This window comes from Anaeromyxobacter oryzae (assembly GCF_023169945.1).
Lineage (GTDB): Bacteria > Myxococcota > Myxococcia > Myxococcales > Anaeromyxobacteraceae > Anaeromyxobacter > Anaeromyxobacter oryzae.
Genome location: NZ_AP025591.1, coordinates 5,812,501 through 5,868,511, shown reverse-complemented (window position 1 = coordinate 5,868,511; position 56,011 = coordinate 5,812,501). Strand labels below are relative to the sequence as shown.

The window sequence follows — 56,011 nt, the reverse complement described above, 5'->3', positions numbered from 1 at the left end:
ATCACGAGGTGGCTCGGCGAGAGCGCCGGCGCGGCCAGGTAGTAGAAGCCGAGGCCGGCGCCGAGCCCGAACGCCATCGCCTCCGAGACCTCCACGCCGCCCGCGCGGAGCGCGTCGGCGAGCGCCGTCGAGCCGCAGTGCACGCCCGGGCGGTGCTCGAACGGGAGCCGGATCACCGCTGGAGTATAGCGGCGGCCAGCGCCTCCGTCGTCGCACGCCTGGAGGCCGTGGCGCACCCGCCCGAACCGTCGCCCCTGGCAGGCGACGGGGCGTTCCCGACGCTCGCGCAGATCTCGCCGCGAACCCTCTTGACGACGCCCCGGCCCTTCTTTAGATTCGCCGCCCTGCCATTCCCCAGTAGCTCAGTTGGCAGAGCAGGTGACTGTTAATCACCGGGTCGCATGTTCGAGTCATGCCTGGGGAGCCAGTTCCGACGGGCCTCTCGCGATGAGCGGGAGGCCCGTCGTCTTTTCCGGGCCCCCGCTTCCGGAGACGCGCTCGCCGCGCCGCCGGATCACGGGACGGGCGGGCGGCGGCCGGCGTGCCTACGACTACGCGGCAGGCGGGCATGGTGAGCGCCCGTCGTCGCCATGGCCACGCTGCGAGAGAAGACCGCGCTCGTCGTCGGCGCCGGCAGCCTCGGCGGCCCGGTGGCGCTCGCGCTCGCCGCGGCGGGGGTCGGCCGGCTCGTCCTCGTGGACTCCGCCCTCGTGGAGCTGCCGGACCTCGCGGCCCAGCCGCTCCTCCGCGACGCGGACGTGGGCCAGCCGCGGGCGGCGGCCGCCGTCCGGCGCCTGGCGCGCCTCTTCCCGGGCCTCGAGCTCGACGCGCGCGCGGACCTCGACGCGCGCAGCGCCGTCCGGGTCGCGAGATCCGCGGACGTGGTGGTGGACGCGTCGAGCCGCTTCGACACCATGTTCCTCGTGAACGACGCCGCGGTCGCGGCCGGGAGGCCGCTCGCGCACGCCGGGCTGCTGCAGCTGACCGCGCAGCTCCTCACGGTCGTGCCCGGCGTGACCGGCTGCCTGCGGTGCCTCTTCGAGGGTCCGCCCCCGGGCGCGGCGTCCTCCGGCGCGGCGCCCGGGGTCCTCGGGCCCATGGCCGGCTTCGCCGGGAGCCTGCTCGGCGCCGAGGCCGTCCGCCTGCTCGAGGGCGGTCCGGGCACCTACAGGGGCCGCCTCCTCGTCCACGAGGCGCGCTCGGGCCGGTCGCGGTGCGTGCCGGTCCGGCGCCGCGCGGGCTGCGCGGCGTGCGGCGGGATCCTTCCCGGCGCGGGAGGCGCGCCGTGAGCCTCACGGACGCGGAGGCCGCGCGCTTCGCGCGTCAGCTGCTCCTGCCCGGCCTCGGCGAGGCGGGGCAGCAGCGGATCCGCGACGCGCGGATCCACGTCGTCGGCGCCGGCGCCACTGGCGGGCCGGCGCTCCTCCACCTCGCGCGGGCAGGCGTCGGCACGATCTACGTGGACGACGGCGCCGACGTCGCGAGCGGCGACGCGGCGGCGTGGCTGTACGCGCCCGACGACGCGGGACGGCCGCGCATGTTCACCGCCATCGCCGCGCTGCGCGACGCGAGCCCGCTCGTCGAGGTCCGGGCGCACGCGACGGGCGCCGACGTGACCGCGACGCTCGTCTGCGCGCCGAGCGAGGCGGTGGCGCGCACCGCCGCGGAGCGGGCGCGCCTCGCGGGCCTGCCGCACGTGGTCGTCCTCGGGGACGGCGACGGCGGCGAGGTGGTCTCGATCCCGTCCGGAGCGCCGTGCCTGGGCTGCGCGTCTCGTCCGGGGGCGCGGGTTCCACCGCGCGCAGGCACGGCGGCGGCGCTCGGGACGCTCGGCGCGCTCGAGCTGCTGCTCCTCGTGGGTCGCCTCGGGCCCGGCGCCGCGACGGGGCGCCGGATCACGCTGGTGGACGGCTGGCCCGCCGTCCAGCCCACGGCGCGCACCCCGGGATGCGACTGCCACAACGTGTACTGACGGCGAGCCGCTCGGCCCGGGATCACCTCCGGTACGTGAACGGGACGCGCGAGAGCGCGTACGTTCCGTCGTCGTTGGTCACGGAGATCACCACCGGGCCGGCGCTTCCCGCGGGCGCGACGACCGTCACCGCGTCGTCCTCGGCCCGGACGATGCGCGCCGCGGTGGCGCCGAACATCACCTGGGAGGCGCGGAGGTTCCGTCCGCGGATCGTGACGCGGGCGCCGCCCGCAGCCGGCGCGCCCCGCGGCCAGACGTCGTCCACGACCGGCGCCGCGCGCCCGTCGGCTCGCGGGTCCGGCCTCCAGGGCGCGGGGGGCGGAACGACGGTCTGCTGCGTCGGCTCGTTCAGGCCCGCGTTGAACTCGAGGTCGCGCACGAGGCGCCCGAGCTCGGTCGCGAGCCGCTCGGCGGCGGCGCGCTCCTCCTCGGTCCGGAACGCGTCGGCGCCGTCCAGCGCGACGGTCGTGGCCGCGGCCGGCGCGCGCCCGCCCGCGAGCATCTCGTCGCCGCCGGGCAGCCCTGCCGCGTCGCCCGTCCAACGCTCCGGTTGCCCCGTCGCGACCGGGTCGAGCTTGGCGGCGCCCGGACCGGCTGGCTCGTCGCGCCGCTGCTCGTGGGCCGGACGTCCGGCGACGCCGCTCCGGGGCCGCTCCCGCGAGCGCGGGTCGAGCTCGAGCCGGTCCGCGACCGCGATCGCGGCCCCGACGCCGAGCGCCACCGCCGCGAGGAGCACGACGGCGGTGGTCGCTGCGCGGGGCTCGGCGGACGCGTGCTGCTCCATGAGGCCCTCGGCCGATCGGCCAGGGCGAATCTAGCGACGCCGTCTCGCGAGGCAACCCCGCGCGCCGTCCCTGCGCGTGTCCGGTCACCGCGGGACTGCCGGCGTTTCCGCTGCGTCAAATTGGGCTTGCGCCCCAACGATGCGTCCGTCTTCGCGTGAACCTCCGAGACGCGGAACGCCTGCGTCTTCGCGTCGTTGGAGAGAAACGACCTCGCTCCGGTGACACGGCGTCAAGGGGCTACGGCGATCCGTCGCGGGGGGTCAACTCCAGTGGGCGCGACATGCAACCGAGTTTCGCAACGGAGCGAGTCGAACCGCCGGCGCATGGGGCTGCCGGATCACGAAGATTCCGACCCTCGGGTCGTGGGGCAACCAGATGAAGACCAGTGACGAGGAAGTGGAGCGCACGCAGCAGCCAGGATTGACGCGGCGGGACCTGCTCAAGATCACCGCCGCCTCCGGAGCGGCCACCGCGGTCGCGGCCGTCGCCGGGCCGGCCCTCGCGGACGGGGGGACCACGAGCGGCGGCACCTGCACCGGCCTCACCGCGATCGAGGCGTTCCCGACGAGCCCGCTCATCCTGCAGCCGTTCACGGACCCGCTGCCGGTCCCGTTGGCGGCGCGGCCGATCGATCCGGCCACGCTCGCCACCTGGTCCAACAAGCCGAGCGGCGCTCCGGGCGCGCAGGACTGCGACGGGTGCAGCCACCAGCTCTGGCCCGGCATGGCCGGCACCGTCTGCGAGTCCATGCCGCAGCCGCTCGTCTACCAGAACAGGCTCCAGGTGGCGGCCCACAGCTTCTCGTCGTCGCCGGTCCGGACGCTGGTCCCGTACAAGGACGTGAACGGGAACACGGTGCCCGCCGGCACGGTGATCCCGAAGCTGCCGGACAGCACCATCTACGGCTTCAACGGCAGGTTCCCGGGCCCGATGATCAACGCCGAGTACGGCAAGCCGTGCCTCGTGCGCTTCGAGAACCACCTCGACGAGAACCCGCAGAACCTCGACCGCGGCGACTTCGGCGCGCCCGACTGGGCGTTCCTCACGCACCTGCACAACGCGCACACGGCGTGCGAGAGCGACGGGAACCCGCACCACAAGCCGCAGGCCTACGGGCCCGGCGGCTGGGTCGACAACCTCTACCTGAACTACCCGGCGGGCGGCGACGAGGCCGAGAAGCAGTCGTTCTTCTGGTACCACGACCACCGCATGGACCACACGGGGGCCAACGTCTACAAGGGCATGGTCGGCCTGTATCCGATCTACGACCCCGTCCTCGATCCCGGCGACGAGCGCAGGGGCCTGCGCCTCCCCGGCGTCCGCACCGACAACGGCGACGGCTCGTTCGACGTCGCCTACGACGTCCCCCTCGTCTTCTACGACTGCCGTCTCGACGACGGCGCGACGCCGCACCAGGACTTCCACAACGGCTGCGGCGAGGTCCACCCCGAGAACTGGGGCAAGACCTTCTTCCGGCACTTCCCGAACCACGGCTTCGTCGGCGACGTCTTCACGGTGAACGGGACGGCCTACCCGGTGCTCGAGGTGAAGCGGCGCCGGTACCGCTTCCGCCTGCTCACCGCCGCGGTGTCGCGGCAGTTCGAGCTCCAGTTCATGACCTCGGCCGGCGGCCCGAAGTCCGCGGTGTCGCTCGGCTACGGCGGCGACGAGCTCGAAGGGCAGTGGCGGATCCAGGACGGGAAGCAGTGCCTCAAGTTCGTCGAGATCGCCTCCGGCGGCGGGCTCCTGCCGAACGCCATCGTCCGCGACTCGATCGAGAACTGGCCCGCGATGCGCCACGAGATCGTGGTCGACTTCACGAGGTACCTCGACGGCACCCCGACGAAGAAGGGCGACGTCATCTACCTGACCGACATCTGCAAGATGCCGGACGGCCGCCAGGCGTCCAACAACTCCCGCATCGGCCTCGACCCGAAGTACAAGATCCCGCTCCTCAAGATCGTGATCGGCGACGACGCGCCGGACGACAGCGTGATGCCGACCGCCGGGACGCCGCTGCGCGCCCAGCCGGCGCTGCCCGACCTCTCGACGCTCCCGACCCGCACGTTCGAGCTGCAGCGGGGCGGCTTCGGCGGCGAGATCCAGTGGCTCATCAACGGGCACCCGTTCGACGCGACGGTCCCGCTCGCCACGGTGAAGCAGGGCCAGCCCGAGATCTGGGTCATCAAGAACGGCGGCGGCGGCTGGACCCACCCGATGCACCTCCACATGGAGGAGCACCACGTCGTGTCGCGCAACGGCAAGCCGCCGACCTCGATCCCCGGACACCAGGACGACACCGGGAAGGACGACGTCATCGCGCTCGATCCGAGCGAGACCGTGGTCGTCGTCCGGAACTTCCGGACGTTCACCGGGAGGTACGTGGCCCACTGCCACAACCTCGCTCACGAGGACCACGCGATGATGTTCGGCTGGATCCTCTCGAAGTGAAGTGACGTCCGGCGCGCGCCCCGGTCCGGTTCACCGGGGCGCCGGGCGCCTCGCTCCTGAAGCTCGTCACCTTCACCATGGGTGATCCACGATGAACAAGGCCAGCACCCTCGCCCTCTCCTCCATCCTCGTCGCCGGCGGCTTCCTCGCCGGACGGAGCCTCCCGGGCTCCGCGGCCGCGACCGCGCCGGGCGCGCGGAAGGTCCTCTACTGGGTCGATCCCATGCACCCGGCCTACCGGTCCGACCGGCCGGGGACCGCGCCGGACTGCGGGATGCAGCTCGAGCCCGTGTTCGCCGACGGTGGCCCTGCCCCCGGAGCGGCCGCCGCGCTGCGGCCGGCGGGCACCGTCACGATGGGCGCGGAGCTGCGCCAGCTCCAGGGCGTGCGCGTCGGGACCGTGGAGCGGGCGCCCGGCGCCCAGGGGCTGCGGCTCCTCGGGCGCGTCGTCCCGGACGAGACCCGCGTCTACACCGTCAACGCCGCGATGGAGGGCAGCCTCCGCGCGCTCTCGGGCGTGACGACCGGCAGCTTCGTCCGGAAGGACGAGTGGCTCGGCAGCTTCTTCTCGGCTGACATCCGGACGCCGCTGCAGGCCTACATCACCGCCCTCGACGTCCAGGACCAGGACCCGCTGGCGCGCGCGAGGAACGGCGTGTCGGTCGCGGCGGGAACGAGCGCGAGCCGGAGCGCCCAGTTCTCGGTCGAGCGGCTGCGCGGGATGGGCATGTCGTCCCGGCAGATCGAGGAGCTCCGCCGAACGCGCGACATCCCGCTCACGATCGACATCCGCTCTCCCGCCGACGGCCTCGTCCTCGCCCGCAACGCCTCGCCCGGCCAGAAGTTCGAGAAGGGCGCGGAGTGGTTCCGCATCGCGAACCTGGAGCGGGTCTGGATCGTCGCGGACCTGCTCGAGCGCGACGCCGCGCTGGTGAAGCCCGGGGCGAAGGCGCGGGTCGCCTTTCCCGGCGAGCCGGCTTCGCTCACGGGCACGGTGAGCGCGGTGCCGCCCTGGTTCGATCCGGCGTCGCGGACGCTGAAGCTTCGGCTCGAGGTCGAGAACCGCGGCGCCGCGCTCCGGCCCGACATGTTCGTGGACGTGGAGCTCGCGGGCGAGCGGCCCGCCGCGACGACGGTCCCGGTGGACGCGCTGGTCGACGCCGGCCTGCGGAAGACGGTGTTCGTCGAGCGCGGCGAGGGCACGTACGAGCCTCGCCGGGTGGAGACCGGGTGGCGGTCCGGGGACCGCGTCGAGATCGTGCGGGGCCTCGACCCCGGCGAGCGCATCGTCGTCTCCGGGACGTTCCTCGTCGACTCGGAGAGCCAGCTCCGGTCCGCCGCGGCCGGCGTGCACGGCGCGGCGGCGACGGATCCGGTGTGCGGGATGGAGGTGGACGAGGCGCGGGCCCGCGCGGCCGGGAACGTCGTCGAGCACGACGGGAAGCGCTGGTCCTTCTGCTCCGAGACGTGCCGGACCCGGTTCCAGGCGACCCCCGAGCGCTGGGCCACGGGCGGCGCCGGCGCGGAGCCCGGCCGCGACGCCGTCACCGCCCGGAGCGTTCGCGAGGGCGGGCGATGATCGATCGCGTCATCGAGCTGTCGGTGAGGAATCGGTTCCTCGTGTTCGCCCTCGTCGCGGCGGGCTGCGTCGCGGGGTGGTGGTCGATGCAGCGCGTCCCGCTGGACGCGATCCCCGACCTCGGCGACACGCAGGTGATCATCTACTCGAGGTGGGATCGCAGCCCCGACCAGGTCGAGGATCAGGTCACCTATCCGATCGTCTCGGCGATGCTCGGCGCGCCGAAGGTGAAGGCGGTCCGCGGCTACTCGGACTTCGGGTACTCGTACGTCTACGCGATCTTCGAGGACGGGACCGACGTCTACTGGGCGCGCGCGCGGACCCTCGAGTACCTCTCCTCGGTCCTCGCCACGCTCCCGCAGGGCGTGAAGACCGAGCTCGGCCCGGACGCCACGGCGCTCGGCTGGGTCTTCCAGTACGTGCTCGAGGACTCGAGCGGGAAGCACGACCTCGCCGAGCTGCGGTCGCTCCAGGACTGGTACCTGCGCTTCCACCTGAAGTCGGTGCCGGGCGTGGCCGAGGTCGCGCCGCTCGGCGGCTTCGCGAAGCAGTACCAGGTGAACCTCGACCCGAACCGCCTCCGCGCGTACGGCATCCCCATCGCGCGCGTGGTCGACGCCGTGCGCGGCGGGAACGGGGACGCGGGCGGCCGGCTGCTCGAGATCGCCGGAGCCGAGTACATGATCCGGGGGCGCGGGTACGCGCGATCGGTGCGCGACCTCGAGGACATCGCCCTCTCCACGAGCGAGCACGGCACGCCCGTCCGCGTCCGGGACGTCGGCCAGGTCGTCGTCGGCCCCGAGCTCCGCCGCGGCGTCGCCGACCTGGACGGCGCCGGCGACGCGGTGTCCGGGATCGTCGTCATGCGACAGGGCGAGAACGCGCTCGAGGTGATCGATCGCGTGAAGGCGAAGCTCGCCCAGATCGCGCCGGGTCTGCCGGCGGGCGTGAAGGTCGTCCCGATCTACGACCGCTCCGACCTCATCCACCGCGCCATCGCGAACCTCCGGTCCACGCTCGTCGAGGTGCTCGTCACCGTCGCGCTCGTGATCCTGCTCTTCCTGTGGCACGTGCCGAGCGCCGTCATCCCGCTCGTCACGATCCCGGTCGCCGTCCTCCTCTCCTTCGTCCCCTTCCGGGCGATGGGCGTCACCGCGAACATCATGTCCCTCGGCGGCATCGCCATCGCGGTCGGCGCGCTGGTGGACGCCGCGATCGTCGTCGTGGAGCAGACCCACAAGAAGCTCGAGGAGTGGGAGCGCGGCGGACGGAAGGGCGACGCCCGCGACGTCGTCGTGTCCGCCGTGAAGCAGGTGGGCTCGACGAGCTTCTTCGCGCTCCTGGTGATCGCGGTCTCGTTCCTGCCGGTCCTGGCGCTCGAGGCGCAGGAGGGGCGGCTCTTCAAGCCGCTCGCCTACACGAAGAACCTCTCGATGGTGGTGGCCGCGGTCCTCGCGATCACCCTCGACCCGGCGCTGCGCGTCTCCCTCACCCGCCTCCGCGCGCTCGACTTCCGCCCCCGCTGGCTGTCCCGCGCCGCGAGCGCCGTGCTGGTCGGCCGGATCCACCCCGAGGAGAAGCACCCCGTGAGCCGCGCGCTCATGCGCGTGTATGAGCCCGTCGTCGCCTGGTCGCTCCGGCGGCGGTGGCTCGTGCTCGGCGGCGCGCTCGCCCTCGTGGTGGCGACGGTCCCCGTCTACCTGCGACTCGGCTCGGAGTTCATGCCGCCCCTCGACGAGGGCGCCCTGCTCTACATGCCGACCACGATGCCCGGCATCTCCATCGCCGAGGCGCAGCGCCTCCTGCAGGTGACCGACGGCGTCCTGAAGCGGTTCCCCGAGGTGGACCGCGTGCTCGGCAAGGCCGGCCGCGCCGAGACGTCGACGGACCCTGCGCCCCTCTCGATGCTCGAGACGATCGTCACGCTGAAGCCGGTGGACCGGTGGCGCCGGGTGGACACCTGGTACTCGCGCTGGGCGCCGGCGTGGGCCCTGCCCCTGCTCCGCCGCATCACGCCCGACCACCTCTCGTCCGAGGCGCTCGTCGGGGAGCTGGACGCGGCGCTCCGGCTCGCCGGCGTCTCGAACGCGTGGACCATGCCGATCAAGGGCCGCATCGAGATGCTGAGCACCGGCATGCGGACGCCGGTGGGGCTCAAGATCTCGGGGGCGGACCTGGACCGCATCGAGGAGCTCGGCACGCGGGTCGAGGCCCTCCTCCCCGTGGTCCGAGGGACGCGGAGCGTCTTCGCCGAGCGCGCCGCGCGCGGCTACTTCCTCGACGTCGAATGGAACCGCGACGCCCTCGCGCGGCAAGGGGTCGGCCTCGAGGAGGCGCAGCAGGTCCTCCAGGCCGCGATCGGCGGCGAGGACGTCGCCACGGTGTTCGAGGGGCGCGCGCGACACCCCGTGAACGTGCGCTACCTGCGCGACTTCCGCAGCGACCTCGACGCCCTCGGCCGGGTGCTGGTGCCGGTCGCGGGCGGCCAGCGCCACGTCGCGCTGGCGCAGCTCGCGACGCTCCGCACGGCGACCGGGCCATCGATGATCCGCGACGAGGACGGGCTGCTGACGGGCTACGTCTACGTGGACCTCGCCGGGCGCGATCCGGCGAGCTACGTCGAGGAGGCGAGCGCGCTGCTCCGGGACAAGCTCCCGGTCCCGCCCGGCTACGCCCTCGCCTGGAGCGGCCAGTGGGAGGCGCAGCAGCGCGTCGCGGAGCGGCTCCGCACCGTCGTCCCGCTCACGCTGCTCCTCATCCTCCTGCTCCTGTGGCTCAACACGCGCTCGCTCGCGAAGACCCTGATCGTCGCGCTCGCGGTGCCCTTCTCCGCCGTCGGCGCCGTCTGGTTCGTCCACCTGCTCGGCTACGACATGAGCGTCGCCGTCTGGGTCGGGCTCATCGCGCTGCTCGGCCTCGACGCGGAGACCGGCGTGTTCATGCTCCTGTACCTCGACCTCGCCTACGCTCAGGCGCGGAAGGAGGGGCGCCTGCGCAGCCTCGCGGAGCTCGACCAGGCCGTCATGGCGGGCGCGGCGAAGCGCCTCCGCCCGAAGTTCATGACGTTCTCGACCGCGTTCCTCGGGCTCGCGCCCATCATGTGGTCCACCGGCGCCGGCTCCGACGTGATGAAGCGCATCGCGGCGCCGATGGTGGGCGGGCTCCTGACGTCGTTCGTCCTGGAGTTGGTCGTCTACCCGGTGATCTACCGGACGTGGAAGTGGCACGGGGAGCTCGCGCCCGCCCTGCGGGCCGGCGGTGGGGCCGTCGTGCTCGACCTGCCTCGCGCGACCGTCGAGCCCGCGCCGCCGGGGGCCTCGTCGTCCGCGTAGCCGCCTCGCCCGCCTCGGGGCGCGGGACCGGTGCGGCAGGTCCGTCACGCCGCCCTCACGCCCGCGGCTGATCCGGTGCGGCGCCGCGGGGCGCGGTCGTCTCGTCCTCCTCCGGCTTGGACGGCCCCTCCCTGGGCAGCTCGATGACGAACGTCGCCCCGGCGCCGCGCGCGGCCTCCGCGTGCACGGAGCCGCCGTGGGCCTCGACGATCCGGCGCGTCAGGTACAGCCCCAGGCCGAGCCCGCCGTAGTGGCGCCACGACGCGGCTCGCTCGAAGCGATCGAAGATCCGCTCGACGTCCGCGGGATCGATGCCGACCCCCCGGTCCACGACCGCGATGCGGGCCACGTCGCCGTCCGCCTCGACGCGCACGACGACGGGGCGCCCCGCGCCGTAGCGGAGGGCGTTCGAGACGAGGTGGCCGACGGCCTGATCGACGCGGGCGCGATCGAACCGGGCGCGGACCGGCCCGGCCGCCTCGAGCCGGACCTCGGTGCCCTCGCGCGCGGCCCCCGGCGCGACGCGCGCCACCAGGTCGCGCGCGACCTCGGCGAGGTCGGCCTCCTCGGGCTCGAGCCGCACCCGCCCCTCGGCCGCGAGGCGGGAGACGTCCAGGAGGCCGTCGAGGAGCGCGTTGAGGCGGAGCGTCTGGCGGACCGCGGCGACCGCCTTCTCCTCGAGGCGGCGCGGATCGGCGCCGCCGCGGCAGACCGCGGCGCGGAGCCCCTCGACGCGCAGGCGCAGGCTGGCGAGTGGCGTCCGCAGCTCGTGCGAGGCGACCTGCAGGAACTCGTCCCGCGTGCGGACCGCCTCGCGGAGGTCGCGCTCGACCCGCTTGCGTGCCGAGAGGTCCTCCGCGGCGCGGACGAAGTAGAGGGCGGCGCCGCGCGCGTCGCGCACGAGCGCGCAGGTGACGTTCACCCACTGCGACCTCCCATCGGCGCGGAGGATGCGGGACTCGAGCGCGTAGCCTTCCACCTCGCCCCTGAGGAGCCGGTCCGCCGCCGCCGCGTCCGCCGCGCGATCCTCGGGGTGCGTGACGTCCGCCACCGTGAGCCCGGCGAGCTCCTGCTCGTCGCGCCCGAGCAGCGCGCGGTAGCGCCGGTTCGTGAGGAGCCACCGGCCGTCGAGGTCCACGTGGGCCATCCCGACGGCGGCCTGCTCGAACGTCGACCTGAAGCGCACCTCGCTCCGCCGCAGCGCCGAGTGCGACCGGCCGAGCGAGAGGCCGAGGACGGTCGCCAGCACGACGCCGAGCGCGGCCGCCCCGACGACGACCCCCACCGCGCGCCGCTCGCCCGCGGCGATGCGGGCGCGGCCGGCCGCGAGCGCCTCGTGCTGGCGCGCGACGTGCCGCGCCAGCGCGTCGTCGATCCGGGTCCGGAGCGGTCCGACCTCCTGCTCGAGCCGTCTGGCGAGGAGCACCGGAGGCACGCCCCGGAACCGGGCCTCCATCAGCACCTCCGCGATCGCGCGGAGGCGCGCGTGATCCGCGTCGATGGACGCGACGAGCGCCGCGTCGTCGGCGTCCGGGGCCCGCGCGCGGGCCCTCCCGAGCAGGTCCATCGCCTCCGCCTGGTTCGCGCCGAGCGCGCGGAGCGTCCGCGGCTCCGGGGCGAGCACGGCGTCGCGGACGAGCCGGGCGCCCAGCTCGCTCACCGCCGCGAGCCGCTGCGCCTCGACGAGCCCGGCCACCTGGGTGTCGAGGAGCCGTTCCCACGCGGCCGAAGCCGACCGGAGCTCCCGCACCGCGAGCCCCGTCATGACGAGGATCGTGGCGATCGCGCCCGCGAGCGCGAGCGGCCACAGCGCCGCCCGGTGCGGAGGGTTCGTGAAGCCGTCCGTCGCTCGCCTGCCGCGCATCTCGCGGGGACGCCGGCCTCCCCTGGCGCCGGCGTGGCCGGCTCGGGTCCCTCCCGCAATGTGCGCCCTCCGCGGCGCCCGTGCGGGGGCGCGCCCGGGTGCCGGCGGCGGCGCGCGTGCGCATCTCTCCAGCGCCATGGCCGACGTGCCCGATCGCCACTCCGACGCCGACTACCGCGCCCTCGTCGAGGCGCTCGCCCGCGAGGGGCTGCCGCGCCGCACCGAGGCGGTCCGCGCCGTAGAGGCCGTCGCCTGCGCGCTCGCCCGGCGGATAGGCTCCGAGCACTTCGAGGATCTGCGCGAGCTCCTCCCCGAGCCCTTCCGCGGCCGCCTCGTCGCGTGCGAGCGGCACGCCACCGCGGAGCGTCCGATCCGGACCGCGGAGGATTTCTACGCCTCGGTCGCGGACGACCTGGGGCGCGACCCGTCCGAGGTCGAGGGCGCGGCGCGCGCGGTGTTCGCGGCGCTGCGGACCCAGGTGACGGAGCAGGAGGCGGACGACCTCGGCGACCGGCTCCCGCCGGAGCTCCTGCCGCTCTGGCGACGCCCGAGCTGACGCTCGCCCCGTCACCGCCGGCGGGCGCGGAAGCGCTTCAGGCGCACCGCGTCCTCGCGCTGGCGCTCGTCCAGCGCCCCGGCGATCCGCGCCGCCTCCGCCCGGAGCGCCGGGAGGACCAGCTGCTCGAGGCCGTTGATCCGGCGCGAGGTCTCCTGGATCTCGTCCCCGAGCCGTGCGAGGTGCAGCTCGCGGCTCGCGATCCCGAGGAGCACCTCGAGCGCCTCCTCGTGGCGGCGCGCCGCCTCCGCTCCGGCGAGCCCCCAGCTCGTGGGCGCGGTGCCGCGCGCGTCCGCCGCCCGCACGAGCGGCGGGGCTCGCACCTCCGGCGTCGGGACGCCCCACACCCGCCGGAGCTTCACCTCGACGGGGACGTCGCGCCCCGCCGCCGAGGCGAGCGACGCCAGGAGGGGTCCGCCCTCCAGCGCCCGGGCGACGCCCAGCGCCCGCGTGGCCGCGCCGAGCACCTCGTCGAGCCGCGCGCGCCCGGCGAGCACCTCCGAGACCAGCCGCCACAGCTCACCCGCGAGCACCTCGCGCTTCGCGCGCAGCAGGCGCGCCCCGCGGCGGGCGATCTCGCGCCGGCTCCGCACCTCGAGGAGCCCGGTGCGCGTGGTCGGGGCGTGGCTCACGGCGCCCTCCCCGCGGCCGGCCGCGCCGCGAGCAGCGCCTCCGGGATCCGGGTCAGCGCCGCGGGCGGGAACGTCCCGAGGAGCCGCCAGCCGACCTCGAGCGTCTCCTCGATGGTGCGGAAGACGCCGCCCTGGCCGACGAGCTCCGCCTCGAAGCGATCCGCGAACCCGAGGAGCCGCTTCTCCTCCTCGCCGAGGTTCGCCGCGCCGACGATCGCCGCCATCCGGCGCACGTCGCGACCGCGCGCGTACAGCGCGTAGAGCTGGTCGGCGACGGGCCGGTGGTCCGCGCGGGTCTTCCCCGGCCCGGCGCCGAGGCCCATGAGGCGCGAGAGGGACGGGAGGACGTCGATGGGCGGGTACACGCCGCGGCGATCGAGGTCGCGCGCGAGGACGATCTGCCCCTCCGTGATGTAGCCGGTGAGATCCGGGATCGGGTGCGTGAGGTCGTCGTCCGGCATCGTGAGGACCGGGAGCTGCGTGAGCGAGCCCGGCCGGCCGCTGATGCGCCCCGCGCGCTCGAAGATCGTGGCGAGGTCCGTGTACATGTACCCGGGGTAGCCGCGGCGGCCCGGCACCTCCTCGCGGGCGAGCGCCACCTCGCGGAGCGCCTCGCAGTAGCTCGTCACGTCGGTGAGGACGACGAGCACGTGGAGCCCGTGTCGGAAGGCGAGGTGCTCGGCCGCGGTCAGCGCACAGCGCGGCGTCATGAGCCGCTCGATGGGAGGGTCGTCGGCGCGGTTCAGGAAGACGACGGTGCGATCGAGGACGCCCGCCGCGCGGAACGCCTCGAGGTACGCATGGTAGTCGCGGAACGGCGCGCCCATCGCGGCGAACACGACGGCGAAGGCCTCCGCTCCCGCCCCGCGGACGCGCGCCTGGCAGGCGATCTGCGCGGCGAGGCGCCCGGCAGGGAGCCCGGCGCACGAGAAGATCGGGAGCTTCTGGCCGCGGACGAGCGTGTTCATCCCGTCGATCGCGGAGACGCCGGTCTCGATGAACTCGGACGGCTTCTCGCGGCGCGTGATGTTGATCGCCGCGCCGGCGATGGAGGGGCGCGCCTCGGGGATCGGGGGCGGCAGCCCGTCGGCCGGCCGGCCCATCCCGTCGAGCACCCGGCCGAGCATGGCACGCGAGACGCCGAGGCGGGCGACCTCGCCGGTGAGCGTCACCTCGGCGCGCGCCGGCGGGATCCCGCGGGTCTCCTCGAGCACCTGGATCGCGATCCGCTCGCGCGAGAGCGCGATGACCTGGCCCCGCCGCTCGCCGCCCCCTTCGCCGGGACCGGCAGGGAGGACGATGCGGACCACCTCGCCGAGCCGCGCCCGCGGACCGCCCTCTAGGAAGAGGAGCGGGCCCGCGAGGGCGCTGGCGCCGCGCACGCGTCGGGTGAGGAGGTCCATCGCTAGTCCGCCTCGAGGCGCGCGAGGGCGTCCGTCATCTCGGCGCGGAGCGCCTCGGCGCCGCGCCGCATGTCACTGGAGGGGATCTGCCCGAGCCGCAGCAGCTTCGTCGGCACGCCCGTGTCGAGCACGGCACGGAGCGGCACGCCGGATCCCACCGCCGCCCCCGCCCGCCGGTGCCACTCGAGCACGAGCCGCAGCATCTCGAAGGCCTTGTCGGGCGGGCAGCTCGCGTCGGCGGCGTCGAGCGCGCTCTGCCGGAGGAAGCCTTCCCGCAGCAGGCGCGCCGACTCGAGGACGAGCCGCTCGGCGTCCTGCAGCGACTCCGTCCCGACGAGCTCCGCGACCTCGGCGAGCTCCCGCTCGCGCTGCAGCAGCTTCGTCGCCTCCTCGCGGAGCGCCCCGAAGCCGCTCCCGGCCTCCCGCTCGAACCATGCGACGAGCCGCTCCCCCTCGAGCGAGAAGGACGACGTCCAGTCGATGGCCGGGAAGTGGCGGCGGTGCGCCAGATCGGCCGACAGCGCCCACAGCGCGCCCGTGGCGCGGAGCGAGCACTGCGTCACGGGCTCGGAGAGATCACCGCCGGGCGGCGAGATCGCGCCCACCATCGTCACCGCGCCCTCCCCGCCGCCCAGGGTCTCGACCCGCCCCGCCCGCTCGTAGAACCGCGCCAGCCTCGACGCGAGGTACGTCGGATAGCCCTCCTCGCCCGGCATCTCCTCCAGCCGCGCCGCGATCTCGCGGAGCGCCTCCGCCCAGCGCGACGTGGAGTCGATCATGAGGGCCACCGAGCGGCCCATGTCGCGGAAGTACTCGGCGATCGTGCAGCCGGTGTAGATGGACGCCTCGCGGGCGGCGACCGGCATGTTGGACGTGTTCACGACGAGGACGGTCCGGTCGAGGAGCGGGCCGCCGGTGCGCGGGTCCTCGAGCCGGGGGAACTCGTCGAGCACCTCCGCCATCTCGTTCCCGCGCTCGCCGCAGCCGACGTAGACCACCACGTCCGCCGCCGCCCACTTCGCGAGGCTCTGCTCGAGGACGGTCTTCCCGGTGCCGAAGCCGCCTGGCACGATCGCGGTGCCGCCGGACGACACCGGGAAGAAGCAGTCCAGGACGCGCTGGCCCGTGAGGAACGGCACGTCCGGCGGGAGCCGCCGCCGGACCGGCCGCGGCCGGCGCACCGGCCAGCGCTCGAGGAGCGCGACCGTCTTCCCGTCCTCCAGCGTAACGACGGCGTCCTCGAGCGCCGCGCCGCCAGGCCGCACCGCGTCCACGCGTCCGGTCACGCCGGGCGGCGCGAGCACCGGGTGCTCCGGCGCGCCGAGGGACCGCGCCGTGCCCACCCGCGTCCCGGGGCGGACCGTGTCGCCGGGTCGGACGGACGGCTCGAAGTCCCACGCCCGGTCGCGGTCGAGCGCCGGGAGGACCGCGCCGCGGCCGAGGAAGTCGCCCTCGCGGCTCGCGAGCGCCGCGAGCGGACGCTGCACGCCGTCGAAGATCGCGCCGAGGAGCCCGGGGCCGAGCTCCGCAGCGAGGGGCGCGCCGAGCCCCTCCGCGGGCTCCCCCAGCTCGAGCCCGGCCGTCTCCTCGTACACCTGGACCGTGGCGCGATCGCCCTCGATCCGGATCACCTCGCCGAGGAGGCGATCCGTCCCGACCCGGACGACCTCGTTCAGCGCGGCGCCGCCGAGCCCCTCCGCGATCACCGTCGGCCCCGCGACCTGGACGATGCGTCCGATCATGGCGTCCCTCCCCCGCCCAGCTTCACGCCGTACCCGACCGCGCGCCGCACCAGCGCCGCGACGTAGGCGCTCCCCCGCGCCTCGCCCGGTCCACGCGGCAGCGCGAACGGCAGGATCACCGGGAGCCCCCGCGCGCGGGCCCGGGCGAGGAGCCGCGGCGGGATCGCCGCGAGCACGCGCTCCTCGATCGCGAGGACGCCCGTGCGTGGCTCCGCCAGGAGCCGGCGCACGGCGTCCCCCTCCTCACCCGGCGCGACCGGCTCGACCGGGGCGCCGGCGAGCTGAAACCCGAGGGCGTCGGCCGGCCGCACGGCGACGACGAGCCGGAGCGCCTCCTCGCGCGCCGGCCCGACCACCCGCGGCCCACCGTGCCCCGGCTCCGTCATTTCACACCTTCCTCGAGCCCGAGGATGGTCTCGAGCGGCAGCCCGAGCGCGGCGCCGCGCAGGACCAGCGCGATGCGCCGGACCTCCTCGCGGCGCTCGAGCAGGTACCGGAGCGGCACCGCGATCGACAGCGGGCGGAGCCGCGCCTCGCGCCGCAGCGGCGCGAGCACGGACGCCTCCAGCGCGCGCTCGACGGCCCAGGGCTCCGCCGCCGCCGCCGCGATCGCCGGGAAGGCCGCGGCGAGCGCCGCCCGGGCCGCCTCGCGCGTCCCGGCGGCGAGGGCGCCGAGCGCGGCCGGGACGAGGCGCCGGCCGCCGCCGAGCCACGGCTCCGCCGCGAGCGGCGCGCCGGCCACGAGCAGGAGCGTCGCCGCGTTCCGCGCGTCGACGCGGTCCGCCACGTGCCGCGCCAGGACCGCCCGGTCCTCGCCCGGTCCCCGCGTCGCGGCGCGCGCCCGCGCGAGCGCTGCGCGGTCGACCTCCAGCTCGATCGCGAGGAGCCCGTCCTCGAGCTGCAGGGGCAGCATGCCGCTCGCGACGGCGGCGAGCGCCGACCCGCCCGCGGACAGCGCCGCGAGCGCGGTCGCGACGTCCGTCGCCTGGACCGCGGACGCCACCGCCTCCGCGGCGACGCTCCGCACCGGCGGCGCCGCGGCCCGGATCGCGGCCGCCGGCGCGCCGCGGGCGACGCCGCGGATCACGGCCTTCACGACGAGCGCCTCGTCGAGATCGAGGAAAGCGCCGAGCACCTCCCGCGCACGAGCGCCCTCGGTCTCCCGGAGCAGCCACGCGGCGTCCTCGGCGAGGCGGGCGCGCAGCGCCGCCTCGGCGGCCTCCAGCGTCTCGTCCTCCGACGGCAGCGGCGGCGCCGGCAACCCGGCTCCCGCCACCGTCGACCGGAGCGCGGCGAGCCGCGCCTCGAGCCCCGGGCGCGCGAGGAGCTCGCGCGCCGCCTCCGGCCCGAGGAGCCGCGTCCGGCGGGCGCCGATCCGCGCGTTCACGCGGTCGAGCCGGGCCACGGCCGGTCCTCTCCGAAGAGCATCGCCGCGAGCTCCGCCTCGAGATCCGGCCACGCGCGGGCGAGCCGCGACGGGAGGGTGTCGTCGAGGACGAGGCGGCCGGCGACCACCTCGACGCCGCCTCTCGCCACGGGCGCGGCGCGCACCGTCGCGGCGGCGGCGCGCGCCGGATCGAGGCGCTCGAGCGCGGCGCGGCAGGCGGGCTCCGCTCCCGGATCCACGACGACCTCGACGGGCCCGGCTCCGGCCTCGGCGAGCGCCTCCGCGAGGAGGCGGGCATCGATCGCGGGCGTCCCGGCCCCGGCGAGGGCGGCGATGGCGTCCGAGTGGAGTGCCTCGAGGGCGCGGCGGCGCACCGCGAGCAGCTGGCGCTCGCGCTCTCGCGCGCGGGCCTCGGCGGCGAGGCGCGCCCGCGCGGCGGCCTCCGCCCGGGCACGGGCGAGGAGCGCGGCGGAGGCGGCGCCGGCGGCGGCCCGGGCCTCGGCCCGGATCCGCTCCGCCTCGCGCGCGCCGGCGGCGCGGATCTCCTCGGCCTCCCGGGCCGCCTCCTCCCCGATGACGCGGAGGAGCTCCGGGTAGCCCACGCTAGCCTCCCGTCAGGATGAGCACCGCGACGACGAAGCCGAGGATGACGAGCGTCTCCGGGATCGCGAGCATCACGATGATCGCCCCCCGGACCTCCGGCTTCTCGGCGAGTGCCCCCGCACCTGCCGAGCCGATGCGGGACTGGACCCACGCGGTGGCGACGGCGGAGATTCCCACCGCTGCGGCGGCTGCGAGCGCGACGAGCACCTTGTCCACGGGTACCTCCTTGCTTCCTCAGGCCGGGCGCGCGAACGGTCGGAACGGCGCGCCCCCGGGGTCATAGAACTTCTCGAAGAACTCGACGTAATGGAGACGGAGTGCGGCGATCGCCGGGCTGAGCAGCCCGAGCGTGAAGTTGACCGCGTGCAGCAGCACCGCGATCGCGAGGCCCAGCGCCGCGGGGCGGAGCCCGGACGCGATCCCGTTCGCGACCTCGGCGAGCATCACCGAGGCGAGCCCGAGCGCCATGAGGCGCGCGTACGAGAGGACGTTGCCGACGCCGAGCACCAGCTCGAGCGCGGCGAGCGGCCCCTCCGCGAGCACCGCGGCGATGAGCGCGCCGCCGCCGGCGACCGCCGCCGGCGTCAGCGCGACGCGAGGGATCGCGCCCACCGCGGCGAGCCCGCCGACCGCAGCCGACGCGAGCACGCCGAGCTTCGCCGCGCGGGCGAGCGCCTCGCGGACGTGGCCCCCGCGCAGCGCGCTCACGACGCCCAGGACCATCCCGAGCGCGACGTGCGCGCCGCCGACGCCGACGGCGAGCCAGAGGAGCGCCAGGATCGCGCGGCGGCGGTCCAGCAGGATCGGGTGGATGCCGACGTGGGCGCCGAGCTCGCCGAGGGCCTCGCCGAAGACGGCCCCGAAGAGCGCCGCCGACACGGAGCACCACAGCGCGATCCACGCGACGTCGCGCCCGAGGGCGCCGCCCGTCCCCCGGCGGCGGAGCACGAGCGCGACGGCGATGCCGGCGGCGCCGAAGGCGAGGTCGCCGAGCACGAGCCCGAAGAAGAGCGGGAACGTGAGCGCGAGCCACGGCGTCGGATCGAGCGACCCGTACCGGGGCAGCGGGACGAGGGCGAGGAGCAGCTCGAACGGCCGGATCCAGCGGCGGTTCCGGAGGACGACCGGCACCTCGTGCCACTCGCCCGGCTCCGGCGGCCGCGCCGAGACGGCGACGCGGTCCCCGAGCACGCCGCGCGCGGCCGCGAGGAGCGCCGGGACGCGCTCGACCGGCATGTAGCCGGCCGCGACGAACGCGAACCGGGTCTGCCCGCACCGCCCTGCGGCCTCGAGCTGGTCCCGCGCCGCCTCCGCCTCGCCGCGCGCGTGGGCGAGCGCCGGCGCCCACTCCGCCGCGAGCGCGGCGCGCTCTGCGTCCAGCTGCGCGATCTCGCCGGGGAGCGCCCGCGCCCGCGCCGCGAGGAGCAGCAGCACGTCGACGAGCCGCCGGCCCGCGTAGGCGGCCGGGAGCCGGACCTCGTCGACGCCGCGCTCGTACAGGAGCGCGGCGACCGCCTTCGCGTGCGCGCGCGGGACGGCGATGAGGATCCCGGTCCGCTCCGCGTCGAGAGCCCGGGACTGGAGCTCCGCCGTGCCCGCGGTGATGCGCGCGACCTCCGCCTCGAGCAGCCGCAGCGCCGCGGGATCCGTCCGCAGGACGAGGCCGTGCAGCTCCGGCTCCGCCGCGGCCTCGAGCCCGTGGCGGAGCGGGGCGAGCGCGACGACGAGATCCGAGAAGCGCTCCGTCGCGACCCGCTCCTCGGCCAGCGCGGCGCGCCGCGCCTCGAGGCCGTCGAGCTCCTCGGCCAGCGCCGCGAGCCGGGCCACCAGCGCCTCCGTCCCCGGCGCAGGCAACACCGTGCAGGCGGTCGCGGCGGCAGCGTGCGGCGGGCCGAGGCGCGCGGCGAGGGCGTCGATGCGGGCGAGGGCGTCGGCGAGCCGCGCCTGGCGCCCGGCCGCATCCGGGACCGGCTCGGCGGGGCGGAGCGGCGCGACGCCCGGCGCCGCGGCGCGAGGGGCGCGGAGCTCGAGGACGCCCTGCGCCTGCAGGATCTCGAGCGTCCGCGGGAGGAGGTCCCTCGGGCCGAGGATCTCGACGCGGGCCATCGGGAGGATCATCCGCGTTCCCCGAGCGCCGCCGCGATCGCGCGCTCCATCGCCCTCGCCCGGCCCGTCGCCACCCGCCGCTCGATGTCCGCGACCTCCGCCTCGAGCGCCGCCCGTTCCCGCGCGCGTGCGCGATCCTCCTCCTCGCCCGCCTCGGTCCGGATGCGCTCGGCCTCCCGCTCGGCCTCGACCCTGGTGCTGGCGGCGAGGGCCTCGGCCTCGCGGCGCGCCTCCTCGACGCGCGCGGCGGCCTCCCGCCGTGCCTCCGCGATGGCGCGCTCGAGCTCCGCCTCGTCGTGCCGGAGCCGATCGCGCGTCTCCTCCGGAACCGCCGTCGCCGTTGCCACGGTCGGGCCCCCCTGCAGCAGAGAGAAACCCCGCCCGCCCGGTCGAGGCAAGGCATTCGCTTCTTCCTTCGTGGGGCTGCGCCTCGCGGCTCACCGCGCCTCGCCGCGCGCGCGCGCGAGCGCTACGCCATCGCGGCCGCGCCCACCTCGGGGTGAGCGCGAGCGAACGCCACGAGGCGGTCGACGTAGGAGGCGAACGGCGGGCAGATGATCCCGGAGCCGGCGAGGTCCGCCGCGACGTTCCGCGTGTCCCAGCGGGTCGGGAGGACGAAGTAGTCGAGCGCTGCCGACGGGATCCGGAGCAGCGGATAGACGCCGGGGACCCGGTCGACGGCCCACTTCGCCAGGCCGAGCGGGAGCGGGACGTGGACGAGCCGCTTGTGGGCGGCGCGCCCGAGGACGTGGAGCATCGGGCGGACCTGCATCGGCGCGGGATCCGCGAGCTGATAGGTCTTCCCCTTCGACGCGGCCAGGCCGGAGAGATGCGCCACGGCGGCGATCACGAAGTCGCGCGGGACGACGTTGAGCTCGGCGGTGAGGTCGCCGATCGTCGGCATCACGGCGACGGGGCCCGGCTGCCGGAGCAGCCACTGGATGACGTAGTACGGACCGTCGTACTTCTGCGTCTCGCCGGTCCGCGAATCACCGACGACGATCGCCGGGCGGTAGATGGTCGCCGGGAGCCCGGCGCGCATCCGCGCCCGGACCTCCACCTCCGCGAGGTACTTGGTCTCCTCGTAGTAGTTGTTGAAGGCCTGCCCCTTCTCGAGATCCTCCTCGAGGAAGACGCCGGGGTGGCGGCCCGCGACGTAGCAGGTCGAGACGTAGTGGAGCCGCTCCAGCCGATCGCACCGCTCCGCCAGGTCGAGGACGTTCCGCGTACCCTCGACGTTGACCTTCATCGCCGGCGCGCGCGGGACCGACAGGTCGTAGATCGCGGCGAGGTGGTGGATCTCGACGACGTCCCCCGGGGCGAGCGCTGCGCCGTCGAGGCCGAGCCCGCTCCGCGCGATGTCGCCCTCGACGAGCCGGATCCGGCCCGCCGTGAGCGGCCTGGCAGCCGCGAGCGACTCGACGCGGCGCCGCGCGAGGTCCGCGAACTTCGGCTGGACGAGGCAGACCGCGGTGTCGGCCGGACGGCGCTCGAGGACGCGCGGGAGGAGCTCCATGCCGAGGAAGCCGGGGAACCCGGTGAAGAAGACGGTCGCCATGGGCGAACCCTACCCGACGCTCGCCGGGCCCTCCGGCGCCCGGTTGGGTGGACGGCGGTGCGCCCGCCCGCACGCGGCCACGGTCGCGCGGCGGGATGGGCTACACTCGCCGCAGTGCCCCGTGCGGTCCCTTCACCCTCGCGCGTCCGCGACCGGGAGGGCGCGGCGTCCGCCGCGCGACGGAAGTGATCGCGCGCCGCCCGCCCGGCGCGTTCAGCCACCCGGGGTTCGCCCGGATCGCGGAGGCGCTCGCGCGCCACGCGGGGCTCAAGGTCCCAGCGCACCGCTACCCCGACCTGGAGCACGCCGCCCGGCGCGGGATGGCTCGCGCGCGGATCGACGATCCCGCGAAGTACGCGCGGCACCTCGCCGAGGGGCGGCTCCCGCTCGCGGATCTCGTCGGCGCCTTCACCGTGGGCGAGACGTACTTCTTCCGGGATCCGCCGCAGTACGACCTGCTCCGGTCCCGCGTCGTCCCGGAGGTCGTCGCACGCCGCGCGGAAGGCCACGTGTTCCGGGCCTGGAGCGCGGGGTGCGCATCCGGCGAGGAGCCCTACTCCCTCGCGATCCTGCTCGACGGCATGGGCCTCGGCGACCGCTGGCACGTCCTCGGCACCGACATCTCGCGGCCCGCCCTCGCACGGGCGCGCGCGGCGGAGTACGGCGCGTGGTCGATCCGCGGTCCCGCCCGGACGACGGCGGCCCGCGCTCTCGAGCGCCGCGGCGAGCGCCACGCCGTCCCCGCGCGGCTCCGGGCGCGGGTCCGCATCGAGTACCTGAACCTCGCCGAGGACGTCTATCCCTCGGTGATGAACGCGACCGCCGGCCTCGACCTGATCCTCTGCCGGAACGTCTTCATCTACTTCGAGCCAGACGTCGTCGCGGCGGTCGCGAGGCGCCTCTTCGCTTGCCTCGCGGAGGGCGGCTGGCTCTTCCCCGGGCTCGCCGATCCGCCGCTCGGTATCCACGCACCGTTCCAGTCGGTCTCGACCGAGGCGGGCGTCGTGTACCGGAAGCCGGCGCGAGGGGAGGAAGGGGGAGTGCGAATCCGGATCGAGGCGCGAGCCCCGACCTCGACTCCGATCCCGACCCGGACCTCGACCTCGCCCCGGACCCGGACCTTCACGGGCACGGGTGCGGGAACGGCGCCAGCCCCATCCGTTCGCCCCGAGCGGAGCGACCGCGAAGCGGGCGCGGTGTCGAAGGGCGAGCCGCCCCCTCCGGCGCTCGCTCGGGCTCGCGAGCTCGCCGCCAGTGGCGACTGGACCGCGGTCCTCGCGCTCGCCGATCCCCTCCTCGACACCGCCGAGGGGGCCGCGGCCCTCGTCCGGGCCGCCGCGAACTCCGGCGAGCTCGGCCGGGCGGACGCGCTGTCGCTCCGCGCGACGGCCCGGCATCCCCTGGCGCCCGAGCTGCACCTCCTCCGCGCCGCGACCCTCGCCGAGGTCGGGCGCACGGACGAGGCGCTCGCGGCGGTCCGCCGGGCGATCTACCTCGACCGCGGCCTCGCGATCGCGCACGCGGCGCTGGGCGGCCTCCTCGCCGGCCGCGGCGACGTCGAGGGGGCGCGGCGCGCCTGGCGCAACGCGCGCCGGATCTGCGCGTCCCTCCCCCCCGAGACCGCCCTGCCCCTCGGCGACGGGGAATGCGCGGGACGGCTTTCCGAGATAGCATCGGCACAGCTCTCGATCCTGGGCGGAGATCCTGAACGTTGAGTGACCATCGGCGCCACGCGCCCATCGACTGGGGCGCGCTCGTCGCGCGCCTCGAGCGCGCGACGGAGGCGGTCCGCCGCGGCGACCGGCCCTCGGGGGCCGAGGCTGGCGCGATCCTCGCCGCGCGGGCGCGAGCGCTCGCCCCGCCGCCCGGCGCGCGGGAGCCGGCCGGCACCCTCGCCGTCGTCGGGTTCACGCTCGGCGACGAGCGATACGCGGTCGAGGCGGAGTACGTCCGCGAGGTGGTCCGGCCGCCTCGGCTCGCGAGGCTGCCGGGCGCTCCGCCCTTCCTCGCCGGCGTCGCGAACCTCCGCGGCGAGATCGTCGACGTGCTCGACATCCGGGGGCTGCTGGGCGTCGCGCCGTCCGCCGCGGCGCCGGCGCGCCTCGCGGTGCTCGGCGCCGAGCGCGCCGAGCTCGCCCTCGTCGTCGACGCCGTGCTCGATCTCGGCGCCGTCGACCCGGCCCGCCTCGCCTCCGCGCCGGAGTCCCCGGCGCGGAGCCGCCCCGAATACGTCCGGGGGCTCACCCCGGACGGCGTCGTGCTGCTCGACGGCGCCGCCATCCTGCGCGACCCGCGGCTCGTCGTCGACGGCGCGGGCCAGTCCACCGAGGTGACGTGATGGAGAAGGAGATGCGCTGGACCCGCTCGCTCGGGCTCCGGCTCGGAGGGTCGGTCCTCGGCCTGTTCACGGCGGCGATGCTGCTCATCGTGCTGAACGTCTGGATCCTCGCCGGCCTGCACGGCGAGGAGGAATGGACGGCGCAGCTCGTCGACGGCGGCGTGCTCCGGTATCGCGTGCTCGATCTCGCGGAGCGCCTCTTCGACGTTCCGCCGGCCCGCCGCCCCGAGGTGCAGAACCAGCTCACGCAGGCGATGGCGGACCTGGACGACCGCTACCGGACCCTCCTCGAGGGCGACGACGTCCGCGGCATCGCCCCCATCCGGGACCCGCAGCTGGTCCGATCCATCCGGGCCCGCGACGGCGTCTGGCGGAACGAGATCCGGCCGCTCCTCGCCCGGGTCGCGGCGACGCCGGATCGCGCCGCCGCGCAGGCGGACCTGGACCGCCTCCGGGAGCGGCACGAGGAGTACATGCCGCAGATGCGCGACAACGTGCGGATCGCCGGCGAGGTGACGAGCCGGCGCGTACGCGCGTTCCTGGCGCTCCAGGTCGCCTTCGCGGTCGTGGTCGCGGTCGTCCTCGTCCTCGTCCTCTCGGTCACCCGCGCGATCACCCGCCGCGTCCGCAAGCTCGCGGCCGCCGCCGACCGGCTCGCGGGCGGCGATCTCACGGCGCGCGCGGCCGTGCCGGGCCACGACGAGGTGGCCGCCCTCGGGCGCTCCTTCGACACGATGACCGCCAAGCTCCGCGCCGGCTTCGAGAAGGAGAAGTCGATGCGCGCCCAGCTCGAGGCGCTCCTCGCGGCGGTGCGCGAGACCGCGACGCGCCTCGCGACCGGCACGAACCAGATCGTCACCTCGACGAACCAGCAGGCGACCGGCGCGCAGGAGCAGGCCGGCGCCGTCACGGAGACCGTCGCGGTGGTCGAGGAGCTGGCGCAGATGTCCTCCCAGGCCGCGCAGCGCGCCCAGGCGGCGGCGGAGACCGCGAAGCGCTCCGACGGCATCGGCCAGGACGGTCGCCGCGCCGTGGATCGGGCGGTGAGCTCCATGACGGCCGCGAAGGAGCAGGCCGACTCCGTCGCCGAGAGCATCGTCCGCCTCGCCGAGCAGACGCAGGCCGTCGGCGACATCATCAACCTCGTGAACGACATCTCCGACCAGACGAACCTGCTCGCGCTCAACGCCGCCATCGAGGCGTCTCGCGCGGGCGAGCACGGGAAGGGCTTCTCCGTCGTCGCCGCGGAGGTGAAGTCGCTCGCGGAGCAGGCGAAGAAGGCGACCGTCGAGGTGCGCCGCATCCTGGGCGAGATCCAGAAGATGGCGACGCAGTCGGTCCTGTCGACCGAGCAGTACTCGAAGGGGATGGCGCAGGCGACCGAGGCCGCCCGCGGCGCGGGCGACAACATCCGCCTGCTCGCCGAGGCGATCGCGGAGATGGCGGAGACCTCCACGCACATCTCGGCGACCGCGGTGCAGCAGGCGCAGGGCCTCGGGCAGATCAACCAGGCGATGCGCGACGTCAAGCAGACGACGGACCAGACGGTCGCCGCGATCCGGCAGACCGAGCAGGCCGTCCAGGACCTCTCGACGCTCGCGGTGAAGCTCACGCACCTCCTCTCCGAGCCGGAGCGCGTGGCCGCCTAGCGGCGGAAGCCCTCGATGGATCCGGACCGCCTCCAGGCGAAGCTGCGCGCGACGTTCCTGTCCGAGCTCGAGGAGCACGTCCGCTCGCTGACGGCGGACCTGCTGTCCCTCGAGCGGGCCGGCCCGGACGAGCGCGCCGAGCTGCTCCACCGGCTCTTCCGGACGGTGCACAGCGTCAAGGGCTCGGCCCGCGCTGCGAGCGTCGAGCTCATCGAGGCCGCCGCGGCGCGGATGGAAGGCCTCCTCGCGACCGCCCGGGAGACGCAGACCGCGCCCGGTCACGCGACGATCGACCTGCTCCTCGAGGCGGTGGACGGCATCGACGAGGCGTCGCAGCGTCTCCGCGACCAGCGCGCCCTGGACGGCGGTCCGCTCGCCGCGCTCGTCACGCGGCTCGCGCCCGGCCAGCCCCCGGCGCCGGCGCCGCCCGCGGCGCTCGGCTCGATCCGGCTCGGCGTCGACCGCCTCGACCGCCTCCAGGCCCTCGAGGCGGAGCTGCGCGCAGCGCGGCACGCCAGCGACGGCGTGGGGGCCCACATCGGCGCGCTCCAGGACACGGTGCGGCGCTGGGAGCAGGAGTGGGAGGGGGACGTGCGCGCGCTCCGCGCCGCCACCCGTGCCGAGCCGTCCGGCCCTTTCCACGCCATCTCGCAGCGGCAACGTGCCCGCCTCGACCGCCTCCGGGCCGACCTCGACCGGCTCGCGGCCGAGGCGGCCGCGGCGCGCCGGCGCGTGGACGGCGCCGCGGAGCCGCTCGCGGACGCGCTGCGCGCCCTCCGGATGGTGCCGTTCGGCGACGCGTGCCTCGGCCTGGACCGGACCGCGCGCGATCTCGCGCGCGCGTCGGCGAAGGACGTCGAGGTCGTGTTCCAGGGCGCCGACGTGCACCTCGACCGCGCGGTCGCCGAGGCGCTCCGGGCCCCGCTGCTGCACCTCGTCCGGAACGCGGTCGATCACGGGGTCGAGCCGCCGGCGGACCGGACCGCGCGGGGGAAGCCGGCGCGCGGGCGCATCGTCGTGTCCGCGCTGCTCCGCGGCGGCGAGGTGGAGGTCTCGGTCGAGGACGACGGCCGCGGCCTCGACCTCGAGGCGATCGCGGCGCGGGCCCGCCGCGACGGGCTCGCCGACGAGCGTGATCCGCGCGCGCTCGCCCGGCTCGTGTTCCTGCCCGGCTTCAGCACCGCGCACACCGTGACCGACGTCTCCGGCCGCGGCGTCGGCCTCGACGCGGTCCGCGCCGGCATCGAGGCGCTCCAGGGCTCGATCGACGTGGAGACGCGGCCGGGCGCCGGGACGCGGTTCGAGCTGGTCGTCCCGCTCACGCTCGTGGCGCTCCGCGCCCTCCTCGTCCGCGCGGGCGGCGAGACGCTCGCCGTGCCCGCGAGCCACCTCCGGCGCGTGGTCGCGAGCCGCCCGGAGGACGTCCGCGCCATCGGCGGGCGGGACACCGTCGTCGTCGACGGCGCGGCCCTGCCGGTCGCGGTGCTCGCGGACGTGCTGGGCCTCCCGGCGCCCCCGCCGCCGCCGCGTGCGGCGAGCGTGCCGCTCGTGGTGGTCGCCGCGGGCGGGCGTCCCGTCGCCCTGGCCGTGGAGGCGCTGGTCGCCGAGCAGGAGCTCCAGATCCGCGGCCTCGGCGCCCGGGTGCGCCGCGCGCCTCACCTCGCCGGGGCGGCGATCCTGCCGGACGGCGCCGTGTCCCTCATCCTCCACGTGCCCGAGGTCGTCGCGACGGCGCTCGGGCGGAGCGGCCCGACCGCGCTCCACCGCGCGCTCGATGCCCCGCGCCGGCGCCGCCGCGTCCTGCTCGTCGACGACTCGCCCACCACCCGGACCCTGGAGCGGTCGATCCTCGAGGGCGCGGGTTACCTCGTCGCCACCGCCGCGGACGGCGACGAGGCCTGGGCCATCCTCGAGCGGGAGGGCGCCGACGCGCTCGTCGCCGACGTGGAGATGCCGCGCCTCGACGGCTTCGCCCTGACCGAGGCCGTCCGCGCGTCACCACGGCTCGCCGGGCTCCCCGTCGTGCTCGTCACCGCCCGCGAGACCGAGGCGGACCGCGCCCGCGGGCTCGCGAGCGGCGCGAGCGCGTACCTCGTGAAGAGCACCTTCGACCAGCGCAGCCTGCTCGAGACGCTGGAGCAGCTCCTCGGGTGAGCCCATGATCCGCGTGCTCGTCGTCGAGGACATGCCCACCGCCCGGCAGCTGGTCGTCGGCATCCTGTCCTCGGATCCGGAGATCGAGGTCGTCGGGCAGGCCGCCGACGGGACCGAGGCCGTCGAGGCCGTCCGGCGGCTCCGCCCGGACGCCATCACGATGGACGTGATGATGATGCCGATGGACGGCATCCAGGCGACGGGGCTCATCATGGCGGAGCGGCCGACGCCCATCGTGATCGTCACGTCGCTCGACGTGAACGAGGTGACGCTCTCGATGCGCGCGCTGGGGGCCGGCGCCCTCGCCGCCCTCCCGAAGCCGCGCGGCCCCGGGTCGCCCGCGTTCGCGGAGGACGCGCGGCGCCTCCTCACGACGGTCAAGGCGATGTCCCGCGTCGCGCTGCTCCGGCGCCCCGCCGCCGCCGCGCCCGCGACCGCCGTCCCGGCGCCTCGCTCCGGGCCGCGCGGGCGCGTCGTCGCGATCGCGGCCTCGACCGGGGGGCCCGCCGCGCTCCAGCGCGTCCTCGCGCGGCTCCCCGCCGCCTTCCCCGCGCCGATCCTCGTCGTCCAGCACATCGCGCTCGGGTTCGCCGAGGGCTTCGCGCGCTGGCTCGCGTCGGCGGGACCCCTGCCCGTCCGCGTGGCGACCGACGGCCAGCCCCTCGCCGCCGGGACCGTCTACGTCGCGCCGGACGACCGGCACCTCGGCGTGTCGAGCGACGGGGCGCGCATCGCGCTCTCGGATGCACCGCCGGTGAGCGGCTTCCGGCCCTCCGGCACGCACCTCTTCAAGTCGGTCGCGGCGGCGTTCGGAGTCGGCAGCGTGGGCGTCATCCTGTCGGGTATGGGGCGCGATGGCGTCGAGGGTCTGCGGCTCCTCCGGACCGCCGGTGGTCGGATCGTGGCCCAGGACGAGGCGTCCTCCGCGGTGCACGGCATGCCCGGCGCCGCGGTCGAGGCCGGGCTCGCGGACGCCGTGCTGCCGCCCGACGCGATCCCGGAGCGGCTCGTGCGGTGGGTCGGAGGGTGACCGCCCGGGTGCGACACGGGTTGTCATCGCCCCGCTCTCCGGCCTAGAGTCGAAGACCGCGCATGGCCGTCCCGCCCCTCCCTCCGGGCCAGGCGCCCACCCCCGCGACGCGACCGTCGCCCGACGAGGCGCTGCGCGCGCAGCTCGAGGAGACGCAGCGCCAGATCGCGTTCCTGTCGCACCTCACGGTGGCGCTCTTCGAGGACGCCCGCGGTCACCAGGCGACCCTCGGGCGCCTCGCGAAGCTCGTGGTGCCTCACCTCGCCGACTGGTGCCTCGTCGACCTCGTGCGAGAGGCGCACGCCGAGCGGATCGCCGCCGAGCACTGGAACCCCGACCTCGAGCCGCTCGCGCGCACGCTCCCGCGGACCTTCCCGCTCGCGCCCGGCGCTGCGGCGGGGGTCGCCGGCGCGGTCGCCACCGGCCGCTCGCAGCTCGTCGAGGCCGTCCCGCCGCCCGCACCCGGCGAGCCCGAGGATCTCGTCGCGCTGCGACGGCTCCGGCCGCGCTCGTACCTGATCCTGCCGCTCCGGGCCCGCGGGCGGACGCGCGCCGTGATGACGCTCGCGTTCGCGGAGTCGACCCGCCGTTACAGTCCGCCGGACCTCGCGCTCGCCGAGGACCTCGCCGCGCGCGCCGCCATGGCGCTCGAGAACGCGCTGCTGTTCGAGGAGGTCGAGCGTGCGGTGCAGGCGCGCGAGGACACCCTCTCGATCGTGTCCCACGACCTCAAGAACCCGATGGCGGCGATGCTGCTCGGCATCCAGCGGCTCGCGCGCCTCGTCGACGAGCCCAAGAAGGCGCAGGGCGAGGTGCTGCTCGGAAAGCTCGAGCGCACGCTTCGCGGCATGAACCGGCTCATCGACAGCCTCCTCGACCTGGCGCGGATCGAGGCGGGGCGGCTGCAGCTCCAGCGGCGCCCCGAGACGCCCCTGTCCGTCGTGGCGCGTGCGGTGGAGCCGCTCGAGGCGCTCGCGGCGGAGCATGGCCAGCGCCTCGAGGTGCTCGTCCCGGGGGACCTGCCGCCGGTCTCGTGGGACCCGGATCGCATCGTGCAGGTGATCGCGAACCTGGTCGGGAACGCGATGAAGTTCTCGCCGGACGGCGCCGGGATCCGGATCCGCGCGGAGCGCACGCCCGAGGGCCTGCGGTTCGCGGTGCAGGACGACGGACCCGGGATCGCCGCGGAGGTCGTCGAGCACCTGTTCGACCGCTACTGGCAACCGGCCGGAACCCAGAAGCGCGGCCACGGGCTCGGCCTGTTCATCGTGAAGGGCATCGTCGAGGCGCACGGCGGGCGCGTCTGGGTCGAGGCCGCGCCCGGCCGCGGCGCCACCTTCCTGTTCACGATCCCGACGCCGCCGCGGCCGTAGCGCAGCGGGGTGCGTCCCGCTGCGCCAGGCGCCGGCGCGCTAGGCTCCCCCCTCGATGCGCTGCCCCCACTCGTTTCTGACCCGCCGGTCAGTTTGCACTTGCAGCGCTCGCGCCGGGTCCGCTACGGTCGGCGCATGGCTCGTCCTCCGAACCCCGCCGCCCGCGAGGGCCTCCTGGACGCCGCGCGCACCGAGTTCGCGGCGCACGGCCTGGCCGGCGCGCGCGTCGAGGACATCGCGCGCCGCGCCGGCCTGTCGAAGGGCGCCTTCTACCTGCACTTCGACACGAAGGAGCAGGTGTTCGAGGCGCTCCTCCAGCGCTTCTTCGGCGCCATGGCGGACCAGGTCGCGCGCCGCCAGGACGCGGAGGAGCGCTTCGCGCTGGAGCACGCGGGAGAGCGCGGCGCGGAGCTCGTCGAGGAGCAGATCGAGTTCGAGTGCGACGTGGACGCGGAGATCATCGAGGCGCTCTGGCGCCACCGCTTCATGCTCGCGATCCTCGACTCGGGCGGGCCGCGGTACGCGGCGCTGCTCCAGGACTTCCGCCGCCAGATGCACGCGCTCACGACGCGCCGGATCGCCGACAAGCAGGCCGCGGGCCGGATGCGCGCCGACGTCGACCCGGCGGTGGTCGCCGACGTGATCGTCGGCACGTACGACGGCCTCGCCCGCCGCATGCTCGACATGGAGCGGAAGCCGGATCTCCTGGCCTGGACCCGGTCCTTCCTGCGCGTCGTCTACGAGGGGATGCGCGAGCCGGCGTCGCCCGCCCGCGCCGCGTCCACGCGTCGCGCCTCCGCCCGGACGGCATCTCCCGCGCGCCGGCGGCGCCCGCCCCGCCCTGCTCCCTGACCCGAGAGTCACGAAAGGATCCCGCGATGCCTCGGCTCCACCTCGCCGCCCTCGCCCTCCTCCTCGCGGCCTGCCAGCGCGGCGGGAGCGCGACTCCACCCGCCGCGAGCGCGCCGGCCCCAGGCGCCGCCGCGAAGACCTCCGGGCCCGCTCCGGCGCCCGCGCGGCTCGCCCTCCCCGAGCGCGTCCGCTTCGCGCCGAAGGTGACCGCCACCGGCACCCTCAGGGCGCGCCAGGCCTCGCCGCTCGCGTTCTCCGTCGCGGGCACGCTGCTGCGCGTCGCGGTGAAGCGCGGGCAGGAGGTGCGCGAGGGGGCGCTCCTGGCCGCGCTCGACGACGGTGCGGCCTCGGCCGCGCGGCGGCAGGCGGAGGCCGCGGTCGCGGCCGCGAAGGCGCAGCTCGCGCTCGCCGACGACGCGCACTCGCGCGTGGCGCGCCTGCGGCAGGAGGACGGCGCGTCGGAGGCGCAGGCGTTCCAGGCGCGGGCCCAGCGCGACCTGGCCGCCGCGCAGCTCGCGGCCGCCGAGGCGCAGCTCGAGCAGGCGCGCGTGAACCTCGCGCACCACGCGCTCGTCGCCCCGTTCCCCGGCGTCGTCACGAAGGTACCGGACGGGATCGGGATCGCCGTCGCGGCCGGCCTCCCCGTCGTGACGCTCGTGACCACCCGCGAGCTGGTCCTCGAGACGTCCCTCACGCAGGAGGAGGCCGTCGAGCTCCGGCCCGGCGCGAGGGCGATCGTCGCGGTCCCCGTGACCGGCGCGCGTGGCGACGCCACCGTCTCGGTCGTCGTCCCGGCGGTGGACGCGTCCACGAACCGCGTGCCGGTGGAGCTCTCGGTCCCGAACCCCGCGGGGCGCTTCCTCGCGAACGCGTTCGCGCGCGCCGAGCTCCCCCGCGGGGCCGAGCGCGACACGTGGCGCGTCCCGTCCGCAGCGCTCGTCCAGCGCGCCGGCGGGTACGCGGTGTGGGTCGCTGGACGGGACGGGAAGGCCAGGGGCCTCCCGGTGCGCCTGCTCGGAGAGGACGGCGATGCGGCGCTGGTCGCGCCGGACGACGGGAAGCCCTGGCCGCCCGACCTGCGCGTCGTCGAGAACCCGCCCCTCGGCATCGCCGAGGGCACGCCGCTGGCGGAGGTGCGCGGATGACGCTCTCCGACGTCGCGATCCGCCGGCCGGTCTTCACGGCCATGATGTCCGTCACCCTGCTCGTCCTCGGGGTGCTCGGGTACCTCCGCCTCGGCACCGACCTCTACCCGGACGTCACGTTCCCGTTCGTCACCATCAGCACCCTCTACCCCGGCGCCAGCCCCGAGGACATCGAGGAGACGGTGACGCGCCCGATCGAGGACGCGGTCTCGTCCATCGCCGGCATCGACAAGGTCTTCTCCTGGTCCCGGGAGGACGTGTCGATGGTGTTCATCCAGTTCAAGCTGTCGGTGCCGCTCGGCGAGGCGGTCCAGAACGCGCGGGACAAGGTGGGCGTCGCGCAGGGCCAGCTGCCGGTCGGGGCGCACGCGCCGGTGATCGCGCAGTACGACATCTCCGCCCAGCCGGTGATCGTGTTCTCCGCGGCGTCCGGCCAGGATCCCATCGCGCTGCGGGAGAAGATGGACGACCAGATCCGGCCGCGGCTCGAGCAGATCGAGGGCGTGGCGGCGGTGCGGATCGTGGGCGGCGCCGAGCCCGAGCTCTCGGTCGAGCTGTTCCGCGACCGCCTCCAGTCCCTCGGCCTCGGCCCCGACGCGGTGTTCAGGCGCGTCCAGGGCGAGCACCTCGACCTTCCCGGCGGCAAGTTCCCGACGGGCTCGACCGAGGTCGGGATCCGCGTCCGCGGCGAGTTCCAGGACGTGGACCAGCTCCGGCGCATGCCGGTCGCGGCCGGGCCGGACGGCTCGCTCGTCCGCCTCCAGGACGTCGCGCTCGTGCGCAAGGGCGCGAAGGAGGAGAAGACCGTCGTCCGGACCAACGGCGTCGAGGCCGTCGCGGTCGAGGTCGTGAAGCAGGCCGGCGCCAACTCCGCCCAGGTCGCGAACGCCGTGAAGCGGCTCCTGCCGCAGCTCGAGAAGGAGCAGGGCTTCCAGGCGCAGGTGCTCGTGGATCAGTCGACGACCATCGAGGCGAACGCCCACGAGGTCTGGCTCGCCATCTACTTCGGCGGCGCGATGGCGATCCTCATCATCCTGCTGTTCCTCCTGGACCTCCGCGGCACCTTCATCTCCGCGCTGGCGCTCCCGACCTCCGTCGTCGGGACGCTCTTCATGATGTACGCGATGGGCTTCTCCTTGAACCAGCTCACGCTCCTCGGCCTGTCGCTCGCCATCGGCCTCCTCATCGACGACGCGGTGGTCGTCCGCGAGAGCATCACGCGGCGGCTCGAGCGCGGGGAGTCGCCCGCCCAGGCCGCGAGCCGCGGCACCCAGGAGATCGCCCTCGCCGTGATGGCCACCACGTTCACGCTCGTCGCGGTGTTCGTGCCGGTCGCGTTCATGCAGGGCATCACCGGGCAGTTCTTCCGGCAGTTCGGCCTCACCATCACGGTCGCGGTGCTCATCTCGCTCTTCGTCGCCTTCACCCTCGACCCGATGCTGTCCGCGCGCCTCGCGAAGGCGCGGGTCCCGGGCGAGGAGCGCCACGCGTCCCGGCCGGTCGCCCGGATCCGCGCCGGGTTCGAGGCGATCGACCGGTTCTACGCGGGGACGCTCGCGTGGGTGCTGCGGCACCGCTGGATCACGTTCGGCGCGGCCGTCCTCCTGTTCGTGGGAACGCTGGCGCTCTTCCCCCGCCTCGGCTCCGAGTTCTCGCCGAAGGAGGACCGGAACCAGCTCATCGTGAACCTCGAGTACCCGCCGGGCACGAGCCTCGCGACCTCGTCCCGCCGCAGCGCGGCCCTGGAGGACCGCGTCCGCGCGCTCCCGGGCGTGACCGCGGTCTACTCGACGGTCGGCTACCAGGAGGACGCGCGCAGCATCCGCTGGCGCGTCAACCTCGTCGACAAGAACGCGCGTCCCGACGGCATCGACCGCTACAAGGACTGGATCCGCGAGATCCTCGCCATCGACGACCGGCTCGCGACGCGCGCCGTGTCCGATCCGCCGATGATGGAGGGGCTCGGGGACTGGCCGCCGATCCTGATGCACATCACCGGGCGGGACTTCGGGCAGCTCCGCAAGGAGGCGGACTTCATGGTCGCCGCCATGGCGGAGATCCCCGCGCTCACCGACGTCCAGCTCAAGGACTCCCCCGGCAAGCCCGAGCTGCACGTCGACGTCGACCGCGAGGAGGCCGCGCGCGCCGGCGTCCCGGCCGGCGCCATCGCGCTGCAGGTCCGGCTCGCGACGCAGGGCGAGGTCGCCGGAAAGCTGCGGGAGGGCCGCCGCGAGTCCGAGATCCGGGTGCGCCTCGCGGGCGAGGACCGGGAGTCCGCCGGCGCGATGGAGTCGATGTGGGTCGCGACGCCCAAGGGCCCGGTGGCCCTCGCCCAGGTCGCCCGCCTCGAGCGCTCCACCAGCCCCGCCGTGATCGAGCACGAGCGCCGCGAGCGGAAGATCTCGATCTGGGCGCAGATCGCCCCGGGCCACGACCTCGGGAGCGCCGTCGAGGCGCTCCACGCGAAGCTCGACGGGCACGCCCTGCCGGCGGGCTACGGGTACATCTGGGACGGGATGCAGAAGGAGCAGAAGGACTCGCAGGCCAACATGGGCCTCGCGCTGCTCATCGCGATCGTCTTCATCTTCATCGTGCTCGCGAGCCAGTTCGAGTCGCTCGTCCACCCGTTCACCATCATGCTCTCCCTGCCCCTGGCGCTCGTCGGCGCCGTGCTCGGGCTGTTCGTGACCGGCAAGTCCGTGAGCCTCGGCTCGCTCATCGGGATCATCCTGCTCATGGGGCTCGTGACGAAGAACGCGATCCTCCTCGTCGACGGCGCGCTCCAGCACCTCCGCGAGGGCGACGCGCCGGACGAGGCGATGCGCAAGGCCGGCCCGCGCCGGCTCCGCCCGATCCTCATGACGAGCGGCGCGATGGTGCTCGGCATGCTCCCGACCGCGCTCGGGCGCGGCATGGGGAGCGAGTTCCGCTCCCCGATGGCCATCGCGGTGATCGGCGGCGTGATCACCTCCACCATGCTGACGCTGTGGGTCGTGCCGGTCGTGTTCGTCTGGGTCGAGCGGGTCCGCGGGAAGCTGCGCCGCCGGCCGCGCGCGGTGCCGCTGGCGCCCGTCCCCGAGGAGCCGGCCGCACCGCCGCACGCGGCGGCGCGAGAAGCCGCAGGCGGCTGACCGCGATCCCGTCCCCGCGACCGCCATCCCCCTCCACCGCGCCCGCCCGTCCGTGCATGGCCGGGGGGCGTCCCTCGCCCGAGGTCGACCATGCCCGAACGCCGCGCCTTCTCCGTCGCCATCTTCTGCCGCAACGCAGGAGCGATCCTGCTGATCCGCCATCGCCGGCTCGGGACGTGGCTCCCGGTCGGCGGCGAGATCGAGGCTGGCGAGACGCCGCTCGAGGCCGCGCGCCGCGAGCTCCGCGAGGAGACGGGCCTCTCCGGAGGCTTCCCGGCCGGCCTCGGCGTGGACGGCACGCCCGCGGGCCTCATCGGCTACGAGGAGCACCTCGCCGGCTCGAAGGGGCTCCACCTGAACTTCGCCTTCGTGGCGGACGTCGCCACCCGCGAGCTCGTCGCGTGCGACGAGTGGGACGCCGCGCGCTGGGTCCGGCCCGAGGAGCTCGCGGGCCTCTCCTGCCCCGAGAACGTCCGGCAGCTCGCAGCGCTGGCGCTCGCCGCTCCTGCCGCATGACCTGGGAGGCCCTCGCGCTCGCGCTGTTCCTCCCCGTGCTGCCGGCGCCGAAGCGTCGGAGACGGCCGACGCCGGCGCCGCGTGGGCGCGCGGGCGCTTCGCGTTCGTCCGCGCCCGGCCCGGCGGCGTCGCGCCGGCGACGTGGCGCGGCGCCGTCCGGTGGACGGGCGCGCGGCGCGGCGGCCGTGTGAACGGCGCCGCCCCGCCGCGCGACCGGTGAGACGTCGACAGCGCCCGGGGCGAACGGCACGTCCCGCCCCGATCGTCGAGAACCGAGCCGCCGCGCCTGCACCGCGGGCGAGGAGAGGTCCGGGCGCCTTCTCACGGGGAAGGCGTCCGGGCCTCTCCGTCGAGGGTGCCCACCCGACGGCGGCGCGGCGAGCCGGGGCCCGTAACGCTCCACGGCGACGAGAGACGGAGTGCGGGATGCTTTCACGAAGCGAGAAGCCCTCCCCGCAAGGAGAAGAGATCATGCCCCGAACGAAGCTGCTGAGCCGCAAGACCCTGGCTGCCGCCGCCCTCCTGGCCGGCGTCGCCGTCGCGCCCGTCGCGCGCGCCACCACCCCCACGAGCACCGACGAGGCCCGCGGGTTCCCGCAGCTCTCGAAGATGAAGCCGATGGACGTCATGCACGCCATGGACAAGGAAGGGAAGGGGTACGTGACGCGCGAGGAGTTCATGAAGTTCCAGGAGGAGTTCTTCGAGCGGATGGACCGGAACCACGATGGCAAGGTCGACACCAACGAGTTCATGGGGAAGACGGGCTCGGGCGTCGCGAAGCAGTGAGACGCGCGCGAGAGGCGCGACTCGACCGGACCCGGCCGCCCCAGCGCGGCCGGGTCCTTTCGTGTCCGGCAGCGCGAGCGGGAGGGAGTGACGGAGCGTGACGACGTGGACCGCGCCGGCAACTCACGCGAAGCCGACGGGAGCGTCGGCGTCGAGGGGAGCGGCCCGGTCCGCGAGACCGAGCCGCTCCTCGAGCCACCGCGCCTGCCAGGCCCGCTCCGCCTCGAACGCGGCGAGCCCGTCCCCGACGGTCGAGGCGAGCGTCGCGACGATGTACGCGGCGGTGGCGGGCACGGCGACCGGGGCGCGCCCGGCCCGGAGCGCATAGCGCGCGGCGTCCGCCACGAGCAGCGCGGCGCGCGGCGCGGGCTCCGGTCCGCCGGGGGAGGCCGCGGCCACGATCGCCTCGAGCTCCGCGGCCCCGGCGAGCGCGTCGCGGAGCGCTGGCTCGAGATGCGGGAGCGCGAGGTCCCGGGCCCGCAGCGCGCAGGCGCGGGCGTACGCGCCGGCGGCGGCGCCGTCCCAGGCGGTCACGCGTCCGAGGAGGCGCCCGCGCGGGGCGACGACCTGGTATCGCCGCTCCTGCACCGGTTCCGTGAGCTCGACGGTCCACAGCTCCGCGCCGAGCCAGTGGGGCAGGTCCCGCAGGCGGCAGGCGTGGATCCAGACGTCGGAGCGCTCCGCCGGCGCGCCGACCCAGCCGCCGTCGGCGGGCCAGCGGAACCCGGTGAACGGCGCGATCCCGCCCTCCGCGAGGAACTTCCAGGCGATCACGGCCCCTCCCCGCCCGACTTCCACCCGCGGAACGCCGCGAGCAGCGCGTCGCGGCCCTCGGGCTCGAGCGTCTCCTCCGTCAGCCGGAGGAAGCCGGCGCTCCGGCGAACCTCGCGCATCTGGCGCAGGTACGTCTGGCACCAGTCGCAGTAGGCGAGGTGCAGCTCGACGCGGGTGCGCTCGTCGACCGGCAGCCTCGCCTCGACGTAGTCCGTGACGAGCTCGACGAGCTCCTGGCAGGCGAGGTCGGGGACGCCGAGCTTCATGACGGCCGCCCCTCCCGCCCGACCTTCTCCTCCACGAACGCGCGCACCTTCGAGCGGGCGCGGTGCAGCAACACGCGCTGGTTGCCCTCGGTGATCCCGAGGAGCGCGCACACCTCGTCCGCTTCCCACCCATCCACGTCGCGGAGCGACATCACCGTCCGCTGTGCCTCGGGCAGGGTCTCGAGCGCCGCGGCGACGAGCGCCGCGATCTCGCCCGACTCGACGCGGGCGTCGGGCCAGGGCTCGGGGGGCTCCGACCAGTGTCCGGCCCAGCGCTCGCTCTCGCCTCGGAAACGCTCCGCCGGCACCGCGGGCCCGTCCTCGTCGTCCACGCGCCCGAGCGCGGACATCGGCACGGAGCGCACCTCGCGGACCGCGCGCGACTTCGCGCAGTTCACGAGGATCCGGTAGATCCACGCCCGCAGGGAGCAGCGCCCCTCGAACTGGTGCAGCCCCTTCAGGACGCCGATCCAGGTCTCCTGGACGACCTCCTCGGCGACGCCCCTGCTGCGGACGAAGGTCGTCGCGAGCCGGACCATGGGGCCGTGATTCCGCGTCACCAGCGCGAGGAAGGCGGCCTCGTCGCCGGCGCGGAGCGCCGCCAGCTCGCGGGCCTCGGCCTCCGTCCCGACGTCCACCGCTCGCGACGCGCCCGGCTGCATCCGCGTCCCCCGGAGCGTCCGCACCGGCGAACGCGCACCCGATGTAGCCCGGGGCGGCCGACGTCACCGCGCCTCGATGGGGACGGGGCGGCTGGGCGCCGGAGCTCGCGTGCGGCCGCTCGGTCGGACCGCGGCGAGGGCCGCCATGCGCCGCCCTCACCGGAGCCGGTCGAGGAGGTGGTCCCCCACGCGGAGCGCGTTGGCCATCACCGTCAGCGCCGGGTTCACGGCGCCGGACGAAGGGAAGAAGCTGGCGTCGACGACGTACAGGTTGTCGAGCTCATGAGCCTTGCAGCTCGGGTCGAGAGCGCTCGTGGCGGGGTCGCGACCGAAGCGGATCGTGCCGTTCTGGTGCGCGACGCCCGCGAGCGGGATGCGCTGGCCGACGTAGAGCGACCGCGCGAAGAGGCCCCGGTGGCAGTCGCGCCCGTGGATCGGGCACGTCCGCTGCCGGCCCATCGACGCCTTCAGGCGGGCGGTGAGCTGCCGGTGGGCCTCCTCGTTGTTCGGGCGATAAGCGAGGACGACGTTGCCGTCACGGTCGAGCGTCACCCGGTTCTCCGGGTCCGGCAGGTCCTCGCTCGTGAGCCAGAAGTCGAGCGAGTGGCGGGCCATGAGCTCGAGGGTGAAGCCGGGTACGAGCGGCGGCGCGCCGCCTCGCAGCGTCACCGCGTCGAGCTTCCCGACGAACGACACGTGGCCCATCGGATGCGGGAACGCGTCGTCGCCGAGGTACCAGTCGTTCACCGAGAGCGTCTTCTGGAACACCGTCGGGTTCGGGCACCGCGAGATCGCCATCTGCACCGAGTTCACGTGGCCCATGTAGTGCCGGCCCACGACGCCGGACCCGTTCGCCAGGCCGGCCGGATGGCGGTCGCTCGCCGACCGCAGCAGCAGCGCGGCCGAGTTGATGGCACCCGCCGAGACGACCACGACGCTCGCGCTGTGCTCCTCGCGCTGGCCCTCCCGCTCGACGATCACCCTGGTGACCTCGCGGCCCGAGTGGCTGGTCTCGAGGCGCGTGACCTTCGCGTTCACGAGGAGCATGACGTTCGGGTACTCGAGCGCCGGGTCCACCGCGCACGTCTGCGCGTCGGACTTCCCGCCCACGAGGCAGGGATAGCCGTCGCAGGTGCCGCACCGGATGCAGCGGCTGGCGCGGCGGTTCCGCTCGTCGAGCATGATCCCGAGCGGCGTGTGGAACGGCCGGAGGCCCTGGTGCGCGAGATCCTCCGAGAGCTGCGCGAGGCGCGGCTCGTGGGAGACCGGGGGGTGCGGGTACGGCTCCGGCGACCCCGGATCCGTCGGGTCCTCCCCGCGCTGGCCGTGGACGTGGTAGAGCCGCTCCGCCTCGCGGTAGTAGGGCTCGAGATCGTCGTAGGAGATGGGCCACGCGGGCGACACGCCGCCGTGGTGCCGCAGCTCGCCGAAGTCCTCGCGCCGGAGCCGGAACAGCGCGGCGCCGTACATCTTGGTGTTCCCGCCGACTCCGTAGTTGGTGTGCGGGTGCAGCGCCTCGCCGTCCACGGTCCGCCAGGTCTCCCTCGCCTGATAGCGGCCCTCGAGGTTCACCGCGCGGGGGTCCCAGTTCTCCTTCTCGCGCGGGACGAAGTCCCCGCGCTCGAGGAGGAGGATGCGCTTGCCGGAGGGCGCGAGCCGGCGGGCGAGGGTGCCGCCGCCGGCGCCGGTCCCGATGATGATCACGTCGTGACGGTTGGTGGTGTCGGTCATGGCCACCTGTCTGTGTCGAACACGCGGGCGTTACGTGGGGCCGACCGACGCCGGCGCGGTGCCTCGCTCCGCGTGAGCCCCGACGTGAAGAGGCCGGGGACGCGGCGTGCGCGTCCCCGGCCCCGACCGCCAGGCTCGCAGAACGAGCCCCTCGCGCTACGACATGGCCCGGGTCGCCGACAGCGCGCCGACCGGAGCCGCGCTCCGGCTCGCCCTCGCCCGCGACGCGCGGAGCGCCTCGGCGGCGGTGGCGATGGATGCGCCGAGCAGGACCACGTCCTTCATCAGGAATGCACCCGCCGGGTGCTTCAGCGAGAACGCGCCCGGCGTCGAGAACAGGAACGAGAGCGTCGTGAGGAACGTCACGACCGCGGCGATCGACCCACCCGCGGACAGGGCCGGCGAGAGCCGGCGCGAGGCGATCGCGAGGCCGGTCGCGACCTCGAGGGTGCCGATGATGCCCGACGTGCCCTGGAGCCCGAACGCACCCAGCATCCAGGAGAGGAAGGGGCTGTGGGCGACGAGCGGCTCGATGGCCTGCGCCTCGAAGGCGAAGTACTTGGCGGTGCCGATGACGACGAGCAGGAACACGAGCCCGTAGCGCAGGACACCGATCCCGGTGTCCTCGAGCCGGGCGATGCGGACGTCCACCGGGTCGGTCGTGCGGCTGCGGCTCGTGTCGTTCTCCATGGAAGGCATGCGATCTCCTCGGATCAGGTGATGGCGGGGGTGATCCCGCTCCGACCAATCGGTGTCCCGCCGCCCGCTCTCGTTACGCGACCACCCCGGACGTCGCCGCGTAACGCTGCGCCCGCGACCGCGCTCTCCTCCCGCAGCGAAGGGGAGGACGTCATGGCGAGCGCGGTCCAGCAGGTCGGCTTCAGGCAGGCGGCGTTCCGCAGCCGCACGACGGGCGCGGTGATCGGCACCGGTCCCTGCCACGACATCACGCTCCTCCCCGGGGGCGCAGAGGCCGATCTCGACGAGTGGCAGGCCGGGTTCGTGGACGGGTCGGGACGCTTCCTCGACCGGCGCGAGGCGGCCGAGGCGCTCGGTCACGCGGGCCGGCTCGAGTCGCGGGCGTACTTCGCCGGCGACGCCCACCCGACCCTCGAGGCCGGGCACGTCGAGAGCTGGCGAGCGCAGCGGGCCGCGTGAACCGGGCCCGCGTGACGCCGCGCGAGGCGGCGTAACGGACCCCACCGCCGGACAGACTCCACGCGGCGAGCCGGCGCCTGGAGCGCGGCCACGCCGCCCGACGAGGAGAGCGAGATGGACTTCGACCGTGGTCGACATGGAGGCGGTCCACCCGTCCTTCGCGGAGGGCCTCCCGCCCCCATCTCGCGCGGCACCCGGTCGCTGGAAGGCTCCCGGCTCGGCGCCGCGCAGGCGACGCTGGTCCGCGATCCCGACGGTCACGCGCTCCTCCTGGCCCGGCCCTCGGCGGCGCGATGAGCGCCGCGCCGGCGAGCGATCTCGGCTGCCGCGAGCTCGTCGAGCTGGTCACCGCCTACCTCGAGGGTGCGCTCCGCCCTGCGGAGCGGCGCCGCCTGGAGCGACACCTCGCGGACTGCGAGGGGTGCCGCGCCTACCTCGCCCAGCTCCGGACCGTCCTGCGCGCCGCCGGCCGGCTGTCGGAGCGCTCCCTCCCCGCCGGCGCGCACGCACCGCTCCTGCGCGCCTTCCGCGCGTGGAAGGCGGACCGGGCTCGCTCGACGGGCTCCGAGCCGAGGAGGGGCGCGCAGCGGTCGGCGTCGAAGAGGACGCGCGGCGGAGGCGCGTAACGCCCGACCCCCTCTCGCGCACCAGCACCGGCGACGTCGCCCGGCCGGGCGCGCGCAAGGAGACACGGGGATGACGGCAGAGGAGCGGAGGCTGGAGGAGTCGCGGCGCCACGAGGCGCACTGGAAGCGCTGGGGCCCGTACCTGTCCGAGCGCGCCTGGGGAACGGTGCGTGAGGACTACTCGGAGCACGGTACGGCCTGGGACTACCTCCCGCACGACCACGCCCGCTCGCGCGCCTACCGCTGGAACGAGGACGGGATCGCCGGCGTCTCCGATCGCCACCAGCTCCTCTGCTTCGCCCTCGCGCTGTGGAACGGGAAGGACCCGATCCTGAAGGAGCGGATGTTCGGCCTCACCGGGAGCGAGGGCAACCACGGCGAGGACCCGAAGGAGCTGTACTACTACCTCGACTCGACGCCGACGCACTCCTACATGCGGATGCTCTACAAGTATCCGCAGCGCGCGTTCCCCTACGCCGAGCTGGTCGCCGAGAACCAGCGCCGCTCGCGCAAGGACCTCGAGTACGAGCTCTGGGACACCGGCGCGTTCGAGGGCGACCGGTACTTCGACGTGTTCGTCGAGTACGCGAAGGCGAGCCCGGACGACCTGCTCGTGCGCATCGAGGCGGTGAACCGTGGCCCCGACCCGGCGCCGCTCGAGCTCCTCCCCACCCTGTGGTTCCGGAACACCTGGAGCTGGAACGGCGAGCGGCAGCGCCCGTCCGTGCGCGCGGAGCCGGGGACGGCGCGGGTCCGGGCCCGGCACGCGGCGCTCGGGGAGTACGTCCTCCACTGCGAGGGCGCCCCCGAGCTGCTCTTCACGGAGAATGACACGAACGTGTCCCGGCTCTTCGGGGCGCCGAACGGCGTGCATCACGTGAAGGACGCGTTCCACGCGTACGTCGTGGACGGCCGCCGGGAGGCGGTGAACCCGGACCGGGTCGGGACCAAGTGCGCGGCGCGCTACCGCGCGCTCGTCCCGGCGGGCGGTGCCGCGGTGGTGAAGCTCCGGCTCCGCCGCGGGGGGCTCGACGACGGCTCCGAGGTCGGGCGCGACTTCGACGCGGTCCTCGCCGCGCGGCGGCGCGAGGCTGACGAGTTCTACGAGGCCGTCGCCCCTTCCGGCCTCTCCGCGGACGAGCGCCACGTCCTCCGCCAGTCGCTCGCGGGGATGCTCTGGTCGAAGCAGTTCTACCACTACGTGGTCCGCGACTGGCTCGCGGGCGATCCCGCGCAGCCCAAGCCCGCCGAGGCCCGCGCGCGCGGCCGGAACGCGGACTGGCCGCACCTCTACAACGCCGACGTCCTCTCCATGCCGGACAAGTGGGAGTACCCCTGGTTCGCGGCCTGGGATCTCGCCTTCCACTGCGTGCCCCTCGCGCTCGTCGATGCGGACTTTGCGAAGGAGCAGCTGCTCCTCCTCCTGCGCGAGTGGTACATGCACCCGAACGGCCAGATCCCGGCGTACGAATGGGCGTTCGGGGACGTGAACCCACCCGTCCTCGCCTGGGCGGCGCTGAAGGTCCACGACCTCGAGCGGCGGCGGACCGGTCGCGGCGATCGCGCCTTCCTGAAGCGCGTCTTCCACAAGCTGATGCTGAACTTCACCTGGTGGGTGAACCGCAAGGACGCGGAGGGGAAGAACGTCTTCCAGGGCGGGTTCCTCGGGCTCGACAACATCGGCGTGTTCGACCGGAGCGCGCCGCTGCCCACCGGCGGCCACCTCGAGCAGTCGGACGGCACGAGCTGGATGGCGATGTACAGCCTGAACCTGCTCTCGATCGCGCTCGAGCTCGCCTGCGAGGAGCCGGAGTACGAGGACGTGGCGTCCAAGTTCTGGGAGCACTTCGTCCACATCGCGCGGGCGATGAACACGATGGGGCTCTGGGACGAGGGGGATGGCTTCTACTACGACCTCCTCCACACGCCCGCCGGAGAGGAGATCCCGCTCCGCGTCCGCTCCCTGGTCGGGCTCATCCCGCTCTTCGCCGTCGAGAGCTTCCCCTCCGGTCTCCTCGAGAAGTTCCCGGCGTTCCTCCGCCGCCTGGAGTGGTTCATCGACCACCGGATGGATCTCACCGAGGGCGTCGCGTGCATGCGGACGCGCGGAGAGGAGGACCGGCGCCTCTTCTCCGTCGTCTCGCCGGACCGGCTCCGGAAGCTGCTCCGGGTCATGCTCGACGAGTCGGAGTTCCTCTCCGACTACGGGGTCCGCTCGGTCTCGGCGGTCCACCGGGACCGGCCCTTCGAGCTGCCGGTGGACGGGATGGTCCACCGCGTCCGGTACGAGCCGGCCGAGTCGTCGTCCGGCCTCTTCGGCGGGAACTCAAACTGGCGCGGGCCGATCTGGTTCCCGACCAACTTCCTGCTCATCGAGTCGCTCCGGAAGTTCCACCGCTACCTCGGCGACGGGTTCCGGGTCGAGCTGCCTGCGGGCTCGGGGAGGATGGCGACGCTCGGCGAGGTGGCGGACGAGCTCGCGAACCGCCTCTCGCGGATCTTCCTCCGCGACGCGCGGGGGCGCCGCCCCTGCTTCGGCGGGACGAGGCTCCTGCAGGAGGACCCGCACTTCCGGGATCACCTCCTCTTCCACGAGTACTTCCACGGCGACGACGGCGCGGGCATCGGCGCGAACCACCAGACCGGCTGGACCGGGCTCGTCGCGGCGCTCATCGCGAAGGCCGCGTAACGGCGGCGGGCGCCGCCGAGACCCACCGGCATCACGCAGCTCTCGCGAGGAGGAACCGGCACGATGAAGGCGATCGCAGTCACCCCGGGGAAAAAGCACAGCGCGCAGGTCGTCGAGGCGCGGCGGCCGAGCGTCGCGGACGTGCCGGACGGCCGCGGCGTGCTCGTGAAGGTGCTGCGGGTCGGCGTCGACGGGACCGACCGCGAGATCAACGACGCGCAGTACGGCCGGGCTCCGGCGGGCGAGCCGTACCTCATCCTCGGCCACGAGAACTTCGGCCAGGTCGAGGCGGTCGGCCCCGCCGTCACGGAGCTCGCGCCCGGCGACTTCGTGGTGGCCACCGTGAGGCGCCCGGGGCGCAGCCTCTACGACGCCATCGGCACCCAGGACATGACCACCGACGACGTCTACCTGGAGCGCGGGATCAACCTCCTCCACGGCTTCCTCTCCGAGCACTACGTGGACTCCGCCGATCACGTGGTCGCCGTCCCCCGCGGCGCGCGGGAGGTCGGCGTCCTCCTCGAGCCGCTCACCGTCGTGGAGAAGGGCATCGCCCAGGCGTACGAGATCCAGCGCCGCCTCCGCGTGTGGCACCCACGCCGCGCGGCGGTGCTCGGCGCGGGGACGATCGGGCTCCTCGCGACCCTCGTCCTCCGGCTGCGCGGGTTCGACGTGACCACCTTCGGGAAGGCTCCGCGGCCGAACCGGAACGCGTCGCTCGTCGAGGCGCTCGGCGCGCGGTACGTGATCACCTCCGAGACGAGCGTCCCCGACGCGTCCCGCCGGGACGGTGCGTACGACCTCGTCCTCGAGGCTTCCGGCTTCTCGCCCCTCGTCTTCGACGGCATGGAGGCGCTCGCGAAGAACGGCGTCCTGGTCCTCTCCTCCGTGACGGGCGGGGAGCGACGGATCGAGGTGGACGCCGACCGGCTCAACCTCGGCTTCGTCCTCGGGAACAAGGTGATGGTCGGGACCGTGAACGCGAACCGCGAGTACTTCGAGCAGGGCGTCCGCGATCTCGCCCACGCCGAGTCCGCCCACCCCGGCTGGCTCGCGAGCCTGCTCACGCACCCGGTGAAGGGGCTCGACCGCGTGAGCGAGCTGTTCGACAAGCTGAACGGCGGCGCGCGGGACGCGATCAAGGTCTACTGCGAGGTCGCCGCGTCATGAGGGGCGACCGATGAGGGAGCTCCACTGGCGCGAGTACCTCGCCGAGGCGGCGCTGCTCGCCGCGTTCATGGCGGTGGCGTGTCTCCTCGCGGTCCTGCTCGATCACCCCGCGTCCGCGGCGACGCGAGCGATCCAGGCGCCGCTCGCGCGGCGCGCGCTCTTCGGCGTCGCGATGGGCGCGACCGCGGTCGCGATCGTCTACTCGCCGCCCGGCAAGCGCTCGGGGGCGCACGTGAACCCGGCCGTCACGCTCGCGTTCCTCCGGCTCGGCAAGGTCCGCCGACGCGACGCGGCGTTCTACGTCGCGGCGCAGCTCGCCGGCGCGACGGCCGGGGTGCTCCTCGCGCGCGCGGTGCTCGGCGACCGGCTCGCCCACCCTGCCGTCCACTTCGTCACCACGCGCCCGGGCCCCGCCGGCTCCGGAGCCGCCTTCGCGGCCGAGGCGCTGATCTCGTTCGTCCTGATGACCGTCGTCCTCGCCGTCTCCTCGTCGCGGCGCGCGGCGTGGACCGGCGTCTGCGCCGGGGCGCTGGTCGCGCTGTACATCACCTTCGAGGCGCCGCTCTCGGGAATGAGCATGAACCCGGCCCGCTCCGCCGGGTCCGCGCTGGTCGCGGGAGAGCTCGGGACGCTCTGGATCTACCTCGCTGCCCCGCCGCTCGGGATGCTCGCCGCCGCCGCGGTCATGCGGCGGCGGGCGACGCGCGCGTGCGCGAAGCTCCACCACGCACCGGACGTCCCCTGTCTCTTCTGCGGCCAGGGGAAGCCCGCCGCCGTCGCCCGGAGGGCCGCATGAACGGCGCGAGTCGTACCGTGGAAGGCGCGGACGGTGGGGCGGTGGCGCATCGTCGCCCCGCGCCCCGCCAGGGGCTCCGGACGCTGATGGCGGCCGCGCCCGCGCGGACCCGGGCGACCATCCTCGGCGTGGCCGCGGGCGTGGTCGCGGCGCCCCTCCTCGCGCCGTCGCTCGGCGTCGGCGCGGCCCTCGCGACCGGCGCGCTCGCCGGAGTCGCGTGGCCGGCGCTGTTCCGTCGATCCACCCCCGGCGAATCGCTCATGTCCGGCGCCGCGCTGGGGCTGCCGCTCTGGGTGCTCGTCGCCGTGGTGCTGGTGCCGCTCCTCGGTGGCGCGGCGCCGCGCTGGTCCGCCGCCGAGCTGCGCGCGCTCCTCCCCGCGCTGGTCGGGTTCGTCCTCTTCGGCGCCGGGCTCGGCGCGCTCGCGCACGGCCTGGCCGCCGCGGCGGACCGCGCGCTCGGCCCCGCGCCGGCTGCCGCGCCCGCGCCGCTGCCCCCGCCGCGCCGGGTGGTGATCCTCGGCGGCGGCTTCGCTGGCTTCACCTGCGCCCGGGAGCTGGAGCGGCTGCTCGAGGCGGACCGCTCGGTCCAGGTGACGCTCGTCTCCGACACCAACGCGCTCCTCTTCACGCCCATGCTGGCCGAGGTGGCCGGCTCCTCGCTCGAGCCGACGCACATCTCGACGCCGCTCCGCTCGAGCCTCCACCGGACCGCGGTCGTCCGGGGCGAGATCGCCCGCGTGGACCTCGCGGCGCGCGCCGTCGTCCTCCGCGCCAGCGACGGGGGGCCCGGCCGGACGCTCCCGTACGATCAGCTCGTCGTCGCGGTGGGCGCGGTGACGAACTATTTCGGCAGCGCCGCCATCGAGGCGACGGCCATCGGGTTCAAGTCCCTGGGCGAGGCCACCCGGATCCGGAACCGGGTCATCGACGCGCTCGAGCGCGCCGAGCGCGAGCCGGATCCCGCCGCCCGGGCCGCGCACCTCACCTTCGTCGTCGCCGGTGGCGGCTTCGCCGGCGTGGAGCTCGCCGGCGCGCTGAACGACTTCGCGCGCGGCGCCCTCGCCGACTACCCTGGGCTGTCGCCGCAGGACGTTCGCGTGCTGCTCGTCCACGCCGGAGACCGGATCCTGCCGGAGCTGTCCGCGTCGCTCGGAGCGTACGCGGAGGCGCGGCTCCGGGAGCGCGGCGTCGAGTTCGCGCTCGGCGCCCGCGTCGCGGACGCGCGGCCGGGCGCGGTCGTCCTGGAGCCGCCGGCGACCGTCGACGCGGCGACGCTGGTGTGGACCGCCGGCGCGCGCCCAAGCCCGCTCCTCGGCCTGCTGCCCGTCGAGCGGGATCGCCGAGGAGCGATCCAGGTGGACGCGAACCTGGCGGTGCCCGGATGGCCCGGCGTCTGGGCAGGCGGCGACTGCGCCGCGATCACCGATGCCGTCACCGGGAGGCCCTGTCCGCCGACCGCGCAGTTCGCGCTGCGCGAGGGGCGCCAGCTCGCCCGGAACGTCCTCGCCGCGCTCCGGGGCGAGGAGCCCCGGCCCTTCCGCTTCGCCTCGCTCGGCGCGCTCTGCGTCATCGGCCACCAGACCGCCTGCGCGGAGCTGCGGATCCCGTTCACGCGCGGGCGGAGCATCCGCTTCTCGGGTCTCCTCGCCTGGCTCCTCTGGCGCGCCATCTACCTCTCGAAGCTGCCTGGCCTGGACCGGAAGGTTCGCGTCCTGTCCGACTGGACGCTCGAGCTGTTCTTCCCGCGGGACATCGTCCGGATCGCCGACGAGCGATCCGCCCCCGTCACGAGGTGAGCCATGAAGATCGCTCCCGCCCTCCCCTTCCTCATCGCGGCCGCGGTCGGCGCCGCCGGCGGCGCGCTCGCGGCGCGCGCCGTGCCCGGGATGCCGGCGGGTCCCGTGGCCGGCGCCGCGGCCGGCGCCGCGTTCGCGGCCCTCGCCCGGCGGCGCGCGACGAGCCCGGGCGCCGGGCTCACCTGGGGCCTCGCCTTCGCGTTCCTGCTCTGGCTCGTCGCCCTCGCCGGGGGGAGCGATCGGGCCGGGGCCGGGCTCGCGCCGTCCGGCTCGATGGCGATGCTCGACGCGGCGCGTGCACGGTTCCCCGAGCTGGTCGCCGCGCTGGTGCTGCTCGGTGCGCCGCTCGGCCTCGCCCTGGGCACGCTCGGCGCCCTCTCCCGCCGCGCGGAGGGTCCGCGGCTCGCCTGGGCGCGCGCGCTCGTCGTCGGTGGGCTCGCCGGGATCGCCGGCGGGGTCGCGTTCGGCCGGTGGATGGCGCAGGCGGGCTTCTTCCCGCTCGTCGCGGGGCTGGTGGGCTCCACGTCGATCGCCGTCGGGATGACGGTCCACCTCGTCATCGCGGTGGTCATCGGGATGAGCCTCGGGGTCCTGTTCCAGCGCGACCTGCGGGGCTTCGGATCGGGGATGGGCTGGGGGCTCGGCTACGGCATCCTCTGGTGGTTCGTGGGTCCCCTCACGGTGATGCCGCTCTGGCTCGGGCGGCCCCTGGACTGGTCGTGGCAGCGCGGAGCCGCGCTGTTCGGCTCGCTCGTCGGCCACGTCGTGTACGGGCTGCTCGCCGGCCTGCTCTACGCAGCGGTGGACCGGCTCTGGGTCGGGCTCTTCACCGGCTCGGATCCGATCCGCCGCGAGCCGGAGGGGCCAGGCCTGAACCTGCTGCGCGCGGTGAGGTGGGGGGCCGGCGCGAGCGTCGCGGGCGGGCTCCTCCTCGACGCGGCGCTCGTGGCCGCGGGCGCGATGCCGGCGCGACCCGGCGCGTTCGGCGAGAGCCTCGCGGTGTCCGCGCTCCTCGGCGCCGCCTACGGCCTGCTCTTCCGCGACGAGGCGCCGGACCGCGGCTCCGCCATCGCCTGGGGGCTCGTCTACGGGCTCGTCCGCTGGTACCTCGACCCGCTCACGCTCGCGCCCATCCTCGCGGGCGGCACCTTCTCCTGGACGCCGGCGGCGGCGAGCGCGCTGCTGCCCGCGCTCGTCGGCCACCTCGGCTTCGGCGTGGTGACGGCGGAGGCGTTCCTCGCGCTCGAGCGGCGCCACGCCGGGTGGCTGCTGCTCGATCCGCGGTTCGCGGCGCGAGCCGCCCGCCGCCGGCGTCCGTCGGGGACCCCCGCGCCGGCGCTGTGGGTGTTCGCGCTCGGGACGGGAGTCCTGCTGCCGATCCTGCTGGGGTGACGCCGAACGGCCCTCGCCGGGCGGCGCCCCGCCTCACGCGCTGGTCGCATCGCCGCGATCGAGCGCGAGGCGCGCGGCGATCCACGCCGCCTGCCGCGCGCGCTCGCCGGCGAACCCATGCGGCCCGCCCTCGATCGCGGCCGCAGCGCGGGCGCACACGTACGCTGCGCTCGGCGCGTTCCCGGCCAGCACCAGGCCGGCGGCGTCGCCCGCGAAGGCCGCCACGAGCGCCGCATCGCCACGGGCAGCCGCCTCCGCCGCGCGCGCCGCCTCGGGGATGGCGGCGACGTCCCCCGCCGCCGCGAGCGCCTCCGCCGCGCGCGTGTCCCCCGCCGCCCGGAGCGCCTCGACGGCCCGGGCCCGGAGCCGGAGGGCGCAGTCGATGCCGAACGCGCCTCGGGCCTCCCGCTCCCAGTCCTCGATGCGAGCGAGCAGCCGGCCCCGGGCGCCGACCACCTGGTGCTCGCCGACGGCGAGCTCACCGTCCAGCTCGGCGAGCCAGAGCTCGTCGTCGAGCCAGTACGGCAGATCGGCGGTCCGGCAGGCGTGGACCCCCAGGTCCCGCCCCGGGCGTGGCGCGTCCACCCAGGCGCCCGGCTCACCGGCGGCGGGCACGGGCCAGCGGAAGCCGGTGAACGGCCCCACCGCGCCCTGGGACAGGAACTTGTACGCGATCACGGGCATCCTCCTCGAGCGCCGTTGGAGGTCAGGGTCAGGACTGCTTCCAGCCGCGGAATGCCGCCAGCAGGGCCTCGCGTGCGCCGGCGCCCAGGTCCTCCTCGGTGAGGCGGCCCGCCGTCTCGATGGTCTCCCTGATCTGGCGGAGGTAGGTCCGGCAGGGCGGGCACCAGCAGAGATGCATCTCGAAGCGGGTGCGGTCTCCGAGCGACAGCCGGCCCTCGACGTAGTCAGAGGCGAGCTCGACCAGCTCCCGGCAGGACAGCTCCTTCGGATCGGGCGCGCTCATCGACCACCCCCATCGCTCATCAGCCGCTCCAGGGCGGCGCGGACCTTCGACCGGGCGCGGTGGAGCAGCACGCGCTGGTTACCGTCGGAGAGGCCGAGGGCCTCGCAGACCTCCCCCGAGTCGAGCCCCTCCACGTCGCGCAGGGTGATCACCGCCCGCTGGTTGGTGGGCAGGCGCTCGATCTCCTGCTTCACGAGCGCCGCTGCCTGGCTCGTCATCAGCCGCTCCTCCGCCCACGGCTCGGGCGGCCGCGACCAGTTGTTCGCATAGCGGGCCCCGTCCGGCTGGAACCGATCCGGATCGACCGCCGGCTCGTCCTCGCCGTCCTCCTCGAGCGCGGACATCGGCACCAGGCGCCCGTCGCGCGCGCGACGGGTCTTCGCGCAGTACACCGCGATCCGGAAGATCCACGTCTTCACCGAGCAGCGCCCCTCGAAGGCGTCGATGCCCTTCAGCACGCCGAGCCATGCCTCCTGGGCCACGTCCTCGGCGGCGGCATCGCTGCCGAGGTACGCCCGCGCGACGCGGACCACCGATCGGTGGTACCGGCCCACGAGCTCGAGGAAAGCCGCCTCGTCCCCCGCGCGGAGGGCCGCGACCAGCTCCCACTCGTCGGGCCGCTCTGCTGGGGTCCCGACCATCGTCGCGCGCTGCACCCCGACCTCCCCGGCGCCCCGGGCGCCGCCGTCCTGGCGGCGAGAGGTGGAGGGGGCCGGGGTGCGCGTTACGCGGACGCCCCATCCGGCGCCGCGGCGGACCGGGACGGACGGGCGGCGCGGCAGCTCTCAGCGCGGCAGCGGCAGCGACAGCTGGGTGGGGCCCGCGGCCCTGGCCGTACGCGCGTCCACGGCCGCAGCGGGGGAGCGTTCGCGCCGCCGCCCGGGCGCGTTGGCGCCGGCCGGCCCGAACACGGTCCGCCCCCCGTAGCCCGGGCTGGCGGCGCGCTCCGCCTCGAGGAAGGCCTCGACCGTCGGGCCCGTCGCCACGGCCTCGAGCCGCCGCGCCTCGGCGTCGAGCCGGCGGATCGCGGCGAGGCGGTCGTCGCTTCCGAGCTTCGCGCGGTCGACGGCGCCCCGGAGCACGCGGATGGTCTCGTCGTACACGCGGACCGGAACGGGAAACGGGTGACCGTCCTTTCCGCCGTGCGCGAGGGAGAACCGCGCCGGATCCGTGAACCGGCACGGCGTGCCGTGCACCACCTCCGCGGCGAGGGCCAGCGACAGCACCGTGCGCGCGCCGACGCCCGGGGTGAGCAGGAGCTCCGCGAAGTCGCGCGGGCCGCGCTCCGCGGCGGCGGCGAGCGCGCCGTGCAGCCGCCGGAGCACGACGTCGCCCGGCCGGACATCGTGGTGCGCCGGCATGTCCAGGTGGGGCGCGCGGTCGAGGCCGCGCAGCGCGGCGACGACGCGGTCCGGCCCGCCGCGCACGAGGTCGAGCTGCGCCGCGCGCGCCGCCGCCGCCCGGCGATCCGTCAGGTTCACGATCGTGCCGCCCGGGCGTCCCTCGATCGCCGCGTGCGGCTCCTCGACGAACGAGCGCAGCCCCTCGGACAGCCAGTGATACCGCCGCGCCCGCCGGCGCACCGGATCCATGCCCTGCTGCACCACGACCCACGCGCCGTCGGACGCGACTACGAACGCGTGCAGGTAGAGCGCGTGCCCGTCCTGGACCGCGGCGCCGTCGACCTTCGCGACGAGCCGGCTCGATCGCGCCAGCGCGTCGCCGTCCAGGCCGCACCGCTCGCCGAAGGCGACGAGCTCCTCGGGGGTCCGGCGCGAGTGCCGGCCGCGCCCTCCGCAGACCTTCAGCCCGAGCTCGCCCTCGAGCGGCGCGAGCCCACGCTGGAGCGCGCCGACGACGCTCGTCGTGATCCCGGACGAGTGCCAGTCCATCCCCATCACCGCGCCGAACGCCTGGAACCAGAACGGATGCGACAGGCGGCGGAGCAGCTCCGCGCGCCCGTACACGTGGACGATGGCCTCGCCGACGACGCGCCCGAGGCGCGCCATGCGCTGGAACAGCCAGGGCGGCACGCGCCCCCCGTGGAGGGGCAGGTCCGCGGTGCCCGTCGCGGAGGCGCGCGGACCGGGGGAGCGGCGGGGGCTCGCGCCGGCGGGCATGCCCGTCACGTAACCCTCGCGGACCGGGGCCGCACGCGCGCGCCCCGGCGGCCCGCCGTCGCGGCGCGATCCACCTTCTCCCCATGGCACGGCGCGCACGGGAGCCGGGCACCGGGACGGCGGAGCCGCTCGTGCCCGCTCACCCCACCCTGCCCGCCCTCCGGGCGGCCGCTCGCGAGTGCCGCGCGTGTCCGCTGTGGGAGCGCGGCACGCAGACGGTGTTCGGGGCTGGCAGCCCCCACGCCGAGGTGATGCTCGTCGGCGAGCAGCCCGGCAACGAGGAGGATCTCACCGGCGCGCCGTTCGTCGGCCCCGCGGGGCGCCTCCTCGATCGCGCGCTCGCCGAGGCCGGCATCGACCGGAGCACCGCGTACGTCACGAACGCCGTGAAGCACTTCAAGTGGGAGCCTCGCGGAAAGCGGCGCATCCACCAGAAGCCGTCTCCCGGGGAGGTCCGCGCGTGTCATCCGTGGCTCGCCGCGGAGATCGCCGTCGTTCGGCCGCGCTCGCTGGTGTGCCTCGGCGCGACGGCCGCGCAGGCCCTCCTCGGCCGGACGTTCCGCGTGACCGTGCACCGGGGCGAGCTGTTCGCCTCGCCCCTCGCGCCGATCTTGATGGCGACGGTCCACCCGTCCTCGATACTCCGCGCCCCTGACGACGCGGCGCGGAGGACGGAGCTGGCGCGATTCGTCGAGGACCTGGCGCGCCTCGCGGACGCGCTCCGGTCCGGGCGCGCCGGCGCGGAGGAGCTCCCGGCGCCGCCGTGAGGCGGGGATCGCCTACCCGAGGTAGCGCCCGAGGATGGGCCGGAGGCGCTCCTTGACGTCGGGGGCGAGGCGGGAGCGGTCGGACCAGATGGCGAGGGCGAGGGCGGACTGGCAGGAGCAGGGCTTGTCGAGGGCGGCGACGAGGGGGACGGCGCGGCGGACGAGCTCGAGCGCGTTCTGGGTCGCGGCCTTGACGTTGCCGAGGATCTCCTCGATGAGCCTGGCCTGGTCGAGCGAGGCAGGGTGCGGCTTCCAGCAGTCGTAGTCGGTGGGGAGGGCGACGAGGGCGTAGCAGAGCTCGGCCTCGCGGGCGAGCTTGGCCTCGGGCATCACCGTCATGCCGATGAGGGAGGCGCCCCAGCTGCGGTGGAGCTCGCTCTCGGCGCGGGTGGAGAACTGGGGCCCCTCCATGCAGACGTAGGTGCCGCCCTGGTGGATGCGGGTGGGGAAGCCGGTCCCGGCCTTCACGAGGACGTTGCGGAGGGTCGAGCAGAAGGGGTTCGCGAACTCGACGTGCACGGCGAGGTCGTCGAAGAAGGTGCCCGGACGCCGGTGGGTCTTGTCGATCACCTGGTCCGGGATGACGAGGTGGCGCGGGGCGACCTCCTCGCGCAGGCTCCCCACCGCCCCGCTCGCGAGGACGTGGGTGACGCCGAGCGACTTGAGCGCCCAGATGTTGGCGCGGTAGGGGACGGTGGAGGGGTTCTTCAGGTGGCCCTCGCCGTGCCGGGCGAGGAGCGCCACCGGGACCCCCGCCACCTCGGCGAGGGTGATCGGGCCGGAGGGACGACCGTAGGGGGTGTCCACCTCGCGGAGCTCGCCGCCGCCGAGCGCGCCGAGCGCCTCGCCGAGCCCCGTGCCGCCGATCACTCCGACCATCACCCGAGACATCGAAGGCCTCCTCGCGCCGCGGTCGCGGCGAAGGGTCGAATCTACCCCGACACCGGACGGGCGGACATCGCGTCGTTCCGGACGGAAAGTCGGAGCCGGAAAAGAAAAAGGCCCGCCGGCGCGAATCGCGCGGGCGGGCCAAAAAGATGCGGCAGCGACCTACTCTCCCACACCGCTTCCGGTGCAGTACCATCGGCTCTGGTGGGCTTAACTACCGTGTTCGGGATGGGAACGGGTGTGACCCCACCGATATAGCCACCGCAAACTTGTATAAAGAGCAGAAGGACGAAGCCTTCTGACAACCGTACGAAGGGTAATGGAGCATCGCGCAGCGCGGCAGAGTTGCGAGATTCTAATCGAAGCATCTCGATCTCGACCTCGAGCAGGTCACCTACGACCTGAGAAGAGGGAGACCAAGCCGCACGCCCTATTAGTACCGGTCAGCTGAGCGCCTCACAGCGCGTACACCTCCGGCCTATCGACCTCGTAGTCTTCGAGGGGGCTTCAGGGGCTTGCGCCCGGGAGAAGTCGTCTTGAGGTTGGCTTCCCGCTTAGATGCTTTCAGCGGTTATCCTTTCCGCACATAGCTACCCAGCGATGCCTCTGGCGAGACAACTGGTACACCAGCGGTGCGTCCATCCCGGTCCTCTCGTACTAAGGACAGATCCTCTCACTTCTCCTACGCCCACGGCAGATAGGGACCAAACTGTCTCACGACGTTTTGAACCCAGCTCGCGTACCGCTTTAATTGGCGAACAGCCAAACCCTTGGGACCTGCTCCAGCCCCAGGATGCGATGAGCCGACATCGAGGTGCCAAACCGCGTCGTCGATGTGAACTCTTGGACGCGATAAGCCTGTTATCCCCAGAGTACCTTTTATCCGTTGAGCGATGGCCCTTCCATACAGAACCACCGGATCACTATGACCTGCTTTCGCACCTGCTCGACCCGTCGGTCTCGCAGTCAAGCTCCCTTATGCCATTGCACTCGACGCCTGGTTTCCAATCAGGCTGAGGGAACCTTAGCGCGCCTCCGTTACTTTTTGGGAGGCGACCGCCCCAGTCAAACTACCCACCAGCCATTGTCCCCAACCCCGATGAGGGGTCCAGGTTAGACACCAGAAATCGCCAGGGTGGTATTTCACCGTTGCCTCCCCCCAAGCTAGCGCCCGGGGTTCATAGGCTCCCACCTATCCTACACAAGCAATTCCTAGTGTCAGTGGCAAGTTGTAGTAAAGGTTCATGGGGTCTTTCCGTCTTGCC

The 56,011-nt window shown here is 75.0% G+C and carries 48 protein-coding genes, 1 tRNA gene and 2 rRNA genes (2 of these 51 running past the window's edge); 26 read left to right on the top strand and 25 right to left on the bottom strand.

Translation table 11 applies throughout. The features are described 5' to 3' along the window. On the bottom strand, nucleotides 1-176 hold the 5' end (the start) of the coding sequence (locus AMOR_RS25680) for a BtrH N-terminal domain-containing protein (protein WP_248355418.1). The gene continues 829 nt to the left of window position 1, outside the view; 176 of the gene's 1,005 nt are visible here — the first part of the coding sequence; its start codon is at nucleotides 174-176; its stop codon lies beyond the left edge, outside the window. A 175-nt stretch (nucleotides 177-351) separates the two neighbouring features. Here AMOR_RS25680 and AMOR_RS25675 point away from each other — a divergent pair. The 3 genes from AMOR_RS25675 (at nucleotide 352) to AMOR_RS25665 (ending at nucleotide 1,972) form a co-directional block, all read left to right on the top strand. Further along, nucleotides 352-427, top strand: a tRNA-Asn gene (locus AMOR_RS25675). Between the two features lie 163 nt (nucleotides 428-590). After that, entirely contained in the window at nucleotides 591-1,289 is a 699-nt protein-coding gene (locus AMOR_RS25670) for a HesA/MoeB/ThiF family protein (RefSeq protein ID WP_248355416.1), read from the top strand. Continuing rightward, the gene (locus AMOR_RS25665; protein ID WP_248355415.1) at nucleotides 1,286-1,972 is read left to right on the top strand and encodes a HesA/MoeB/ThiF family protein; all 687 of its coding nucleotides are present in this window, start codon (nucleotides 1,286-1,288) and stop codon (nucleotides 1,970-1,972) included. Before AMOR_RS25670 ends, AMOR_RS25665 begins: the two co-directional genes overlap by 4 nt. Nucleotides 1,973-1,994: 22 nt before the next feature. Here the strand turns inward: AMOR_RS25665 and AMOR_RS25660 are convergent, their stop codons facing one another. Continuing rightward, entirely contained in the window at nucleotides 1,995-2,756 is a 762-nt protein-coding gene (locus tag AMOR_RS25660; RefSeq protein ID WP_248355413.1) for an IPT/TIG domain-containing protein, read from the bottom strand. Between the two features lie 376 nt (nucleotides 2,757-3,132). Here AMOR_RS25660 and AMOR_RS25655 point away from each other — a divergent pair, with 376 nt between their 5' ends. The 3 genes from AMOR_RS25655 to AMOR_RS25645 all read left to right on the top strand — a co-directional run bounded on the left by AMOR_RS25655 (nucleotide 3,133) and on the right by AMOR_RS25645 (nucleotide 10,119). Then, nucleotides 3,133-5,208 carry a multicopper oxidase family protein gene (locus tag AMOR_RS25655; RefSeq protein ID WP_248355412.1) on the top strand — a complete coding sequence of 692 codons (2,076 nt, stop codon included), beginning with the start codon at nucleotides 3,133-3,135 and terminating at the stop codon, nucleotides 5,206-5,208. 91 nt (nucleotides 5,209-5,299) lie between these two features. After that, the gene (locus tag AMOR_RS25650; RefSeq protein ID WP_248355410.1) at nucleotides 5,300-6,787 is read left to right on the top strand and encodes an efflux RND transporter periplasmic adaptor subunit; all 1,488 of its coding nucleotides are present in this window, start codon (nucleotides 5,300-5,302) and stop codon (nucleotides 6,785-6,787) included. Next, nucleotides 6,784-10,119: an efflux RND transporter permease subunit gene (locus tag AMOR_RS25645; protein WP_248355408.1), complete on the top strand. Its 3,336-nt coding sequence runs from the start codon at nucleotides 6,784-6,786 to the stop codon at nucleotides 10,117-10,119. Before AMOR_RS25650 ends, AMOR_RS25645 begins: the two co-directional genes overlap by 4 nt. A gap of 55 nt (nucleotides 10,120-10,174) precedes the next feature. Here the strand turns inward: AMOR_RS25645 and AMOR_RS25640 are convergent, their stop codons facing one another. Further along, nucleotides 10,175-11,983: a sensor histidine kinase gene (locus tag AMOR_RS25640; protein ID WP_248355406.1), complete on the bottom strand. Its 1,809-nt coding sequence runs from the start codon at nucleotides 11,981-11,983 to the stop codon at nucleotides 10,175-10,177. A 136-nt stretch (nucleotides 11,984-12,119) separates the two neighbouring features. Here AMOR_RS25640 and AMOR_RS25635 point away from each other — a divergent pair, with 136 nt between their 5' ends. Continuing rightward, nucleotides 12,120-12,539: a DUF2267 domain-containing protein gene (locus AMOR_RS25635; protein ID WP_248355404.1), complete on the top strand. Its 420-nt coding sequence runs from the start codon at nucleotides 12,120-12,122 to the stop codon at nucleotides 12,537-12,539. An 11-nt stretch (nucleotides 12,540-12,550) separates the two neighbouring features. On the opposite strand, the gene AMOR_RS25630 is transcribed toward AMOR_RS25635, so the two are convergent. From AMOR_RS25630 to AMOR_RS25585, 10 genes are all read right to left on the bottom strand, one after another. After that, on the bottom strand, nucleotides 12,551-13,171 hold the full coding sequence (locus AMOR_RS25630) for a V-type ATP synthase subunit D (RefSeq protein WP_248355403.1): 621 nt from the start codon (nucleotides 13,169-13,171) through the stop codon (nucleotides 12,551-12,553). Continuing rightward, on the bottom strand, nucleotides 13,168-14,574 hold the full coding sequence (locus tag AMOR_RS25625) for a V-type ATP synthase subunit B (protein ID WP_248355402.1): 1,407 nt from the start codon (nucleotides 14,572-14,574) through the stop codon (nucleotides 13,168-13,170). The genes AMOR_RS25630 and AMOR_RS25625 overlap by 4 nt, the downstream gene beginning before the upstream one ends. A 2-nt stretch (nucleotides 14,575-14,576) precedes the next feature. Continuing rightward, nucleotides 14,577-16,316 carry a V-type ATP synthase subunit A gene (locus tag AMOR_RS25620; RefSeq protein ID WP_248355401.1) on the bottom strand — a complete coding sequence of 580 codons (1,740 nt, stop codon included), beginning with the start codon at nucleotides 16,314-16,316 and terminating at the stop codon, nucleotides 14,577-14,579. Then, nucleotides 16,313-16,702: a V-type ATP synthase subunit F gene (locus tag AMOR_RS25615; protein WP_248355400.1), complete on the bottom strand. Its 390-nt coding sequence runs from the start codon at nucleotides 16,700-16,702 to the stop codon at nucleotides 16,313-16,315. The genes AMOR_RS25620 and AMOR_RS25615 overlap by 4 nt, the downstream gene beginning before the upstream one ends. After that, nucleotides 16,699-17,721, bottom strand: a complete 1,023-nt coding sequence (locus tag AMOR_RS25610; RefSeq protein ID WP_248355399.1) for a V0D/AC39 family V-type ATPase subunit — start codon at nucleotides 17,719-17,721, stop codon at nucleotides 16,699-16,701. The genes AMOR_RS25615 and AMOR_RS25610 overlap by 4 nt, the downstream gene beginning before the upstream one ends. Then, complete coding sequence (locus AMOR_RS25605) at nucleotides 17,700-18,305, bottom strand: V-type ATP synthase subunit E family protein (RefSeq protein WP_248355398.1); 606 nt, start codon at nucleotides 18,303-18,305, stop codon at nucleotides 17,700-17,702. Before AMOR_RS25605 ends, AMOR_RS25610 begins: the two co-directional genes overlap by 22 nt. Nucleotide 18,306: 1 nt before the next feature. After that, a complete protein-coding gene (locus AMOR_RS25600) occupies nucleotides 18,307-18,522 on the bottom strand; it encodes an ATPase (RefSeq protein WP_248355397.1) in 216 nt (71 codons plus the stop codon). An 18-nt stretch (nucleotides 18,523-18,540) separates the two neighbouring features. After that, complete coding sequence (locus tag AMOR_RS25595; protein WP_248355396.1) at nucleotides 18,541-20,424, bottom strand: V-type ATP synthase subunit I; 1,884 nt, start codon at nucleotides 20,422-20,424, stop codon at nucleotides 18,541-18,543. Then, entirely contained in the window at nucleotides 20,421-20,759 is a 339-nt protein-coding gene (locus tag AMOR_RS25590) for a hypothetical protein (RefSeq protein ID WP_248355395.1), read from the bottom strand. The genes AMOR_RS25595 and AMOR_RS25590 overlap by 4 nt, the downstream gene beginning before the upstream one ends. A gap of 122 nt (nucleotides 20,760-20,881) precedes the next feature. Next, entirely contained in the window at nucleotides 20,882-21,970 is a 1,089-nt protein-coding gene (locus AMOR_RS25585) for an SDR family oxidoreductase (RefSeq protein WP_248355394.1), read from the bottom strand. A 185-nt stretch (nucleotides 21,971-22,155) separates the two neighbouring features. On the opposite strand from AMOR_RS25585, the gene AMOR_RS25580 reads away from it, so the two are divergent. From AMOR_RS25580 to AMOR_RS25530, 11 genes are all read left to right on the top strand, one after another. Beyond that, nucleotides 22,156-23,685, top strand: a complete 1,530-nt coding sequence (locus AMOR_RS25580) for a CheR family methyltransferase (RefSeq protein ID WP_248355392.1) — start codon at nucleotides 22,156-22,158, stop codon at nucleotides 23,683-23,685. Beyond that, on the top strand, nucleotides 23,682-24,308 hold the full coding sequence (locus AMOR_RS25575; RefSeq protein ID WP_248355390.1) for a chemotaxis protein CheW: 627 nt from the start codon (nucleotides 23,682-23,684) through the stop codon (nucleotides 24,306-24,308). Before AMOR_RS25580 ends, AMOR_RS25575 begins: the two co-directional genes overlap by 4 nt. Then, a complete protein-coding gene (locus AMOR_RS25570; protein WP_248355388.1) occupies nucleotides 24,308-25,957 on the top strand; it encodes a methyl-accepting chemotaxis protein in 1,650 nt (549 codons plus the stop codon). Before AMOR_RS25575 ends, AMOR_RS25570 begins: the two co-directional genes overlap by 1 nt. Nucleotides 25,958-25,972: 15 nt before the next feature. Beyond that, on the top strand, nucleotides 25,973-28,111 hold the full coding sequence (locus tag AMOR_RS25565) for a hybrid sensor histidine kinase/response regulator (RefSeq protein WP_248355386.1): 2,139 nt from the start codon (nucleotides 25,973-25,975) through the stop codon (nucleotides 28,109-28,111). A 4-nt stretch (nucleotides 28,112-28,115) separates the two neighbouring features. Further along, nucleotides 28,116-29,141: a chemotaxis-specific protein-glutamate methyltransferase CheB gene (cheB, locus tag AMOR_RS25560; RefSeq protein WP_248355384.1), complete on the top strand. Its 1,026-nt coding sequence runs from the start codon at nucleotides 28,116-28,118 to the stop codon at nucleotides 29,139-29,141. A 62-nt stretch (nucleotides 29,142-29,203) separates the two neighbouring features. Further along, a complete protein-coding gene (locus AMOR_RS25555) occupies nucleotides 29,204-30,514 on the top strand; it encodes a GAF domain-containing sensor histidine kinase (RefSeq protein WP_248355382.1) in 1,311 nt (436 codons plus the stop codon). Between the two features lie 135 nt (nucleotides 30,515-30,649). After that, a complete protein-coding gene (locus tag AMOR_RS25550; protein WP_248355380.1) occupies nucleotides 30,650-31,366 on the top strand; it encodes a TetR/AcrR family transcriptional regulator in 717 nt (238 codons plus the stop codon). Between the two features lie 26 nt (nucleotides 31,367-31,392). Next, on the top strand, nucleotides 31,393-32,511 hold the full coding sequence (locus AMOR_RS25545) for an efflux RND transporter periplasmic adaptor subunit (protein ID WP_248355378.1): 1,119 nt from the start codon (nucleotides 31,393-31,395) through the stop codon (nucleotides 32,509-32,511). Beyond that, on the top strand, nucleotides 32,508-35,642 hold the full coding sequence (locus tag AMOR_RS25540; protein ID WP_248355376.1) for an efflux RND transporter permease subunit: 3,135 nt from the start codon (nucleotides 32,508-32,510) through the stop codon (nucleotides 35,640-35,642). Before AMOR_RS25545 ends, AMOR_RS25540 begins: the two co-directional genes overlap by 4 nt. Before the next feature lie 90 nt (nucleotides 35,643-35,732). Then, the gene (locus AMOR_RS25535) at nucleotides 35,733-36,158 is read left to right on the top strand and encodes an NUDIX domain-containing protein (protein WP_248355374.1); all 426 of its coding nucleotides are present in this window, start codon (nucleotides 35,733-35,735) and stop codon (nucleotides 36,156-36,158) included. Between the two features lie 471 nt (nucleotides 36,159-36,629). Next, nucleotides 36,630-36,944, top strand: coding sequence for an EF-hand domain-containing protein (locus tag AMOR_RS25530; protein ID WP_248355373.1), 315 nt, complete (start codon nucleotides 36,630-36,632; stop codon nucleotides 36,942-36,944). A gap of 123 nt (nucleotides 36,945-37,067) precedes the next feature. On the opposite strand, the gene AMOR_RS25525 is transcribed toward AMOR_RS25530, so the two are convergent. From AMOR_RS25525 to AMOR_RS25505, 5 genes are all read right to left on the bottom strand, one after another. Then, nucleotides 37,068-37,718 (bottom strand): hypothetical protein, encoded by a 651-nt coding sequence (locus AMOR_RS25525; RefSeq protein ID WP_248355372.1) that lies wholly within the window; start codon nucleotides 37,716-37,718, stop codon nucleotides 37,068-37,070. Continuing rightward, nucleotides 37,715-37,984, bottom strand: coding sequence for an anti-sigma factor family protein (locus AMOR_RS25520; protein ID WP_248355371.1), 270 nt, complete (start codon nucleotides 37,982-37,984; stop codon nucleotides 37,715-37,717). Before AMOR_RS25520 ends, AMOR_RS25525 begins: the two co-directional genes overlap by 4 nt. Next, entirely contained in the window at nucleotides 37,981-38,646 is a 666-nt protein-coding gene (locus AMOR_RS25515; protein ID WP_248355369.1) for an RNA polymerase sigma factor, read from the bottom strand. Before AMOR_RS25515 ends, AMOR_RS25520 begins: the two co-directional genes overlap by 4 nt. A 156-nt stretch (nucleotides 38,647-38,802) precedes the next feature. Further along, on the bottom strand, nucleotides 38,803-40,377 hold the full coding sequence (locus AMOR_RS25510; protein WP_248355367.1) for a GMC oxidoreductase: 1,575 nt from the start codon (nucleotides 40,375-40,377) through the stop codon (nucleotides 38,803-38,805). 156 nt (nucleotides 40,378-40,533) lie between these two features. Beyond that, a complete protein-coding gene (locus tag AMOR_RS25505; RefSeq protein WP_248355365.1) occupies nucleotides 40,534-41,076 on the bottom strand; it encodes a DUF417 family protein in 543 nt (180 codons plus the stop codon). Nucleotides 41,077-41,229: 153 nt separating this feature from the next. On the opposite strand from AMOR_RS25505, the gene AMOR_RS25500 reads away from it, so the two are divergent. The 7 genes from AMOR_RS25500 to AMOR_RS25470 all read left to right on the top strand — a co-directional run bounded on the left by AMOR_RS25500 (nucleotide 41,230) and on the right by AMOR_RS25470 (nucleotide 50,004). Continuing rightward, entirely contained in the window at nucleotides 41,230-41,535 is a 306-nt protein-coding gene (locus tag AMOR_RS25500) for a hypothetical protein (protein WP_248355363.1), read from the top strand. Nucleotides 41,536-41,828: 293 nt separating this feature from the next. Then, the gene (locus AMOR_RS25495; RefSeq protein WP_248355362.1) at nucleotides 41,829-42,161 is read left to right on the top strand and encodes a zf-HC2 domain-containing protein; all 333 of its coding nucleotides are present in this window, start codon (nucleotides 41,829-41,831) and stop codon (nucleotides 42,159-42,161) included. A 70-nt stretch (nucleotides 42,162-42,231) separates the two neighbouring features. After that, complete coding sequence (locus AMOR_RS25490) at nucleotides 42,232-44,850, top strand: MGH1-like glycoside hydrolase domain-containing protein (protein ID WP_248355361.1); 2,619 nt, start codon at nucleotides 42,232-42,234, stop codon at nucleotides 44,848-44,850. A 63-nt stretch (nucleotides 44,851-44,913) separates the two neighbouring features. Further along, on the top strand, nucleotides 44,914-46,020 hold the full coding sequence (locus tag AMOR_RS25485) for a glucose 1-dehydrogenase (protein WP_248355360.1): 1,107 nt from the start codon (nucleotides 44,914-44,916) through the stop codon (nucleotides 46,018-46,020). 10 nt (nucleotides 46,021-46,030) lie between these two features. Further along, nucleotides 46,031-46,816, top strand: coding sequence for an MIP/aquaporin family protein (locus AMOR_RS25480; RefSeq protein ID WP_248355359.1), 786 nt, complete (start codon nucleotides 46,031-46,033; stop codon nucleotides 46,814-46,816). 41 nt (nucleotides 46,817-46,857) lie between these two features. Next, the gene (locus AMOR_RS25475) at nucleotides 46,858-48,612 is read left to right on the top strand and encodes an NAD(P)/FAD-dependent oxidoreductase (RefSeq protein ID WP_248355357.1); all 1,755 of its coding nucleotides are present in this window, start codon (nucleotides 46,858-46,860) and stop codon (nucleotides 48,610-48,612) included. Nucleotides 48,613-48,615: 3 nt separating this feature from the next. Beyond that, complete coding sequence (locus tag AMOR_RS25470) at nucleotides 48,616-50,004, top strand: hypothetical protein (RefSeq protein WP_248355355.1); 1,389 nt, start codon at nucleotides 48,616-48,618, stop codon at nucleotides 50,002-50,004. Between the two features lie 33 nt (nucleotides 50,005-50,037). Here the strand turns inward: AMOR_RS25470 and AMOR_RS25465 are convergent, their stop codons facing one another. The 4 genes from AMOR_RS25465 to AMOR_RS25450 all read right to left on the bottom strand — a co-directional run bounded on the left by AMOR_RS25465 (nucleotide 50,038) and on the right by AMOR_RS25450 (nucleotide 53,091). Continuing rightward, nucleotides 50,038-50,682 (bottom strand): hypothetical protein, encoded by a 645-nt coding sequence (locus AMOR_RS25465; protein ID WP_248355353.1) that lies wholly within the window; start codon nucleotides 50,680-50,682, stop codon nucleotides 50,038-50,040. A gap of 34 nt (nucleotides 50,683-50,716) precedes the next feature. Then, a complete protein-coding gene (locus AMOR_RS25460) occupies nucleotides 50,717-50,971 on the bottom strand; it encodes an anti-sigma factor family protein (protein ID WP_248355351.1) in 255 nt (84 codons plus the stop codon). After that, entirely contained in the window at nucleotides 50,968-51,627 is a 660-nt protein-coding gene (locus AMOR_RS25455) for an RNA polymerase sigma factor (RefSeq protein ID WP_248355349.1), read from the bottom strand. The genes AMOR_RS25460 and AMOR_RS25455 overlap by 4 nt, the downstream gene beginning before the upstream one ends. Nucleotides 51,628-51,756: 129 nt before the next feature. Beyond that, on the bottom strand, nucleotides 51,757-53,091 hold the full coding sequence (locus AMOR_RS25450) for a DUF763 domain-containing protein (RefSeq protein WP_248362609.1): 1,335 nt from the start codon (nucleotides 53,089-53,091) through the stop codon (nucleotides 51,757-51,759). 83 nt (nucleotides 53,092-53,174) lie between these two features. On the opposite strand from AMOR_RS25450, the gene AMOR_RS25445 reads away from it, so the two are divergent. Continuing rightward, the gene (locus AMOR_RS25445; RefSeq protein ID WP_248355347.1) at nucleotides 53,175-53,858 is read left to right on the top strand and encodes a UdgX family uracil-DNA binding protein; all 684 of its coding nucleotides are present in this window, start codon (nucleotides 53,175-53,177) and stop codon (nucleotides 53,856-53,858) included. Between the two features lie 12 nt (nucleotides 53,859-53,870). Here AMOR_RS25445 and mtnP read toward each other — a convergent pair whose 3' ends face one another. The 3 genes from mtnP to AMOR_RS25430 form a co-directional block, all read right to left on the bottom strand. Beyond that, nucleotides 53,871-54,749, bottom strand: a complete 879-nt coding sequence (gene mtnP, locus AMOR_RS25440; protein WP_248355346.1) for an S-methyl-5'-thioadenosine phosphorylase — start codon at nucleotides 54,747-54,749, stop codon at nucleotides 53,871-53,873. 146 nt (nucleotides 54,750-54,895) lie between these two features. Beyond that, nucleotides 54,896-55,012, bottom strand: a 5S ribosomal RNA gene (gene rrf, locus AMOR_RS25435). Between the two features lie 146 nt (nucleotides 55,013-55,158). Beyond that, a 23S ribosomal RNA gene (locus AMOR_RS25430) occupies nucleotides 55,159-56,011 on the bottom strand; it runs 2,125 nt beyond the window's last position.

What these genes read in the sequence shown, in the direction of transcription:
- AMOR_RS25635 (WP_248355404.1), top strand. Translation starts at nt 12,120, where the DNA reads ATGGCCGACGTGCCCGATCGCCACTCCGACGCCGACTACCGCGCCCTC.
- AMOR_RS25555 (WP_248355382.1), top strand. Translation starts at nt 29,204, where the DNA reads ATGGCCGTCCCGCCCCTCCCTCCGGGCCAGGCGCCCACCCCCGCGACG.
- AMOR_RS25670 (WP_248355416.1), top strand. Translation starts at nt 591, where the DNA reads ATGGCCACGCTGCGAGAGAAGACCGCGCTCGTCGTCGGCGCCGGCAGC.
- AMOR_RS25655 (WP_248355412.1), top strand. Translation starts at nt 3,133, where the DNA reads ATGAAGACCAGTGACGAGGAAGTGGAGCGCACGCAGCAGCCAGGATTG.
- AMOR_RS25545 (WP_248355378.1), top strand. Translation starts at nt 31,393, where the DNA reads ATGCCTCGGCTCCACCTCGCCGCCCTCGCCCTCCTCCTCGCGGCCTGC.
- AMOR_RS25495 (WP_248355362.1), top strand. Translation starts at nt 41,829, where the DNA reads ATGAGCGCCGCGCCGGCGAGCGATCTCGGCTGCCGCGAGCTCGTCGAG.
- AMOR_RS25485 (WP_248355360.1), top strand. Translation starts at nt 44,914, where the DNA reads ATGAAGGCGATCGCAGTCACCCCGGGGAAAAAGCACAGCGCGCAGGTC.
- AMOR_RS25640 (WP_248355406.1), bottom strand. Translation starts at nt 11,983, where the DNA reads ATGCGCGGCAGGCGAGCGACGGACGGCTTCACGAACCCTCCGCACCGG.
- mtnP (WP_248355346.1), bottom strand. Translation starts at nt 54,749, where the DNA reads ATGTCTCGGGTGATGGTCGGAGTGATCGGCGGCACGGGGCTCGGCGAG.
- AMOR_RS25645 (WP_248355408.1), top strand. Translation starts at nt 6,784, where the DNA reads ATGATCGATCGCGTCATCGAGCTGTCGGTGAGGAATCGGTTCCTCGTG.
- AMOR_RS25460 (WP_248355351.1), bottom strand. Translation starts at nt 50,971, where the DNA reads ATGAGCGCGCCCGATCCGAAGGAGCTGTCCTGCCGGGAGCTGGTCGAG.
- AMOR_RS25480 (WP_248355359.1), top strand. Translation starts at nt 46,031, where the DNA reads ATGAGGGAGCTCCACTGGCGCGAGTACCTCGCCGAGGCGGCGCTGCTC.
- AMOR_RS25570 (WP_248355388.1), top strand. Translation starts at nt 24,308, where the DNA reads ATGGAGAAGGAGATGCGCTGGACCCGCTCGCTCGGGCTCCGGCTCGGA.
- AMOR_RS25520 (WP_248355371.1), bottom strand. Translation starts at nt 37,984, where the DNA reads ATGAAGCTCGGCGTCCCCGACCTCGCCTGCCAGGAGCTCGTCGAGCTC.
- AMOR_RS25505 (WP_248355365.1), bottom strand. Translation starts at nt 41,076, where the DNA reads ATGCCTTCCATGGAGAACGACACGAGCCGCAGCCGCACGACCGACCCG.
- AMOR_RS25650 (WP_248355410.1), top strand. Translation starts at nt 5,300, where the DNA reads ATGAACAAGGCCAGCACCCTCGCCCTCTCCTCCATCCTCGTCGCCGGC.
- AMOR_RS25585 (WP_248355394.1), bottom strand. Translation starts at nt 21,970, where the DNA reads ATGGCGACCGTCTTCTTCACCGGGTTCCCCGGCTTCCTCGGCATGGAG.
- AMOR_RS25660 (WP_248355413.1), bottom strand. Translation starts at nt 2,756, where the DNA reads ATGGAGCAGCACGCGTCCGCCGAGCCCCGCGCAGCGACCACCGCCGTC.
- AMOR_RS25470 (WP_248355355.1), top strand. Translation starts at nt 48,616, where the DNA reads ATGAAGATCGCTCCCGCCCTCCCCTTCCTCATCGCGGCCGCGGTCGGC.
- AMOR_RS25625 (WP_248355402.1), bottom strand. Translation starts at nt 14,574, where the DNA reads ATGGACCTCCTCACCCGACGCGTGCGCGGCGCCAGCGCCCTCGCGGGC.
- cheB (WP_248355384.1), top strand. Translation starts at nt 28,116, where the DNA reads ATGATCCGCGTGCTCGTCGTCGAGGACATGCCCACCGCCCGGCAGCTG.
- AMOR_RS25620 (WP_248355401.1), bottom strand. Translation starts at nt 16,316, where the DNA reads ATGATCGGACGCATCGTCCAGGTCGCGGGGCCGACGGTGATCGCGGAG.
- AMOR_RS25615 (WP_248355400.1), bottom strand. Translation starts at nt 16,702, where the DNA reads ATGACGGAGCCGGGGCACGGTGGGCCGCGGGTGGTCGGGCCGGCGCGC.
- AMOR_RS25510 (WP_248355367.1), bottom strand. Translation starts at nt 40,377, where the DNA reads ATGACCGACACCACCAACCGTCACGACGTGATCATCATCGGGACCGGC.
- AMOR_RS25540 (WP_248355376.1), top strand. Translation starts at nt 32,508, where the DNA reads ATGACGCTCTCCGACGTCGCGATCCGCCGGCCGGTCTTCACGGCCATG.
- AMOR_RS25490 (WP_248355361.1), top strand. Translation starts at nt 42,232, where the DNA reads ATGACGGCAGAGGAGCGGAGGCTGGAGGAGTCGCGGCGCCACGAGGCG.
- AMOR_RS25450 (WP_248362609.1), bottom strand. Translation starts at nt 53,091, where the DNA reads ATGCCCGCCGGCGCGAGCCCCCGCCGCTCCCCCGGTCCGCGCGCCTCC.
- AMOR_RS25530 (WP_248355373.1), top strand. Translation starts at nt 36,630, where the DNA reads ATGCCCCGAACGAAGCTGCTGAGCCGCAAGACCCTGGCTGCCGCCGCC.
- AMOR_RS25565 (WP_248355386.1), top strand. Translation starts at nt 25,973, where the DNA reads ATGGATCCGGACCGCCTCCAGGCGAAGCTGCGCGCGACGTTCCTGTCC.
- AMOR_RS25445 (WP_248355347.1), top strand. Translation starts at nt 53,175, where the DNA reads ATGGCACGGCGCGCACGGGAGCCGGGCACCGGGACGGCGGAGCCGCTC.
- AMOR_RS25595 (WP_248355396.1), bottom strand. Translation starts at nt 20,424, where the DNA reads ATGATCCTCCCGATGGCCCGCGTCGAGATCCTCGGCCCGAGGGACCTC.
- AMOR_RS25535 (WP_248355374.1), top strand. Translation starts at nt 35,733, where the DNA reads ATGCCCGAACGCCGCGCCTTCTCCGTCGCCATCTTCTGCCGCAACGCA.
- AMOR_RS25500 (WP_248355363.1), top strand. Translation starts at nt 41,230, where the DNA reads ATGGCGAGCGCGGTCCAGCAGGTCGGCTTCAGGCAGGCGGCGTTCCGC.
- AMOR_RS25515 (WP_248355369.1), bottom strand. Translation starts at nt 38,646, where the DNA reads ATGCAGCCGGGCGCGTCGCGAGCGGTGGACGTCGGGACGGAGGCCGAG.
- AMOR_RS25550 (WP_248355380.1), top strand. Translation starts at nt 30,650, where the DNA reads ATGGCTCGTCCTCCGAACCCCGCCGCCCGCGAGGGCCTCCTGGACGCC.